Origin of the sequence: Desulfovirgula thermocuniculi DSM 16036, assembly GCF_000429345.1 — a bacterium.
Lineage (GTDB): Bacteria > Bacillota > Desulfotomaculia > Desulfotomaculales > Desulfovirgulaceae > Desulfovirgula > Desulfovirgula thermocuniculi.
This window is the reverse complement of the sequence record NZ_AUBR01000007.1, coordinates 1-54,329: the sequence shown is the minus strand read 5'-3', so window position 1 is coordinate 54,329 and position 54,329 is coordinate 1. Positions and strand designations below refer to the sequence as shown.

The following is a 54,329-nucleotide window of genomic DNA, read 5'->3' as shown; positions in this document are numbered from 1 at the left end:
GGCCGACCGAAGGCGGCCGCAGGCTTGGCCCGCAGGGCGTCGGCCACTGGCGCTTCGCGACCGCGGCGGAAACGGTGGGTTGGCGCCCCACCTGCTCCTGCCCGGGCAACGACGGCTCGGGCCGGTGCGTCGTACTTGACCCCTTCGGCGGGGCGGGCACTGTCACGCTGGCGGCTATGGGCCTGGGGCGCGATAGCGTGTACATCGACCTGAAGCGCGAGTACGCCGAACTGGCCCTTGAGCGGTGCGGGTTCAAGGGTAGTGGCAGGCTCTTCGACAGCCATGATTGGTCGCTGGAGGAGATTCCCCCGGCGGGGGCCGTTCAATCCCCCTTCTCAGAGGGGGCGGTGGCAACTCTGTGACGCAGTTGAAGTTTGGGAGGGGTCAAAAATGCCTAGTACCCACACAGGCACCACAGCCATGACGGAAACCGCGGGCAACCCCCTTCCCGCCGCCCGCGCGGGCCTGCGCGCGGCGGTGCGGGAGCTTCTGGCGGTTGCGCGGGAGGTGGATCGGGAGCTGACCACGCCCGTGTTCACCTACCGCGAAGCCGCCCGCCTGGTGGCCCGGCTGGAAGAGGCCGCGGGCCGGGTGCGGCTGGCGGCGAATTCGCTGTATTACGCGGAGGAGAACCCATCCCGGCGCCGTTAACCAGGCCGCCGCCATAATCGCACAGGTGGGCCAGAAACTTCTCACCCCCGGCCCGGCAAACGGGGCGCCCAAGAACAGCGCCCTTTCGTTTTTTCGCCAGGCTGCACAGGACCGTGGCTGGCCCGGCGCGGTTTTTTCGCTCTGGCGGGCTTCGGCCCCGACCTGGCTTGCGGATTCTAGCCCGGGCGGGCTGTCCCCTGCTCCCCGCTCCCAAGGCCCGCAGGTCAACCACCCCTGACTGAAGTCAGAGGCTTGCTTCTGGCCTGAGTTGGGGGCCCGGTTTGGCGGGGCCGGGGGCAACTGGCTGACCAGGCGGCCCGGTTCGCCGGGCAGGGGTCCGCGGGGCTACCAAGGACTTCCGGGTGTTTCGCCAGCCCGGACTATCTCCGGCAGAACCGCTCAATGCCGCGGCCGGCCAAGACCGGCCTAAGCCCTGCGGACAGCGCCGAGGCGACAATCACTCCGAAAGGAGGCCGTGTATCGGCAAATGTCTACCAGCATCACCAGAGTGCCCGTTGTGGGCGTGGACGGCAGACCGCTCATGCCCACCACGCCGCGAAAGGCCAGGCTGCTCATCAGGGACGGCCTGGCGGTGCCCCGGCGCAACAAGCTGGGGCTTTTCTACATCCAGATGCTGCGGCCCGTGGGGACTAGGACGCAGCCCGTGGCCCTGGCCGTGGACCCTGGGGCGAAGTACGACGGCGTGGCCGTGGCCTCCCACCGCAGAGTGGAACTGCGGGCCATGGTGTTTCTGCCCGACGACGTGCCGCGTAAGATGGAGACCCGGCGGAACCTGCGCCGGGCCAGGAGGTACCGCAAGACGCCCCGCAGGCCCGCACGCTTCGACAACCGCAGGAGGAAGGGCTACTGGCTGGCCCCCACCCAGCGGTTCAAGGTGGAGGCGCGCCTGAAAGTGGTGCGGGAACTGTGCCGGATCTACCCCGTGCAGCTCATCGTCACCGAGGACGTGCGGTTCAACCACGCCAGGGACAGGAACGGCAAATACTTCTCCACGGTGGAAATCGGCAAGACGCTCACCTACCGTGAGTACCGCAAGCTGGCGGAACTGAGGCTGGTCGAGGTTTCCGAAACGGACGCCTGGCGTGAGAGGTTCGGCCTGGAGAAGCGTACGGAGAGGAAATGCGAGCAGGTGCCCGAGACGCACGCCAACGACGCGGCGGCCATGCTGATGGGCGTCACCGGGTGTGCGCACAACCCCGCGGCACCCTTCTTCGTGTGGCGCAGGCTGAGGTACGCCCGCCGGAGCCTCTTCCGACAGAACCCGCAGAAGGACGGCGTGCGGCCCCGCTTCGGAGGCACCGCCAACGGCGGCTTCTTCCGCAAGGGCGACTGGGTGGAGGCGGAGAAGGCCGGAAAGGTGTACCGCGGCTGGGTGTGCGGCCTGCCCACCGAGACCACGAAGCTGGTGGGCGTGGCGGACGCCGACGGGAAGCGCATAGGCCAGTTCAGCCCGAAAAAGGTGAGGCTGCTGGCCAGGTCGACGGGATTCTCGTGGAAGGAGGTGGCGGCGCATTCCTCCCCTGAATGAATTCAGGGGAATCCTGCGCCGGAAGATCTTGAATACGTGCCGCGGAGCGGGGCCTTCAGGGTCGGGCGGTGGGACGAGCCGGCCACCACCGTCACCGGCTCGGCCAGCGTGCGGGGGAGCAATGCCATGGCCGCAGTTGCCGACCCCCGCCTGCCACATAGAGACAACCGCCACCCGGCCGTTTACCGGGTGGTCAGGTGGAACGAGCCAGGACCGTGCGTCACCGGAGCCAGGTTTGGGAGCGGGGCGCCGGCGGTGGGCGACCCAAGGCTCGGCTGCCGCCCCCGTACCGGCGCCTACAAGGTCCAGGCGTGGGACAAGCCTGCGGCAACCGTAATCGGTGCCGGGGACGTGCACGCAGGGGCGGCCGCAGTGGCGGACCCGCGCATCCCGGCTGACCACGAAAGGCCGGACCCGCCGCCAGTGATCATTGCCCTTGACGGAACGTGGCACCGACCCCTTACCACTCTGGAGCTGGCGGCCCTGCAGGGTTTCCCGACCACGCTGCCCGACGGCAAGCCTTTGGTGCTGGCCGGGAAGTCGGACGCCAGGTGGCGGGAGCGGATAGGCAACGCCGTACCTCCACCGGCGGCCAGGGCCATCGGAGAACAGATACTTTCCGCACTCCTGGTCAGCGCAAAGGGAGAGTGGGCCCTGGGCAGTACCGGGGTATGGGTGGCCCCGGTGCCTTTCCGGGATCAACAAATCATCCCTGCCGGAAGGGAGGCTTGAAAGAGTGCAAGGTGGACCCCGCAAATTCCCCCGCGCCTTCTGGCCCCGCCACCCGGCCACCAGGGTCGTGCCCGACAAGCGCAAGGAGCTGTCCCGGCGCGCCTGCCGGAAATTCAGGCAAAGAAAAGAGGTGCATAGCCGTGCGTGACCTTCTTTCCCGCATCCCTTCCCGCCTTCGTCCTTTTCTTCCCCTTCTAGCCCTGGCCCTGGGCGCCGCCCTGGTCCTCCTGGCCGCGCTCTACCCCGGCCTGGTGGCCCTGATCCTGGCCGCGCTGTTTGCCGCCCTCCTCGCCCGCCGGGTGCAGGACCCCGGCAGGCGCGCGGGCCTGGCCCTGCTGCCCCCGGCCCTTGCCCTGGGCCTGGCCTGGGGTGCGGCAGGCGTAACGCAGGGGTTCGCAGTGGGGGCAGCCAACTTGGCCAAAAAGCCCGCGCCACCGCCGCCCTCCTGGCAGGTGTGGGTTTCGAGCAAACCCGCTCCCGGCCCGGCGGATAAGGCGGGCAGGGCGTGCCTGTACGCCGGGGCGGTCCTGGGCCTGCTCCTGGTTGCGGCCCTGCGCTCCAAAGAAGCGCACGACGAGAGGCACGTCCACGGCCTCCCCGTGGCCGACAGCGCAGCAAAGGGCACGTCCAGGTGGGCCGGGGACAGGGACATCGCCCACGTCGCCGAGTTCGGCCCGCCGAAGGAAGGACCTCACGGCGGCGGCACGGTGGTGGGCAAGCTCAAAGGGCGCATCGTGCGGCTTGTCCCCGACAAGTGCGTGCCGCCCCTGCCCCAGCACGCCCTGGTGGTAGCGGGCACGGGCGGGGGCAAATCCTTCAGCTTCGTAATTCCCAACGCCGTGGCAGCGGCCTGCGAGGGGGAAAGCCTGGTGCTGACCGACCCCAAAGGGGAGCTTGCCTGCACCCTGGGGCCGTGGCTGAAAGCGAAAGGGTACCAGGTGTACCTGTTTAACCTGGCCTACCCGGAGTGGTCGAGTTGCTGGAACCCGGTTCTGGAGTGCAGGGATGACGAGGAGATCACGGCCTTCGCCACGGCCATCGTACAGAACGCGGCTAAGGACAAGGCGGGCTACTTCGTCATGAAGGAGATCCAGCTCCTGAAGGCCCTGGTCTACCTCCTCCGGGCCGACTTCCCGCCGGAGCAGGCGCACTTAAGGGCCGCGCTTTCGCTCCTCTCCTGGCCCGTGGAGGCGCTTGACGAGCGCTTCGAGCGGGCCTACCGGGAGGGCAGGCTGCCCCAGGAGGGCTACGAGGAGTGGCGCGGGGCCGTGTCCAGCAACTACGACAACGCCGTGAGCGGGCTTTCGGCCAAACTCAACGTGGTGCGGAGCGAACCCGTGGCCCGGCTGCTCTCCCGCCACGAGATCGACCTCTCGGCCATCGGGAAGGAAAAAGCGGCCCTGTTCTGCGTGCTCCCCATCGGCAGCGCTCACCTGAAACCCGTCCTGGCCACGTTCTATTACTTTTTCTTTCGCCGCCTCTACGGCCTGGCCGCCGAAAACGGGGGCAGGCTGCCCAACCCAGCAAGGTTCCTCCTCGACGAGTTCGCCAACATCGGCCAGGTGCCGGGTTTCACCGAGGTCATCTCCACGGCTCGGAGCCTGGGCATCAAGATCCAGTTCGTGCTCCAGGGCTTGAAGCAGCTCCAGGACGTGTACGGCGCCGCCGAGGCGGAGGCCATAATCTCCAACTGCCCGATTCAGCTCTTCCTGGGCGGGGACGACCTGGCCACGACCAGGTATTTCTCTTCCCGGCTAGGTGAGGCGGCTGTGTACGCCGAATCGGAGCGCAAGGACGTGACCATGCCCTGGCAGAAGGCCACGGAGATACCGAAACGCACGGAAAACGTGGTCAGGCGCCCCCTCATGCAGCCGGAAGAGCTTTCCCGAATGAAACCGCTGGACGCGGTGTGCCTGGTGCGCTGGTGCCTGCCTCTGCACCTGAAGAAACTGGGTTGGGAGGAACTTCCCCAGGCGCGCGAGATCCAATCCCTGGCGGCGAAGATCCTGGCGGAGCTGTGCCCCGCCAGGCCGGAGTTCCGCGTGGAGCTGCCGCCCGTGCCGGAGGTGCAGGGGCCGCCGGAGGGGCTGCCGGAGCGCAGGCGGGGCAGGAAACCCGCGCCGCCGCCTGCGGAGCCGGAGCTGGAAGTGGAACCCGAAGATGACGACGACCTGTCCCCTGAGCGCGTTAAGGCAGCAAAGGACCTGGGACTGCTCTAGCACGCCCGGCAAAAAGCGCCGGGCTTTTTTCCTTCAGGGGGTGATTTTCGTGTTGCAGGGTGAGCTTTTCGTGAGGCTGGAGGAGCTGGTGGTGGGCAGGACTTACGCGGTGGACTGGGGCCGCGAAAAGGGCACCGGTGGGGACACCATGTACCCGCCCGAAGGTGAGTGCGTCTTCGTACACCCGAAGGGGTTCTTCGCCACCTTCCGCACCCGCGAGGGCATTCCTTTCACCGTGCACCGCGGCGCCGTTTTGGCCTGCGGGACGCGCATAAGGGAGGCGTAGAGGCGCATGGGCACGACCAGAAAAATACCCGTCGTCATCAAGGTTTGCGCACGCTGCGGCGAAGAATTCATGGCCGCGCCCCGCCGCGCCAACGCCGTGCGCTACTGCCCGGCCTGCGCGGCGGCGGCAAGCCTGGAGGCGCGGGTGCGGAGGTACGCTAGGCTGAAACTTCAGCGCTGGAAGGGAGGCTGAACCAGTTGCGGTGTCCGGTTTGCGGGAAGGAGCTGACCGCGGGGCCGGAAGAGCAAATCGTGCGGTTCGTTCCCGGCGCGGCACTGGACTTGCGCAGTCTCGACTGGGAAGAGCAGGCATATTTCCATTCCCCCTGTGGCTGGGTAGTAGTCAAACTCAATGGTGTCAAGCCGGGAATGCCGGCGGGGAACACCGGACGGCGGGAGGGGGTTTAAGCCGCGCCGGGACGCAACTACCGCCGGGGCTACCGGGCCGAACTCGCGGCCAGGAGGGAGCTGGAAAAACAGGGCTACCTTGTGGTGCGCGCAGCCGGGAGCAAGGGGCCAATTGACCTGGTGGCTGTAGGGCCGCGGGACGTACGCTTAATCCAGGTCAGAAGAACCAGGAAGGGCAGCAATGGCCTTGCTAGTGCCCTGCGGGAACTGGAGAGGGTGCCCGCGCCGCCCGGAGTGACCAGGGAAGCCTGGCTGTGGCGGGACGGGCAGGGTTTCGTTGCCAGGGAGAGAGTGTAGGAGGTGGGAGCATCGTGTACCTGCAACAGCGCCTCTTCCCGCCGCCCGATCCCGCCTTTCCTGAAGGGGAACCCGCCTGGGCCGTGGCCTTCAGCGGGGGCAAGGACAGCACGGCCCTGGCCTTCCTGGCCCTGGACGCCGCGGCCCGCCTGGATCCGCCGCCGCGTATAGCAATCATCTACGCCGATACGGGCGTAGAAATCCCGCCGTTGCGGGATTCCGCCCTGCGGACTCTCGCCTTCCTGCGGGAGGAGGCCGCGGCCTTGGGGGTTCCGTTTGAGGCGGTAATCGCCTCCCCGCCGCCCGGAAGGGACTTCTGGTACTGGTACCTGCGCGGGTACGCTTTCTCTCCCGAGGCCTGGGCGCGGATGCGGTTTAGGTGGTGCAGGGACAGACTCAAGGCGAGGCCCGTGGTGGCTACCCTGCGGAAGCTCGGCGGCCCGGCCCTGCTACTGGGCGTCCACGCTGGAGAATCGCGGGGGCGGGCAGAGGCCCTGGCCGCGGGAGGGCAAAAGGGAGTCTGGTACCCGGTAGCCGGGTGGGACGCAGCGGCGGTCTGGGAGTACCTTTTCCGCCGGGCGCCCGGCGTCGCCCGTGAGTTGGCCCTGCTGTACGGCCGCCCGGGGGCCCGGACTGGCTGCTGGGTGTGTCCAGCGCGGCCCGCCGGGGAGCAACTGTGCCGCTTGGCCCGCCTGCCCGGTTGGGAGTGGCTGGGAGAGTTAACTCGATTGCGGGAGCGGGTGTTGGCGGCCCGGGATCCGGAAGAGAGGCGGGACGTGTATCAGGAGTGGCAGGGCTTCGTGGCCAGGGAGAGGCTGTAGGCCGGGCGGTAGAGACCGCCCGGCCTTTGTTTTTGTGGGGCCAAGTCCCGCAGCGGAAGGGAGGGTTGGCCGGGAGAAACCGCGCGGCTCCGGAAGAAAATTTGCGAAGGGAGGGGTTTCAAGTGCGCTTTCTGGAACCGGTTAAAGACGACCTGGGTGTAGTCATCGTCAACGGCGTGCCTATGGCTAGCAGCAGGGCCGTGGCCAGGAATTTCGGAAAAACGCACGCCCACGTCTTGCGTGACATTGAAAACATCCTGACCGAATTTAGCAACATGGCCCATGAAAGGAAAATCAATCCATCCAATTTTGGATCGATTACCCGAGAACCCAATCTCCCCAAAGTTGAGGAGATTGACCTGGAAGCGTGGAAGAGGAAAGTCGTCTTGCGTCACTAAACCGACCGCCGGGGGCGCAGGCAACCGGAGTACTTCATGGACCGGGACTTCTTCATGCTCTTAGTCATGGGCTACACGGGACCCAAGGCCATGCGGATCAAGATGCGCTACATCGAGCGCTTTAACCTGATGGAGGAGTACATCTTCTCCCGCAACAAGGCCCGCAAGGAATTCCGGGCGCTGACAGATGCGATCAAGGCTTCTCGCCAGGACGCGCAATTCTACCACTACAAGAACGAAGCCGACTTGATTAATCGTATCGTGCTGGGCATGAGTGCCAAAGAGTACCGCTTGGCGCACGGCATACCGCAGAGTGTGCCCCTGCGGGATTGCCTCACCCCGGAGCAGGTGCGGGCGATAGAGATACTGCAGGGTTACGACACCGGGCTCGTCTACAAAGGCCTCTCCTACCAGGAGAGGAAACAAGCCCTCCAGGAACTCTACAACCGCGTCAAGGCGCTTGGCCTGTCCGGGCCGGGGAACGTGCAGGCCCTGCCGGGCAACTGACCGGGCCGGAAGGGAGGGGTTTCCTTGACCAAGAAGCAAATCGCCGCCGAGCTGGTGCGCACCAAGTTTCAGGTGCGCAGGCTCCTACGGGAACTGTACTGGAACGCCTGGAAGCTTAAAGCCATCGAAGGGGCGCTTCCTGGCTTCCGGGCACCGCAGTACCGCGTTGCCCTTCCCGCTGTGAGGTCCTTCAAAAGGAGCCTGGAAAACCTGATGGGGTTGTGCAAAGAGTACCTGGCCTTCTGCGGGCGGTACGCCCTCGCACTCCTGGACGCCTACGAAGAGGCCGGGGCAACCCTGCACGACCTGGCCCAGATCCTCAACTGCAGCGTGCAGATGCTGGAGGAATGCAGGGAAGAGTTTGAACGTTTGGGTAGGAAGGCGCCGGGCTTCTTTGTGTTTGCAGTTTTCACGTGGAAGGCGGAGCACCGCTCCAGGAAGCAGGAGTACGACGATCCCATATCGGAGGGAGAGGAACAACCCCTGTTTACGGCCATCATGTTTCACTTCGCCCGGAAGCTGGAAGAGGATCGGGAGTTCGCGCGTACTATGTGGGAGAAACTTGAGGCAACTTTTCCCGAAATCCGGGGTCATCTGTACACTATGGTGGAAAAGCCAGGCGGGGAGGTGCGGGCGGAGAAATATTACCCGCCGCTGAAGGTCATCAGAGGCGGAAAGGCCGCCCGTTAGCAGCAAGCCGGGCGGTCTTTGTTTTCAGGGGGCAGAAGAAGAGGGGTTTCCGTTAGGCCTGGTGGCGCTGTGCATGTCAAAAAAGCGACGAAAGGCAGGTGGATTGTCCATGGGACGCAAACTCCTCGCCGCCTCCGCGCCGGCGGCCCCTGAGCGCCTGCCGCGCGCGGGGAGGGCGGAAAACGTGATGGTCTACCGCTTCTTCTGCTGGGAGTGCTTCCGCACCGTAGTCTCCGCGGATGACTTCCCGCCCCTGTGCCGCAGGTGCGGCAAAAGGATGGAACTCGTGGCGGCCTGCTTGATGGGCGCCCGGGAGGCCACAGAGCTGGAGCGGGCAGAGCGGGAGTACGAGGCCGAGCGCCGACGCAGGGCGGAGATGGCCAGAAGGAGCGCTGCCGGGAGGGCGTGTGGCCGTGTTCAACAGGGTGCTTTTCTCTTCGGCCACTTCTGAATGGGAAACGCCGCAGGAACTCTTTGCCCGGCTTCACGCCGAGTTCGGCTTCACCCTGGACGTATGCGCCCGGCCCTGGAACGCGAAGTGCACGCGCTACTTCAGCCCGGAACAAAACGGGCTGATCCAGGAGTGGGCACCGGAGACGTGCTGGATGAATCCCCCATATGGCCGGGAAATAAGCAGGTGGGTACGCAAGGCGTGGGAAGAGGCGCAAAAGGGGGCCACGGTGGTGTGTCTGTTACCTTCGCGCACGGACACGGCCTGGTGGCACGAGTACGTCATGCGTGCCGCGGAGATACGCTTTATCCGCGGCAGGCTGCACTTCGAGGGTGCGAAAAACGGCGCGCCCTTTCCTTCGTGCGTGGTGGTTTTCCGGCCCGGCTGCACCGGGCCGCCCGTGATAAGGAGTATGGCCGCCCGGTAGAAAAGAAAGCCGGGCGGCTTTTGTTTGCAAGGAGGGGGTCGCCGCATGTTCTTAGTGCCCGACTGGGACGGCCAGTTCCGCTTTTCCGACACGCCGCCCGGGCCGCCACCCTCGGCCAAGCACTTGGAAATGCGGCCCGTTCCATACCGGATCGCGCAGGCGTTCGTGGAGCGGCACCACTACCTCGGCTACGCCCCGCCGGGAGCGCGGGCTTGCCTGGGTGTCTGGTACGGGGACCGCCTGGTGGGGGTGCTGGTGTTCGGCAGGCCGTCGGCCAGGCTGGAGGATCAGCGGCACACCCTGGAACTCACCCGGATGGTTCTGCTGGACGAGTGCCCGCGCAACTCGGAGAGCCGCGCCCTGGCCCTGGCGGTGAAGTGGGTGCGCAGGAACATGCCCGGAATCCGGCGGCTGATAGCCTACGCCGATCCGGGTAGGGGGCACCAGGGTACGGTGTACCGCGCAGCGGGGTGGCGGCTTGTAGGCCGCACCGCTGGCGGGCGGTGGACCCGCACCGGGCGGTCGCGGAGGGATGCCGCCGCGGGGCCGAAGTTAAAGTTCGAGTTGATTTTTTAGCGCGCCGCAAAGCCGGGCGGCTTTTTGTTTTCAGGAGCCGATTCTGCTGCGGGAAAGGAGGGCCGGGAGAACGATGGTTTTCATGATCGGCGACACGCGCGACCGCCGCGTAGTCGAAGTGGCGGCCTCACTCGGCTGGGGGCGGATGTTCCTGCTCAAAGCACCGAATCCTTATCCCGGCGAGCCGTGGGGCTTCGATAACGGCGCCTTCCGTTGCTACCTGCGCGGCGAGCCGTTCGACCGCGACGGCTTCCTGCGGCGGCTGGAGAGGGCCTACGCGGCGGGCAGGCCGTACCTGGCGGTGGCGCCGGACATCGTGGCGGGAGGCTTGGAAAGCCTGGAGTTTTCCCTGCGGTGGCTGGAAGAATTACCCCGCGACTGGCCCTGGTTCTTGGCCGTACAGGACGGGATGGGGTTGGCCGACGTGGAGCCGGTTCTGCACCGCTTCGCCGGCATCTTTCTCGGCGGCAGCAGCGCCTTCAAGGCCACGGCCCCGCACTGGGCCACGCTGGCCCACCGCCACGGCAAGAAGTTCCACTACGGGCGGGCGGGTACGCCCAGGAAACTCCTCCACGCCCTGCACAGCGGTGCGGACTCGGCGGACTCCTCGTTCCCACTGTGGAGCAAGGAACGGCTGGCCCGGTTCGTGGCGTGGTGGAGTTTTTTCTCGCGGGGCGGCGGTCAACCCGCGCTGTGGCCCCCGGAGGTTTGGGCGCCCGCGCCCTGAATCCGGCGGTTTTTCTTTTCGGGAGCTAGAAACAGCACTTTCGCAAGAGAGGGGGATGAACGTGCAAAAGAGGGTATGCCCGTCCTGCGGCGGCCCGCTGGAGCCGGAAGCGTGTGTAGTTGTCCTGCCCGGGCGGGGGTGGGAGGTAGTACCCGGCTGGCGGTGCGTCGCGTGCAGAAAGAAATGGCCGGAGGAGGGTGACCGCGCATGACAGGCAAAACCCACGCCGCCGCCGGGGCCTTCCTCGGGGCCCTGGCGGGCAAGCTGGTCGGGGAGCCTTACCTTGGCCTAGCCCTGGGTGCCTTGGGCGGGCTGCTGCCGGACGTCGACCACCCGGGAAGCTGGGCGGGCAGGCGCCTGCGCCCCCTGGCCGTGGTGCTGGAGGCGCTTTTCGGCCACCGCACCATCACCCACACCCTCTGGTTCGCCCTGGCCCTGGGTGCGGCGGGCCTCTTCCTGGGCGCTCCCCTGGGCGCCGTGCTCTCCGCTCCCGCCTGGCTCTGCGCCCTGGCGCTCTTCCTGGGGGCGCTCTCGCACCTGGCGCTAGACGCCTGCACGCGGAGCGGGGTAGAACCCCTGGCCCCATTTTTACCGTGGCACCCCAGGGGGCCGGTGGCCACGGGCGGCCTGCTGGATTATCTCCTGGCGGCGGCGTTCGTGCTGGTGGCGGCAGGCATAACGTTTAAATTCTGAGGGAAAGGAGAGTAGTTTATATGCTCAAACCCGAAGGCTACACCCCGAAAGCTGACACCTTCGAGTACCTTTACCACGCCAAGGAGCGCGGTTTGGCAATCGAAGCCGAGGTAGCTGGCGTGGCCTACCCCAACGGCTCCCCCGCGTGGCTGCTCACTTTTCCCGGCCTGGACGGCGCGAGGGGCCTGGTGCCCGCATCCGAAACGGGGTTGGGCAGTCCGCAACTCATGCCGCGCTTCGTGGGCCAGAAGATCCGGGTAAAGGTGAAGGGCCTGGACCGCGAAAGCGGCCTTGCCGCCTGCTCCCGAAGAGAAGTTGTGGCGGAAGCGGAGGAGCGCCTGAAGGCAGAACTCCGGCCCGGCCAGGTCATTGAGGCGCTGGTGCGCGCCGTGCTGCCCAGGGACCGGGAAAACGGCAAGCCCGCCAGGCTGCTCCTGGACGTGGGCGGGGGCGTGCTGGTGGAGATACCCTACAGGAAGGCAGCAGTAAGCCAGGCCCGGTCCCTGGCCCAGCAGTTCCCGCCGGGCAGTACGCTGGAGGTGGAGGTAGTCTCGGTTGAACCGCTGGTTGTAAGCCCGGTAAAGAAAACCGACCCCTGGCAGGCTGCGCCGGACTTCCACCGGGGGCAGTTCCTGGCCTGCACCGTGGTGGCCGTGCGGGGTAGCACTGTTTTCCTGGAGCCGGACCTGGCGCCGGGCGTGGTGGGCATCGCGCCCGTGCCCCTGCGGGGCGCCGTGGCCCGCGGCGACCGCGTTACCTGCGCCGTGGCGAAGTTCGACCGGGAGAAGAAAAAGCTCCACCTGCGGCTGAGGGGGCGGATCTAACGTGCGCTACCCGTCCCTGACGTTTAGGCAATGGCAGGCGCTGGTGCGGCACTTCGCGAAGGAGGCGCGCGGCCTGGGCGGCCCCGTAGTCGTGGGAGTAAACCGCCTGGGCCGCCCCTTCACGGCCCACTTTCACCCGGCGAGGCGGCTCAAACCCGGCCAGGTGGCCCGGCTGGTGAAAAGGTTAGGATTGACCCCGGAAGAATTCCGGGAGTGGTACGCCGGAAGAAAGCGGTGATGCGGTATGCTCTACATCGAGCCGTGCCGCGCGCCGGGGTTCATCACGTCTCCCCGCGTGGAGGAGTTCGTGCGGTTCCTGGAGGCCACCGGGGGCGCACCTCCCGACGCCTGCCACCTGCTCTTCCGGCGCGCTGCCGGGGATCTTTTCAAGAAGGCCAGGGGAGCGGGTTGTGCCGTGCAGGCCCGCCTGGGGCCTTCAGTCCTGTGGCTTCCGGCGGGCCACCGCATAATTGACGAGCGCGCTTTTCGTGAACAGGAAGCCCTGGGGTGGTTCTACGCCCGGCTGGTGCAGGCGGGCGGAAAGCTGGAAAACGGCACGGTAGTCTTCCCGAAGGGGCAGCGGGGCAGGGCTTTCACCAGGGGAAGCGGTATGCAGGTGGTGGTACGGATGGAGGGCGGGGAAGTGTACGCCTGCGATGTGGTGGACCTGCGGGTGAGGGAGTTGGGGAGGTGCATCCGGCGGGAACGCTAGCAAGCCCGGCTTGACCGGGCTTTTTCTTTTTTTTGGGCAAAAACCTTTGACTTTCCCTGCTGGGGCATGCTATAATCAGGCTGAGCCTTTGAGGAGTCTTGCTCCACTTCCCCTGCTTCAGCAGGGCAATCCGGCCCGGTGTTTGCATCGGGTGCTGGCTACCATCCCCGCCTGAAGGCGGGCAATCCGGCCCGAACCAGCCGCCACTGCGGCCGGTCCGGGTGCTGGCTACCTCCCCCCGGAAAGGGGGCAAGTGCGCCCGTTTTCGGGCGCGAATAAAAGTTTTGCGAGTTGAGCGGCCAAGCGCTGCGAGTTTTTTGAACTAAGCGGTGTTGGCCGCTTTTTGCTTTTTCGCGAAAGCCGGCCGTAGCAGACGCGCCAGGGACCGAACTGCCCGGCGACACCGCGCCGACGGGGCACCGCCGGGCCACGGAGGAGTATCCCCGCCCGACCGGGCGACACCGCACAGACGGGGCACCGCCTGGCGGCGGGGGCCAGGCCGGCACGGAAAGCTACGAGAGAAGCCCGGCGCGCGGGCTGTGCGAAAAAGCCTGCTGGCCGGGCTTTTCTTGCGTGAGACAAGGCAAGCGCGGGGGCGTTGACCCCGGGAAAGGGGGTGAGCGCCTTGAAGGAGCTGCTGTTGCTGGCGTCGCTGGTTTTCCTTTCGGCGGCAGTGTTCGTGGAAAAACTCCACGGGCTGGTCGCAGAAAGAGAAAAGGCGGCGCGCAAGCACCGCCACTCCTAAAAGGCGAATCCCCAGCGGGGGGAATGCCCCCGCCCCTTGCCTTGAGCATACCACAAGGGAAGGGGCGGAGTCAATGGAATACCTCCGCACGGCAGTGCAGGCTGTTGCCGCCTTGGGCGGCGTGGTAAGCGTGGTCCTGTACCTTCTTGAGCGTAAAGACCCGGTGAAACGGGTCGAGCACCTGGTGGCGGCTGCGCTTGCCGCGGCCATCCTGGCGGCGGTGAAGTGAGAGAATTTCCGGGAGGAGGAACGAAGATGCGTGAGATCCTGGTGCAAATTGCCTATCGATTGGGAGAAGCCCCCAACAAAGCTGCGGAGTTGACCCTTCGCCGGGGAGAGATCAATGACCAACTCCACAAAGCCTTGGACGCCCTGAAGGAAACCGAAGCCCGCGTGGCCGGGGAAGTGGCCGCCGAGCGCAACGGGGACGGCAGGCCACTTTACCCGAACGAGCAGGCCCGGCAGGCAGAGATAGCCCGCCGCCTGGCCGCAGATCAGGACTACCAGGCCCTGCGGCAGGAAGCCGACCGCCTGCGCCAGGTCCTCCGGGAGATCGACGCCCGGATAGAGGAGACTGGCCGCAGGCACCGCAGCGACTGCCAGATGGCCAGCCTGGTGGCGGCGATGCTGAACGCGGGCCTGCGGGAGGAGGCCCTGGCCGTGCTGGGGGCATACGCCGAAGGGTTGAAGGCCGGACAGGGCGAAAAGCCCGGCGAGGGCCAGGGTACCCAGGGCCAGGACGACACCCAGAACGCCCAGGGCCAAGACGGAGCCCAGGGCCTGGCCGAAGGCACCTTCAAGGTGCTGGAGGCCAGGGCCAACGATAAAGGCGTGGTGAGGGCCTGGTGCGAGGGCCCGCAGGGTAAGGTGGCGCTGTTCGCAAAGAACGGTGCCGCCAAGATCCTGCAAGCCGCGGTCGGCAAGCGGGTCAAAGCCCACTACCGCGCCCTGGACAAGGGCCTGTTTGCCGTGGCGGTGGAGGTAGTGGCATGAGAGAAGGCGGCCCGGGAAAACCGGGCCGCCTCCAGAAGAGAAAAACCGGCGAAAGGGAGTGGTATTTTTGCTGGCGAGCGGCTATAATGGCCTTGGGGTGAGTAATATGGCCGTGCCACGCGAATTCGTTAAAGCCATGATCGACCGGCTGACCGACGAGCAGGTGCAAGCCCTATGGGTAATTCTGGAGTCTATGGCCTGGCCCGTCGAGAGAATTACGCCGGAAGAGGCCGCGGAGATCGAGGAAGCTCTGGCCGAGATCGACGCGGGCAAGGGCGTGAAGGCCGAAGATGTTTGGAAGGAACTTGGAATTTGAAATCGTATTCTCCCCCAAGGCCGTCAGGCAGTTAAAGCGGCTGGACAGGAGCACCCAGGAGAGGATTCGGAAGGCAATCGAAGCCAGCCTGCGACCGTTCCCGCCCCGCGGCGATATAGTCAAGCTGGAAGGATTCAGCGGGAGATACAGGTTGCGGGTAGGCGACTGGCGGGTAACCTTCCGGTATAACTTCGCGCAGAAGGAAGTCCACATTGCCGAGGTTGTTCACCGGAGGGAAGCCTACCGGAACTGAGACCTGAGAGTTTAAAGCGGCCCATTTTTACCGGGCCGCTTCCCTTTTTCGGGCCGACCCCCGGCCCGCAATATCCACTCTCACGAAAGGAGGGAGTGGGGCGGGCCGGGCAGGTCCGCCCCAGGAATATGACTAAACCTGTTAACCGGCTAATTAGCGAGACTGCCCGGTACGCACGCCGGGCCGGTAAGGATATTACCGAAGCGGATGTGCGGGATCGATGTGAAAATTACGTCCGCAGGTACGGGGAAGAGAAAGCCCTGATTGCCCTGCGGAACACCCTGGAATCGTTTAAAGAGCGGGCCAGGCTGGAAGAAACCAGGCTGTTCTGGCTGATAAGGGCCGAGTGCCTGCAGAAATTCGGGGTTGCGCTGGCCAACCGGCGCACCTTCAAGGCCGAACTCCGGGAAAACCCCGGCCTGTATGAGAGTGTGCCATCGGTGCAGGAGTACCAGCGACGGTTTTGCAATTGACTAGGGCCACCCGGCCCGCTCCAAAATCCCTAGCTGGAAGGAGGGAAAAGGGGCGGGCCGCAGGGGGAGGCCCGTCCCGTGGAGATGAAGCTGGAGAGGTTGGCGAAATCGAAAGACCGGAAGGTTCGCGAGCTTTATGACCGTTTGGTGGAGGGCGTTAGGGCGGTGCTAAACCGGGCCGATTGGCGGGCGTACCTGGATATGCTTGCCCGGTTCCGCCAGTATTCTCCCGCCAACGTGGCCCTGATTCTGGCCCAGAAGCCGGACGCCACCTGGGTTGCGGGTATCCGCACCTGGAATAGTTTGGGCCGAAGGGTCAAACCCGGCGAAAAGGGCATCATGATCTTCGCCCCTACCCTGCGGAAAGTTACCGTGCGTGAGGAAACCACCGACCTGGAAACCGGGGAGATCCGGGTGGTAGAACGGGAAGAGGAAATCCTGGTAGGCTTCCACGTCACCCACGTATGGGACGTGTCCCAGACGGAGGGCAAACCCCTGCCAGAGCCGCCCAGGTTTACGGGCAGGGTTTCCGGCGACCAGGCGGCCAGGTGGCTGTGGGACCGCTTGCTAGCGGTCAGCCCCTTCCCGGTGGCCTGCGGGGAATTGGTAAAGTTGGCAAATCCCTACGCCCTGGGGGAGTTCCACCCCGGCACGGGGGAGATCCGCCTGCACCCCGGCCTGGAGGGGGACCAGGGCCTGCGGACCAAGGTCCTCCTGCACGAAATCGCTCACGGGTTGGCCTACAGGCTGGGCCTGGACGGGCAGGAGTACCGCAAAACCCTGGGGCGGGAAGTGGCCTACCAGCGGGGGGAGGCCATAGCGGAAGGGGCTGCCTACATCGCCGCCTCCCACTTCGGGCTTGACACGTCCGGCTACAGCTTCGAATACGTTGCAGGCTGGGTGCGGGACGCGGAAAAGCTCCTGGAGTGGGGCGAAGCGGTGCAACGGGTAGCTAGAACATTGATAAAGCTAGTAGAGAGCGCGGGGGAGAAGGCCGCATAGGCTTTTCTCTCCCGCCGCATTTGGGTAAAATGGGAGGTGAGAGGGGTGAACGGGATGGCGATCATCCTCCACGTCCCCGAGGCCCTGCGTGCCAAACTAGGCGAGGACGGCACCAGGGAGCTGGTGGCCCTTCTCGACCAGGCCGTGAGGGGATTGCGGGAAAACATCAGCGAGACGGCTGCCGAGAGGCTTGAGCGGCGGCTTACAGAAACCAAGGCCGAACTCAAGACCGACATGGCCAACCTGAAGGCGGACTTGATTAAGTGGATGTTCGTTTTCTGGTTGGGCCAAATAGCGGGAGTTTTCGGGTTGCTTAAGCTGGTGGTGCGTTGAACAAAAAGCTGAGCGAGTTCGGGAGCGTCCGGTAAAAGCCGGGCGCTTTCCTTTTCGGGCCATTCTCCCCAGGCCCGCTTTCCCAAAGAATTCCCACGAAAGGAGGGAGGCGGGCCGGGGGGAGAGGCCCGCCGCGAAAAGCATGGGTAGGGAGTGGAAGGAAAAACTGGAAGAAGGGGTCCGGCTGATCGCGGAGGCGATCAACCACACCCCTAGTCTGCACCGCGACCTGCAGGACGCATTCAGCGCACTGCACCCGGCACTGCTTAACCGGATTACCCTGGCGGCCTTAAATGCCGTAGCTGAGCGGAGCGAATACGACGGCCGGTTTTCCCCGATAATCAGGGAGGCGGCCCGGCTGCTGAGAAAAGCGTAGGGGCCGGAACCCGGCCCGCCAGATCCATTCCGCGGAAAGGAGGGATTGGGCGGGCCGGAGGAGGCCCGCCCGCAAGAGAATGAGGACCATCTCTAAGAGAGTCCTGGAACGCGCCCTAAACCTACCGCCCCGCCGCAGGCGCGGGGAAAATCTGGTGCGCCTGCTGGAGGCCCTGCCGGATAACAGGCGGACACAGGCTGTCGAAGCCCTTGACCGCGCCTGGCGGGAGTTCTGGCGGGGCGTGGCGGAAGGGGGTGCGCGGCGTGAGAATTGAGGCCGTCTGCATCCGGGACCAGGACGCCCGCAGGTTCTTCCGCTGGGGGGCCTGCGGGTACTGCAGGAAGCCCGCCCGCCAGTGGGCGAGGAGCCGGGAGCGCATCAAAGCCCATGCCGCCTACGACCGGGAGGGAAACATGCTGGGCTTCCTCTGCCCGGACTGTGCGGCGGGGCTGAGAGAGGCAATGAAGAAGCTAGGCGTGGCGGGAGGAGGTGGGTATAGTGGCAAAGCTCAAGGCGTATGAGACCGCCACCCACCGCTACGTCCTCGCCGGAAAGGACGTGTGGGGCCAGCAGGTCTACGCGGCCTACCTGAAGTTGCCCGGCGGCGAGGTCTTTGCGGGCTACCGCTACAGGCGGACCCGCAAGGACTTTGCCCGCCTGCGGAAAGTCTACGGCCCGCTGACCCCGCTGGCCCGGTGGGAGGAGTGCCCGGAGTGGTGTATTGACAGGAGCAATACTGGAGTTTAAAATGGGAGCGGGTGCGGCAGATGAAGATAACCCGGTTTGAGTGGGACAAGTGGAATGCCGGGCACATTGAGGAAAGACACGGACTTTCTCCTGATGAGGTGGAAGAGGTTTTCTGCAACCGCCCGGTTTTCCGCAGGGTTCGCGGCGGAAGGTTTGCAGCCTACGGCCAAACGGACGAGGGGCGGTACCTCACGGTCATTTTCGTTCTCAAGCCCGGCAGCACCGCGCGCGTGATCACGGCGAGAGACATGAACAGGTGGGAGCGCCGGTATTACCGACAAAGGAGGCGAAACTGAGATGGCCGGAGAACTCCCGAAGTTTAAAAGCGAACGTGAGGAAGCCGAGTTTTGGGACACCCACAACACGCTGGATTACCTTGAGGGCGACGAGGCGGTAGACATCGAACTCGATCCCGCGCTGGAGGCGAAAATCAGGGAGCGGGCGAAGACCAAGCGCGTGACCCTGCGCCTGCGGGTGTCCCAGATAGAGGCGGCCAAGGAGATTGCCAAGAGGAAGGACATCCCCTACCAGACCCTGCTGAGGTCGTGGATAGCCGAAGGGATACGCAGGGAGCTGGAAGCCAGGGGGTAGGAGACAAAAGACGCCGGGAGCTGCCGAAGGCCCAGGCTTTAGAGCCGGGCCTTCGGTTTTTTAAAGCACCGCTGCCGGGAGGAGGTGATTCGGATGGTGGTTCGCCTGCCCGACCTGGAGAGTCTCATTCAGCAGGCCCGTGAAGCCGGTGCGACCCGCGTGTACACGACCCTCACGATTGAGTGTACCGCCAACCGCGGGCTGGTCACTTACCACGCCCGCTTTAAGGCCACCGCGGTCGGCGTGCTGGCCTGCCACGCGGGAGGCCCGGAGAAGGCGCTGCTGCGGTTCGAGGAAGATTTCGGCCCGGTGCTGGAGGACATCGCGGAAAGAAAGCCGCCCGAAAGCTACCGCCAGCGAGTGGATGGCTTTGTAGAAAAGGCCAGGCAGGAGCTGGCCGCCGCGGGCTTCGACGTGCGCCCCGGCGAAGTGGAAAGCCTGTAGGGAGAGAGGCCCGGACGTGGAAGCTTCACGAGGTCCCGTCCGGGCCTTTTTACTTTTCAGGGAGACTTTTGCGAAAGGGGGAGTGTTTTTGTGGCCAAGGCAAAAGCAAAAACCAAGAAGCGCAAGCCCAGGATGGGGAAAGCCGCAGGCCCCAGGGCGCCCGTGACCTTGTACTGCCCGCACTGCAGGCAGGAGCGCATCTTCGGGCACGACCCATACTATGACACCTTCCGCTGCATGGGCTGCGGGATCTCCACCAGGGACTTCCACGTGCGGAGCGTCAACCGCCTATGGGACCCCGACCGGGAGAGGGCCGTCGAGAGGGCCATCCTGGACAGCGGCGTGACCTGCTCCTCCAGGCCCAAGGTCCAGATGCAGCCCCCGCCACTACCAAGAGTGTCCTGGCAACCGCCGGAGGAAAAGACGCCCTTCCACCAGGTCAGGTGCCTTTGCTGGGCCACGTGGCAGACCCTTCCGGGCCTGACCACCTGCCCGAGGTGCCTCCGGGTTTACCGCGTGGGCGCTGATGGCGCGGTGGCCATCGAAAGAGAGGACCAGGGTTTGCGCTGCCCCACCTGCGGCGCCGTGGTGGCCGATAGGCCGGAGAAGGGTGCCGCGTACCTGTGCCTTGCCTGCGACACCTGGGTCGGTGCGGATGCGGAAGGCAGGAAGGTGGCCGAGCAGGAAGCCAGGCGGGAGAAGGAGCAGCGGGAAGCCTTCTGTCCTACACCGGAGAACCTGCGGGATGAGGGCGTGAGGGCTGTAATCCTGGAGTGCTACGCCTTTTCCACCGAAAACGACTGGTGCTGGGAGCGGGACGGCAAGTGCCTGCTGTACCTGGGTAGGCGGTGCGGGTGGTTCGAGAACGCCGTTTGGCCTATCAGGTTCAAGGTGTGGGAAGAACTGAAGGTCCGGAGGGAGAAGCCCGCAGCAGAAGCGCCCGCCGCGGCCCAAGCGCCGGAAGAGGCCAGAGAAGAAGCCCCGGCGGTAGTGGTGAAAGCCAAGCCGCACACCGAGGCGTGGGAATACGACGGCGATACCTGGGCGCTGTACACGGAGGACCCTGTCAAGGCGGAGGAGGCGAGGCAGGCGGGCCTGCGGGAGATGTGCGCCTACACCCGCAAAGGAGCTACTTTCGCGTGGCAGTTCCTCGGGCCAAAGGAGCTTGTGCGGGAGCTGGCCGGGAAAAAGAAACCGGGTGTCAGCCCGAAAAAGGCGGCCCCCGCAGAGAGGAGGGTCGAAGAGGAAAGGCCCTCGCCACGACCGCTGACCCTCTTCTCGACGTGCGCTGAGTGCGGGGAACCCTTTGCCCCAAAGAGCAACCGCCAGGCGTACTGCGAAGCCTGCGGGGAAAAGGTGAAGCGCCAGCGGGCCGCCGAGAGGAAGGCCAGGGAGAGGGAGAGGCGGAGGGTAGAGAGTAGGGTTAACCCCTAAAATGTCACGCTTTAGACCCATTTACTTCCAGCCTGCAAAGCCAGGACTCATGCGGTTTTGCGGTTTTGTTATTTTATGGCAAAAATTAGGAGAGGTGCATTCAGACTTCACTATGGGTATGTGGCGCAGGTGGTGTTACCGGAAGACGATTGAGAATACGTCCCCGGAAATACCCCCTGCTTCCAGGCTACGTTTTTGGCAGGAAGGAGGTGGAGAAAGTGGCCGGGAAACGTGATGAGATGAGGCTTTCCCTCTCCGAGCAGGAAACCATCATCCGGTGGGATGAGCTGGAAGGGAGGGCAGTGGTGTACACCGCTTCACCGAAGGTCAAGGCCCGCATGGAGAAGATGGGCTTAAAACCCGTGCTGGAGGAAGGCCCCGGCGCCTGGTACGATGTCCCGCGCGGGGCGGTCAGGCTGAAGCTGGGAAACCGCATGGTGAAGATCGCCGGGGAAGGTCCCAAGAAGGGAGCGGAAGAAAAGTCTACCAGGTAGAAACCCGGCCCGAAACCGCCGGGCCTCATGAAAAACCAAACGGCCTGCCCTGGGTACGTTTTCAGGAGACTGTTTAAGAAAGGGTTCAAGGGTCGTATTTGTTTACGCTTCTGGTAAGAATCAAACCCTCGCCACTACACGCTTTTTCTTCACAAGCGAAACCGAAACACGACCATTTCCCTTACCCCGAAAACGCACCCTTCCTACAACTTTGCTTCAGCCAGAACCACCCTGTTTACCGCTTCCACGAAGGCTTCCGGCTCCGCCGGGGACAGGAGATAAAGGTTCCCCCCAGTGGTCTGAACCCGCACCATCCGGTCCCAGCGAGTGGCATAGACTTTCGCCGTGCTGCCGTCGGCCAGGGCAAAGAGACCGGCGTAACCGCAAAGCCCAGCCGCCCACGTCAACCCGGCCCCGGGCTTCACGTCTTTGACTATCTCAACACGCTTAATCTTGCTTTTGGGTATGGCGTATGACGTCACCAGGGCGCGGATGGTTATCCCTTCCGACGAGACCAGATAGCTGCGCGGCGCAAACAAAAACGACAGTACCGCCCACCACACGCCGGTAAACAGATACAAGGTCGTGGTCAACTTTCCCGTCCTGTCGAAAGGCGCGACCTTGAATCTGCTGCGCGTCATAGTGAATCTCTCCGTTCCCCGCTGAAAAGTCGGCACAGCAGATCCCTCGCTTTTGCCACCTTTTCGTCCGGCAGCACTGCGCCACTGGGACGCCGCTCCTTTGCGCACACCCTTTTTCCACTATCTAGCATCCCGGAAGCCGCATGAAATCTGGCCTCCGGGATGCCTTTTTCTGCCAAACATCGGGAGGCGTTTTAAAGCCCCTCCAAGGGGTTTCGGCGCAGGAGTGCTTTCTTGGGTGCTTTCCTGTCCGGCCAGAAAGCCCCACGGGGGCCTCTCAAAAGGCCCCCGCAAGGCTTCCGGCAACCAATGGAGAGCGTTTGGAAAAACTGACCGCCCGACGCCATTTTACCGCGCCCCACGCCCGGAAGCAAGGGGCGGATTTTGTCGAAAAAAGCCGGGCCAGCCGCCCGGCCTTTTTTCTTTTCGGGGAGGTGATCCGCCGTGCTGACCGAGCGCGACCTTGCATCTTTACCCGCCTTCCTGACCGTGGAAGAGGCCGCCAGGGTGCTGCGCCTGAAGCGCACCACCGCCTACGAGTACGTGCGCCAGGGCATCATCCCAAGCGTGCGGTTGGGCAGCTTCATCAGAATACCCAAAGCCAAGATCCTGGAGATGGCGGGCCTGGGCCGGGAGGAGAACGGGGCCGGGGAGTAGAAGTGCTTACCCGGCCCCTCCTTCCTGCAGGCTGGCAGGAAAAAGCAACGGGAGGAGGGAACGGTCCTTGAGAGGGCACATACGCAAGCGCGGGAAGAACTCCTGGACTGTGGTGTTACCGCTGCCCAGGGACCCGGAGACGGGCAAGCCCAGGCAGAAATGGGTGACGGTGCGGGGCAGCAGGAAGGACGCCGAAGCGGTGCTGGCAAAACTCCTGGCCGAGGCCCACGCGGGCGGTCTGGGGACGGCCCCGGCGAAGCTCACCTTGGGAGAGTACCTGGAAAAGTGGTTAGAAGCGGTGAGATTGAGCGTCAGGAAAGAAGGGACCGTCCGTAACTACAGAACATGCGTTAGAATATGGGAGCGCACCGGAATAACCAGCGTACCGCTGGAAAAGCTCAATCCCCTGCTTATTCAAACGGCGCTGGGAGAAATGGTGGCGAGGGGGCTGAAGCCGGGAACGTGCCGCACGGCCTTCAGCGTCCTGCGGGCGGCCCTGCGCCGGGCCGTGGAGTGGGGACTGATAACCGCGAACCCGGCTGAAAAGGTAAAACCCCCTGCGGGCGAAGAAGGCGGGGCCGTAAACGTGTGGGCGGAAGAGGAGGCGGCCGGGTTTCTGGAGGCGGCAAAGAGGTCCAGGTACTATCCCCTCTTTGTGCTGGCCCTGTCTACGGGCCTGCGCCTGGGTGAACTGCTGGGGTTGAAGTGGGAGGACGTGGACCTGGAAGCGGGATGCCTGCAGGTCAAGCGCATCCTGGCAGGGAGGGAGAGCGATGGAACCCCGGTGTTCACCCCTCCGAAAACCGCTTCCAGCAGGCGCAGGGTGCCCCTGGACTCATTCACCGTGGAGGTCCTGCGGAGGCACAAGAAGAGGCAGGCCGAAGCCCGCCTGAAAAAAGGACCCGCCTGGCAGGATCACGGTCTGGTGTTCTGCACCAGCCGCGGCCTGCCCCTGGCGCGACCGAACGTCTGGCTGATCTTTAACCTGCTTGCCCGTCGGGCAGGAGTGCCCGAAATCCGCTTCCACGATCTTCGACACACCCACGCCACCTTCCTGCTCCGCCAGGGGGTCCACCCGAAGGTTGTGGCGGAGCGCCTTGGACACTCAAGCGTGAAGGTCACCCTGGACACCTACTCCCATGTTTTACCGGATACCCAGAGGGAGGCCGTGCGCGCCGTGGAGGAGTTTTTCTCAGCGAAATCGCTTTTTCAAAAGCCCGGACGCTGATATTAGCAACTTATTAGCAAGTAGGGGATCGTGAGTTCGGAAAGCCTTGATTTGCAAGGATTCCCGACCGTTGTAAAGTTTCGCTAAGAAATGTTATAATATGTAATTGATTGCCCGGGAGAGTGTCTATGGCCGGCAAAATTCATTTTTTCTGCCAGGAGTGCGGGCACCGCGCCCCGCGCTGGATGGGCCGTTGCCCGGAGTGCGGTGCCTGGAATACCCTGGTGGAAGAAGTAACCCCGTCCAGGAGAGTTTCCCCTTCAGCCGCTTTTCCTTCCGCGCTGCCCATCACGCAGGTCAGCCTGGATTACGAAGAGCGACTTTCCACCGGCATGGCCGAGCTGGACCGTGTCCTGGGAGGAGGCATCGTCCCTGCTTCGCTGGTGCTCATAGGCGGGGATCCCGGCATAGGGAAGTCTACGTTGCTTTTGCAGGTGGCCAGGAACGTGGCCGAGGGCGGCCGGCCGGTGCTTTACGTGACCGGCGAGGAGTCGGCCCGGCAGGTGAGGATGCGGGCCGCCCGCTTGAAGGCCAGCTCCCCCATGCTCTACCTCCTGCCGGAGACGGACCTGGAGGCGGTGGAGAGGGCCATCCGCTCTTTGAACCCTTCGCTGGTGGTGGTTGACTCCATCCAGACCATGGTCAAGGGAGATCTGAGCTCGGCGCCCGGCAGCGTGGGCCAGGTGAGGGAGTGCGCCGCCTGCCTCATGCGCCTGGCCAAAGCGACGGGAGTGGCCGTTTTCCTCGTGGGGCACGTCACCAAGGAGGGCGTTCTGGCCGGACCGCGGGTTTTGGAGCACATGGTGGACGTGGTTCTTTATTTTGAGGGGGAGAGGCACCAGGCTTACCGCCTCCTGCGGGGCGTGAAAAACCGCTTCGGCTCCACCAACGAGATAGGCGTGTTTGAGATGCGGGAAGAGGGCCTGCATGAAGTGGCCAACCCCTCCTCCCTTTTCATGGTGCGGAGGCCCGGGGGCGCGGTGGCCGGCGCGGTGGTAGTCCCGACGCTGGAAGGGACCAGGCCGCTTCTGGTGGAGATCCAGGCCCTGGTGGCCCCCAGCACTTACGGCCAGCCGCGGCGCATGGCCGCGGGCGTGGACTACAACCGCCTCGTTCTCATCCTGGCCGTGCTGGAGAAAAGGCTGGGGCTGCACTTGGGGAACTACGATGCTTACGTCAGCGCCGTGGGGGGCGTGCGCCTGCAGGAGCCGGCGGTGGACCTGGGCATCGCGGTGGCGCTGGCCTCCAGCTTCCGGGACTGGCCGGTGGACTGCCGCCTGGCGGTGGCCGGGGAGGTGGGGCTGACCGGCGAGCTACGACCGGTGAGCGGCGTGGCAAGGCGCATCCGGGAGGCGGCTCAGCTGGGCTTTACCAGGTGCCTGGTGCCCAGGGCTAACTGCGAGGAGCTGGACGCCGCCCGGCTAGGCTCCATCACCGTTCTGGGCGCGGATACCCTGGCCGAAGCCATAGACCTGGCCTTGGAGTAGTGTGGAGGGGTGAAGCCTTTTGAAGGAAGAGCGTGGGGATGAGTTGCTGCAGGTGCTGCGCACGGTGGCTCCAGGCACCCCGCTGCGGGAGGGCCTGGAAAACATCCTGCGGGCCAAGACCGGGGCGTTAATAGTCATTGGGGATTCTCCCGAGGTTATGGAAATAGCCGAAGGTGGATTTGCCATCAATGCCGAGTTTACCCCCGCCAACCTTTACGAGCTGGCCAAAATGGACGGGGCTATTATTTTAAGCTCCGACGCCAAACGCATATTGGCCGCCAACACCCAGCTGGTGCCTAACCTGAGCATTCCCTCCAACGAGACGGGCATAAGGCACCGCACCGCCGAGCGCGTGGCCAAGCAGACCGGTGCGCTGGTCATTTCCATTTCCCAGCGACGCAACGTAATTACCCTTTACAAGGGAAACTTGAAGTATGTGCTACGTGACGTGGGAGTCGTCCTGGCCAAGGCCAACCAGGCCATTCAGACCCTGGAAAAGTACCGTTCGGTGCTGGACCGGGTGGTTAACGAGCTGAGCGTACTGGAATTTGAAGAAGCGGTAACCCTCTTTGATGTTACCCGCTGCATCCAGAGGGTGGAGATGGTCCTGCGGGTGGTCAGGGAAATAGAGAAGTACATATGCGAGCTGGGCGTGGAGGGCCGGCTGGTCACCATGCAGCTGGAGGAGCTGGTGGCCGGGGTGGAGCATGAGGGGTTGCTGGTCATCCGCGATTATGCCGTGGCGCAGGATAAGCTGCCGTCCAGCATCCTGGCCATGATCGGCAGCTGGCCTGCCGAGGACCTGCTGGACCTCACCTTAATTGCCCGGGCGCTGGGTTATCCGGGCAATGCCAGCGTGCTGGAGCAGGGTGTCTCCCCGCGGGGCTACCGTATCCTGGACAAGATCCCCCGCCTGCCGCTTCCCGTGATCGAGAACATGGTCAAGCAGTTCGGCTCGCTGAAGCGAATCCTGGAGGCCAGCATTGAAGAGCTTGATGCGGTGGAGGGCATCGGAGAGGTGCGGGCCCGCTCCATTAAGGAAGGCCTGGCCAGGTACCGCGAGCAGCTTGTCCAGGAGGGTTATCTCAATAAGAGGGCCTAGAAGCGCCCTTAAGCCAGGTTGTATATGCCCAGGATGCGCATGTATTTTTGCTCTTTTTCCATGATGTCTTTCAGGCTCAGGTTCAACAGGTTACAGAGGGCAGCCAGGTAAAAAAGGGAACGCCCGATGGCGCTTTCCACAACCTCCCGGCAGTCCTCGCAGATTTCGCCTTCCAGATGAGAGCCCAGCAACTGGCGCAGGTCGGCCAGGGTAGCCCCGGGCGGGATTTCCTTCTTGCCGGCGCTGATCTTCAGGCAGCCGCAGCCGGTCACGCTTTTAATCACGGCCCTGTTCAGGCGCGCGGTGGCTTCATGGGTTTTGGCCAGGACTTCCAGCACGCTGCGGTTGAAAAGGAGGGTTTCGGAAACGGTTCGCTGGAAACCATCGTAAACCGCTTCTTTAAACAAGCCGGTACCACTCCTTTTTTGTAAGAGGTGGGTCTTTTTAGCTAATTATACCTACCGGCAACTTGTCCTGTCAAACCGGGCTGGTAATCTGACGGCAAATTTATCGTTGACAGAGGAAAACGGAACGTGCTAAAATACACTTTTGTTGACAGAAGGTGGCCCTTTGTGTTATAATTTAAGCGACCCTTTGTGAACGAGGTTTATTTTATTTTTAAGGGGGTCCGGCGTTGTTTAAAGTTGGCGATAAGGTCGTCTATCCCATGCACGGGGCGGGCATCATCGAGGCCATTGAAGAAAAAGAAGTGCTGGGGGAAAAGAAGCAGTATTATGTTTTGCGCTTTCCCGTGGGGGATATGAAGGTAATGATCCCCATTAACAACTGCCGTGAGATAGGGCTGCGGGAGGTAATCGATCGCGCCAGCGTGCCCAAGGTGCTCAGCGTTTTAAAAGGTAAGAGCACGGCCATGTCTTCCAACTGGAACCGGCGCTACCGCGCCAACCTGGAGAAGATGCGCAGCGGCGACATATACAAGGTGGCCGAGGTGGTGCGCAACCTGACGAAGCGGGAAAAGGAGCGGGGCCTTTCCTCGGGCGAGAAGAGGATGCTGGAAAACGCCCGGCAGATACTCATCAGCGAGCTGGCCCTGGCCACGGAAATGGGCGAGGAAAAAGTTCAGTCACTGGTAGACAGCGCCTTCGCTTGATTTTACACGTCGGTGTGCCTGGCGTGTATTTTTTGTTTTCTGCCGGAAAATGTCCTCCAGTTTTTAGTTGAAGTGGCTACTTGGTGGTACTATAATTATAGTTACCCGGAGTTTACACTTTCCCTGGGGGAAAGGTGGTGAAGAATGATAAGGCGCGTTATTTTTTTTCTGCTGCTGGCCCTTTTTGCCGCCATGGGATTTTATGCCGTTTTCGTGCTCCTGGAAAAAAACCTCCTCGTCCTGCCCGCCGGACTGCCCCAGCTGAAAGTAGGCGTCCTGGCCCTGGGGACCCTCGTGGGGCTGATCCTGGGCCTGCTCCTGGCAACCCCTATTATCCGGGGGGCGCTGTGGGTAACCTCTTTTCTCGAGCAGCGCCTTTTCAAGACGCCCGTCCAGGACCTGCTGGCGGGTTCGGCCGGGTTAATTATGGGACTCATCATTGCTAATTTGCTCGGTTCCGTCTTTTCCGTGCTGGGTTTTCTGGGTAAGATCATCTGGGTGCTCGTCTCGCTGCTGCTGGGCTACCTGGGCATGAGCGTGGCCCTCAAAAAGCGCGAAGAGGTTGTGGGGCTGTTCGGCAGCCTCCCCCGCTTTGGGAAGGACAAGTCCTGGCGGGGAGAAAACCGCCAGTCCAACCTGAAGATCCTGGACACCAGCGTGATCATTGACGGGCGCATTGCCGACCTTGTGGAGAGCGGCTTCATTGAGGGAACCCTGGTGGTGCCGGGTTTTGTGCTGGAGGAGCTGCGCCACATAGCCGACTCGCCGGACGTCTTAAAGCGCAACCGCGGGCGCCGCGGCCTGGACATTTTAAACCAGATGCGCAAGAGCCATCCCTCAAAGGTGCAAATAGTGGACAACGTGAAGGGCTTGGAGAACGCCGGCGAGGTGGACACCAAGCTGGTGAAGATGGCCCAGCGGCTGGGGGCAAAGATCATGACCAACGACTATAACCTGAACAAGGTGGCCGAGCTCCACGGGGTGAAGGTGCTGAACATCAACGAGCTGGCCAACGCCATCAAGCCCGTAGTGCTGCCGGGGGAGGAGATGACCGTGCAGGTGCTGCGGGACGGCAAGGAGGCGGGCCAGGGCGTGGGCTACCTGGACGACGGGACCATGATCGTGGTAGAGGGGGGCAAAAAATACATAGGCCAGACCATCAACGTGCTGGTGACCAGCGTGCTGCAGACCGCCGCCGGGCGCATGATTTTTGCCCGGCCCCGTCAGGAGCAGCGCCATGAAGAGGGGCAGGGAGAGCGTCCTTGGGCAAAGTCGCTGCCGTGATTGTGGCCGCAGGCAGGGCGGCGCGCATGGGCGGGGTAAACAAGCAATTCCTGCCTCTGGGGGGCCTGCCTGTGCTGGCCCGCAGCCTCCTGGCCTTTGAAGCGGCTCCCTCCGTGGAGGAATGCGTGGTGGTGGCCCCGCCCGGGGAAACCGGGCGCGTGGCGGTCCTGGCCCGCGGGGAGTGGGGCTGCCGGAAAGTGGTGGCCGTGGTTCCCGGGGGGGAGAGCAGGCAGGAGTCCGTGCTGGCCGGCCTCCTGGCCCTCTCCCCCCGGACGGGGATGGTGATCGTGCATGACGGGGCCAGGCCGCTCCTGGAGCCGGAGCTCGTGGAGGCGGTGCTGGCAGAGGCAAATCACTGGGGGGCGGCCACCCTTGCCGTGCCGGTGAGGGACACGGTGAAGGAGGCGGACGGCGACGGCTTTGTGGCCCGTACCCTCCCCCGGGAGCGGCTCTGGCTGGCCCAGACCCCCCAGGCCTTCCGCTTTGCGCTGCTCCTGGAGGCGCACCGCCGGGCAAGGGAGCTGGGCCTGGCGGCCACGGACGACGCCGCCCTGGTGGAGGCCCTGGGGCACCCGGTCAGGCTGGTCCGCGGGTCCTACCGCAACCTCAAGATCACCTTCCCGGAAGACTACGAGGCCGCCCTGGCGCTGGTGGGGGGGGTGATGCCCGTGCGCTTTGGCTTTGGCTATGACGTGCACCGGCTGGTGGCAGGCCGGCCCCTGGTCCTGGGCGGCGTGACCGTGCCCTTTCCCCTGGGCCTGGAGGGCCACTCGGATGCCGACGTGCTCCTGCACGCCGTCATGGACGCCCTTCTGGGGGCGGCAGGCCTGGGGGACATTGGCCGCCACTTTCCGGACACCGATCCCCACTATGCCGGTGCGAGCAGCCTTTGGCTGCTGGAGCAGGTGGGGCAGATGCTGTCCCAAAAGGGCTTCCGGGTGCAGAACATCGACGCCACGCTGGTTGCCCAGGCCCCCCGCCTGGCGGGCTACATCCCCGCCATGGAGCACAACATCGCGCGGGCCCTGGGGGTGGATGCCGCGCGGGTCAACGTCAAGGCCACCACCACCGAGGGCCTCGGCTTTGCCGGGAGGGGCGAAGGCATGGCGGCCTACGCCGTGGCGGCGCTGGGCTACCGAGAGGAGGCCAGCTTTAACAGCTCCGCGTAAACCTCTTCTACCTGCCGCCGGGTTTCCTCCATGCTGCCCTCGTTGTATATCACGTAATCGGCCAGCCGCACTTTCTGGTCCAGGGGAGCCTGGGCCCTCATTCTTTTGAGGGCCTCCTCGCTCGTTAGGCCCCGCGAAAGGAGCCTTTTGAGCTGTTCCTCCGGGGAGGCGTAGACCACCACCACCTTGTCCACCCCGCGGGCCGCGCCCGCCTCCAGGAGGAGGGGGATCTCCTTGACGATGATGGCGCGGGGGTCCTTCTGCCTTATTTCCTCCGTAACCTGCCGGTCCATCGCGAATACCCGGGGGTGGACGATCTGGTTTAATTTCTGCAGCTTCTCCGGGTCGTCGAAAACCAGGCGCCCCAGCTTTTGGCGGTTGATGGTCCGGTCGGGGTTTAAAATCCCCGCGCCGAAGCAGTCGACAATCTCCTGCCAGGCCGGCTTGCCGGGTTCTACCGCCTGGCGGGCCAGGGCATCAAAGTCGATGACGTGTGCTCCCAGCTCGCCGAACATGCGCGCCACCGTGCTTTTGCCGGTGGCAATGCCGCCGGTTAGCCCTACAATCACTGTCGCGACACTCCCTTTCACCTCATATTATACCTTACCGGAGACAAAAAATGCCATAAGGGTGCGGCGGAAAGATTGGCCGCCGGTCGGGGGTGAAAAAGCCCCTGGAAAGTTGTCTCTTTGAGCCGGCGGGTGTATAATATGGGACAAGCTTAAGAGCGGCAAAATTCTGGTTTGCGGAGGAGGGCCTTTTTTGTCCGGCGTAAGAGTGCGTTTTGCTCCCAGCCCCACCGGTCCCCTGCACATTGGTGGAGCGCGTTCGGCGCTTTTTAACTGGCTTTTTGCCCGCAAAAACGGCGGGACCTTCATCCTGCGCATTGAGGATACGGACCTTGAGCGCTCCAGCCGGGAGTCCGAAGAAAATATCCTGCGCGCCCTGCGCTGGTTGGGCCTCGACTGGGATGAGGGGGTGGACGTGGGCGGCCCCCACGGGCCCTACCGGCAGACGGAGCGCCTGGAGATATACCGCCGCTACGCCGCGCAGTTGGAACAGGCCGGGCTGGCCTACCCCTGCTACTGTACCGAGGAGGAGCTGGCCAGGGAGAGGGAGGAATTTCTCTCCCGCGGGGAGATGCCCCGCTACGGCGGGCGTTGCCGGCGCCTCTCCCCGGAGGAGAGGCGGCGCCTGGAGGAGGAGGGGCGCCGCCCGGCGCTGCGCTTTGCCGTCACCCCCGGGGAAACCATCCTGGTGCGCGACCTGGTGCGCGGGCCGGTGCCCTTTGATTCCACCGGCATCGGCGATTTCATCATCATGAAGTCGGACGGCATCCCCACGTACAACTTTGCCGTGGTGGTGGACGATTACCTGATGGGGGTTACCCACGTCATCCGGGCGGAGGAGCACCTCTCCAACACCCCCCGCCAGGTGCTCCTGTACAGGGCCCTTGGCTGGCCGGTGCCCGAGTTTGCCCACATCTCGCTGATCCTGGGCGAGGACCGCGCCAAGATGAGCAAGCGGCACGGGGCCACCTCCATCGACCAGTACCGGGAGATGGGCTACCTGCCCGAGGCGGTGGTCAACTTCCTGGCCCTCCTGGGATGGTCGCCCGGCGGGGAGCAGGAGATCTTCACCGTGGAGGAGCTGGTGAGGGAGTTTTCCCTGGAGAGGGTGTCCAAGAGCCCGGCCGTTTTTGACCTAAACAAGCTGAACTGGCTGAATGCCCACTACATCCGCCACAGCCCGCTGGAGCGGGTAACGGAGCTGGCCCTTCCCTTCCTGCAAAGGGCCGGCCTGGTGGCGGGCGAGGTAACCCCCGAGCAGTTCCGCTGGCTTGTGCGGCTGATGGGGGTGGTGCGGGAGTACCTGACCACCCTGGCGGAAGCTGTTGAGCACGCCAGGGTATTCTTTGCGGCGGAAGTGGAGCCGGAAGACGAGGAGGCGCGGGAGGTTCTGGCCTGGGAGGAGGCGGGCAGGGTGCTCGCCGTGCTGGCGGAAAAGGTGAAAGGGGCAGAAAGCCTGGACGATGAGGCCGCCGTGGCCGCCGTGCTTAAAAAGCTGCCCAAGGAGGCGGGTCTGGCTCCCCGCAGGGCCTACCTGCCCGTGCGCGTGGCCCTTACCGGGCGCACCCAGGGCCCGGAACTGCACCTGGTAATTTCCCTTTTGGGCAAGGAAAAGGTTATTTCCCGCCTGCAGAGGGCGCTGGCATGGAGGGAAGGCCATGCTAAAGCAAATTAAACGCGATATCCAGGTCATTTTTGAGCGGGACCCGGCAGCCAAGAGCCTCCTGGAGGTGTTGCTCTGCTACCCCGGCCTGCACGCCATCATCATGCACCGGGTTGCCCACTGGTTTTACCGCCGGCGCCTTTACACGGTGGCTAGGCTGATTTCGCACATCAGCCGCTTTTTGACGCAGATTGAAATCCACCCCGGCGCCAAGATCGGGCAGGGCTTCTTCATCGACCACGGGGCCGGCGTGGTCATCGGGGAAACCACCGAAATTGGCGACAACGTGACCATTTACCAGGGGGTGACCCTGGGGGGCACGGGGAAGGAAAAGGGCAAGCGCCACCCCACCATCGGCAACAACGTGGTCATCAGCGCGGGGGCAAAGGTGCTGGGCGCCATCACCGTCGGGGACAACTCCAAGATCGGCGCCGGCTCGGTGGTGCTCAAGGACGTGCCCCCCAACAGCACGGTGGTGGGCGTGCCGGGGAAGGTGGTCGTGCGGGACGGCAGGCGCGTGGCCCCCGCCAGCGCGCCGGAAATCGACCTGCGGCACGACCTGCTCCCCGACCCGGTGGCGGAAGCCATAAACTCCCTGGTGCAGAAAATAGAAGGACTGGAAAAGCGCCTGGCGGAGCTGGAGGAAAGGGTGGCCGCCGTTGCCCCGGCCCAAAGCGCGCCCGCCGCTCCGGCGGGAGGCGGGAAGTCTCCGGTCCGGGCGGCGGCAGGCCGGGGCGATACCCGGGAGGAAGGTGCGACATGGAAATATACAACACCTTGAGCAAGCGCAAGGAAAAATTCGTGCCCCGCGAGCCGGGGCGCGTCTATATGTACGTTTGCGGGCCCACCACCTACAACTTCATCCACCTCGGCAACGCCCGCCCCATCGTTTTTTTCGATACCGTGCGCCGCTACCTGGAGTACAGGGGCTTCCGCGTAAAATACGTGCAGAACTTTACCGACGTGGACGATAAAATCATCAACCGCGCCCGGGAGGAGGGCTGCGACCCCCTGGCCCTGGCCGAAAAGTACGTAGAGGAATACTTCCGCGACGCCGATGCCTTGCACGTGCGGCGGGCCGACGTTCACCCGCGGGTCACCGCGCACATCCCGGACATCATCGAGCTCATCCGCAGGATCCTGGACAGGGGGGCCGCTTATGTGGTGGAAGGGGACGTTTACTTTGACATCGGCGCCTACCCCGCGTACGGCAAGCTTTCCGGGCGCAGCCTGGAGGAGATGCAGGCCGGCGCGCGGGTGGAGGTAGACCCCCGCAAAAAGCACCCCATGGACTTTGCGTTGTGGAAGGCGGCCAAGCCGGGGGAGCCTTCCTGGGACAGCCCCTGGGGCAGGGGGCGGCCCGGCTGGCACATCGAGTGCTCCGCCATGTCCTTAAAGTACCTGGGGAGCGGCTTTGACATCCACGGCGGGGGCAGCGATTTAATCTTCCCCCACCACGAAAACGAGATTGCCCAGGCCGAGGCGGCCACCGGCGAAACCTTCGTGCGCTACTGGATGCATAACGGCTTCATCACCGTCAACCAGGAAAAAATGTCTAAGTCCCTGGGCAATTTCTTTCTGGTCAGAGAGATCCTGGCCAAGTACCCGCCGGAGGCGGTGCGCTTTTTCCTCCTCTCCACCCACTACCGCAGCCCGCTGGACTTCGACGACGAAAAGATGGACGCCGCCAGGAGGTCTGTAGAGCGCATCAAGAACAGCCTGCGCCTCTTACAGGAGGCGCTGTCCCGCCCCCGGCGGGAAGGTAAGGGCGTTGCCGACGAGGAGTTCCTGGCGGCGCTGGAGAGGTGCCGGCGCGGCTTTGTGGCCGCCATGGACGACGACTTCAATACCGCCCTGGCCATCAGCATGTGGTTCGAGCTGGCCCGCGAGGCAAACACCTACCTGCACGCCGCCGGGGAGCGCTCGGTTTGCCGGGAGGCCCTGGAAAAGGCCCTGGACCTGGCCGCGGAGTTTAACGGCGTGCTGGGCATCTTTGCCGTGGACGAGGCAACCGGGCGGATGCGGCTGGAGGAGCGGCGCGAGGAGGGCGGGGGGCTGGCCGAGGCGCTGCTCGAGCTTTTGCTGGAAGTGCGCCAGGAAGCCCGCGCAAAAAAGGACTGGGCCACCGCCGACCGCATCCGGGACCGCTTGAAGGAGCTGGGCATCATCCTGGAGGACACGCCTGCCGGCCCCCGCTGGCGGCGGGCGTAGCCGGCCGGTCCTGGCGGGAGGAAGTGCGGGGTGGAGGATAAGGAGTATGTTGCCGGGCGCCATGCGGTAAAAGAAGCCCTCTTGAGCAATCGCCCCCTAAACAAACTCCTGGTGGCCGGGGGGATAAAGGGGGCCGGCGTGGCCGAGATCCTGCGGCTGGCCAGGGAAAAGGGCGTGCCGGTGCAGCAGGTGGAGAGGGCGTGGCTGGACGACCTGGTGGGGGGCATCCCCCACCAGGGGGTGGTGGCGCTGGCCGCTCCCAAGGGCTACGCTTCGGTGGAGGAGATCCTCGCGGCTGCCGGCGGCGAGGAGCCCTTCCTCATCCTGCTCCATGAGGTGACCGACCCCCGCAACCTGGGGGCCGTTTTGCGCACGGCAGATGCGGCGGGGGTTCACGGGGTAATCATCCCCCGCCGCCGCTCCTGCGCCCTCACCCCGGCGGTGGCCAAGGCGGCGGCGGGGGCCCTGGAGCATGTGCGGGTGGCCCGCGTGGGCAACATGGCCCGCACCATCGATTACTTGAAGGAGCGGGGTATCTGGGTGGTGGGGGCCGAAAGCACGGCTCCCTGTGTTTACTGGGACGCGCGCCTGACCGGGCCCATTGCCCTGGTCATCGGGGGGGAGGACAGGGGCCTGGGGAAGGTGGTGCGCGAGAGGTGTGACCAGCTGGTCAGCCTGCCCATGCGGGGGCAGGTAACTTCCCTCAACGCCTCGGTGGCGGCGGCCCTGCTGGCCTACGAGGTGCTGCGGCAGAGGAGACAGGCCCATGGAGGAATACCTCATCGTTGACGGCTACAACATCATTCATGCCTGGCCGGAGCTGGAAAGGATCTACCGCACCAGCATGGAGCACGCCCGGGCCCGGCTGGTGGACATACTGGTGAATTATGCCGCCCTGAGCGGCGAGCATGTGGTGGTGGTTTTCGACGCCCACCGCCTGAAGGGCAGGGGCCATGCCGAGGACGCGGGCGGGGTGGAGGTCATCTACACGCCCGGCGGCGTTACCGCCGATGAGGTAATCGAGCAGCTGGCCGGAGAGCTGGCCCGGCGGGGGGTGGTCTACGTGGCCACCGGTGACGGGATGGAGCAGCGGGTCATCCTGGGCCGGGGTGCTTACCGCCTGACGGCCAGGGAGCTGCGGGAAAAGGTGCAGCGGGCCGCCCTGGAGGGGCGCCGCTTTTACACCACCGGCCGCCCGGCCGACGGCTACCTGGAAAACCGCCTGGAAGAGACAATTAAGAATATTTTTGAACGCTGGCGCAAAGATGGTCATTGACGGTTTGTCTGGTGCGGATCTATAATATGAGAGGCTGCATTTAAAAGAGGGGTATTGGTGAGGAGATGCCCTTGCTCCGTTCGCGGAAAAGAAAGGCCGGGAAGCGAGCATAACCGGGCTCTGCAGGCGGGGTAAGGCTCTTCTTTTTTTCTTCTTATGCCATGCGGGGGGGAAAAGTGTGAGCCTGAGCGCCCAGAAGGACTGTGTGCCCTGCTACCACCTGATGGAAGACGAAGAGGTGGTGGAGTACGCTCGGGAGGGTGATGAGGCGGCCCTGGAGTATTTAATCAACAAGTACAAGAATTTCGTGCGGGCCAAGGCACGCTCATACTTCCTCATCGGCGCAGACCGGGAAGACATCATCCAGGAAGGGATGATCGGGCTCTACAAGGCCATACGCGATTTCAGGCTGGACAAGCTCTCCTCCTTCAGGGCCTTTGCCGAGCTGTGCATCACCCGCCAGATCATCACGGCGGTGAAAACGGCCACCCGCCAGAAGCACATACCCCTCAACTCTTACGTTTCCCTCAACAAGCCCATTTACGACGAGGACTCCGACCGCACCCTGATGGACGTCATTTCCGGCGCCAGGATAACCGACCCGGAAGAGCTCATCATCAGCCGGGAGGAGTTTTACGATATAGAGGAAAAGATGGGCGAGATCTTAAGCTCCCTGGAATGGAAGGTGCTCATGTCCTACCTGGAAGGAAAGTCCTACCAGGAAATTGCCGAGGACCTGAAACGCCATGTAAAGTCCATTGACAACGCCCTGCAGAGGGTTAAGCGCAAGCTGGAAAAGTACCTGGAAAGGCGCAATCTGGACAGTTAACCGGCTGACGAGAGAACTCCCCCCATGGGGGAGTAATTTTTGCTTCTTGACTATACCACCCGGGGTATGTTATGGTAGGTTAAAAATTTGCGGGCGGGAGAGGTTGCGTTTTCTATGGTGCTGCTCACGGAAGAGGAAAAGAGGGCGGCCCGCGAGGCGGCCGGGAGCGCCGTGCGGGGGTTTCCCCGGTCGAGGGGCAGCCTCGTGCCCATCCTGCAGAAAATTCAGGAAAAACTGGGCTACGTGCCGCTGGAGGCCATGGAAGAGGTGGCCGGGCAGCTGGGCATACCCCCCGTGGACGTCTACGGGGTGGTTACCTTTTACAACCAGTTCCGCCTCACTCCCCCCGGCAGGCGGCAAATTAAAGTGTGCCTGGGTACGGCCTGCCACATGAAAGGGGGCACCGTCATCCTGGACTGCTGGAAGCGCCGCCTGGGCATTGAGGTGGGGGGAGTTACACCGGACCGGGAGTTCAGCCTGGAAAGAGTGGCCTGCGTGGGGTGCTGCAGCATGGCCCCCGTGACGGTAATTAACGACGAAGTGCACGGCAGGGTTACCCCCACGCGCGTGGACGGCCTGCTCTTTTCTTTCGGCGTGAAGGTTAAAAAAGGGCGGCAGGAGGAAGGCGAGGTCAATTGAGGGACAGTAACTCTCCGCTACAGCAGAAGTTTGCCGCGCTAAAGCGCCGGGCCCGTGAAGCCTGGGAAGCCCTGCGGAAAGGGCCCTTGGTGCTGGTGGGCGCGGCCACCTGCGGGCGGGCGGCAGGAGCGCTGGAAGTGTTAAAGGTGCTGGAAGAGGAAATAAGAAAGCAGGGGCTGGATGCCAGGGTGGTGGAAGTGGGCTGCATGGGCCACTGCTATGCCGAGCCCCTGGTGGTGATTGCCAAGCCCGGCTTCCCGTCAATTTGCTACGGCTACGTGACGGAAGGGATAGCCAGGCGCCTGGTGCAGGATTTCCTGGGCGGGGACGACCCCTGCCTGGAGTTTGCCCTGGCCGCCCTGGAGCCCAACGAACTGGTGCCCGCTTTTAGCGATTTCCCCCGGGGCCAGGTAGAGCGGGCCGTCCTTTTGGAAAAGTGCGGGCTCATCGACCCGCAGGACATCAACCATTACCTGGCCCTGGGCGGCTACGGGGCCCTGGTCAAGGCCCTTTCCCTTTCCCCGGAGGAAGTGGTGGCGGAGATAAAGGCCTCCGGCTTAAGGGGGCGCGGGGGAGCCGGCTTTCCCACCGGCAAAAAGTGGGAAGCGTGCCGGCTGGCGCCCGGTGAAGAGAAGTACGTCATCTGCAACGCCGACGAGGGCGACCCGGGCGCCTTCATGGACCGCACCATCCTGGAGTCGAACCCCCACCAGGTTTTAGAGGGGCTGGCCATTGCCGCCTATGCCGTGGGCGCGCGGCGCGGCTTCTTTTACGTGCGGGCCGAATACCCCCTGGCCGTGGAGAGGGTGAAGGCCGCCGTGCGGGACGCCCGCGCCGCCGGCCTCCTGGGCCCCGACATCCTGGGCAGCGGCTTTGACTTTGAGGTGGAGGTGTTCCAGGGGTCCGGTGCCTTTGTGTGCGGCGAGGAGACGGCCCTCATTGCCTCCATGGAGGGGCGGCCCGGCCTGCCGCGCCACCGCCCGCCTTACCCGGCGGAAAAAGGACTGTGGGGCAGGCCCACGGTCATCAACAACGTAAAAACGCTGGCCTACGTGCCCCTCATCGTGGAGCGGGGCGCCGCCTGGTTCAGGGGCATCGGCACCCCGCAGAGCCCGGGCACGGCCGTTTTTGCCCTGGCGGGCAAGGTAGTCAACACCGGCCTGGTGGAGGTGCCCATGGGCACCACGCTGCGGCAGCTCATCTTTGGGGTGGGCAGCGGCGTTCCCAAGGGCAAGGCCTTTAAGGCCGTGCAAATTGGCGGGCCCTCGGGGGGTTGCCTGCCCGTTTCCTGCCTGGACCTGCCCGTGGACTTTGATTCCCTGGCGCAGGCCGGGGCCATGATGGGCTCCGGGGGCATGGTGGTACTGGACGAGGACGACTGCATGGTGGAAGTGGCCCGCTTCTTCCTGGACTTTACCCAGAAGGAATCCTGCGGCAAGTGCACCATGTGCCGCCTGGGCACCAGGCAGATGCTGGAGATACTAGAGTCAATTACCAGAGGGGAAGGCCGCCCGGAGGACCTGGAGCTGCTTTTGGAGCTGGCCGAGGATGTGCAGGCCGGCTCCCTCTGCGGCTTGGGCAGGACCGCGCCCAACCCCGTGCTCTCCACCTTGCGCTACTTCCGGGAGGAATACGAGGCCCACATTAAAGAGCGGCGCTGCCCGGCCAAGATGTGCCAGGCCCTCATTGCCTACTACATCCTGCCGGAGAAGTGCGAGCGGTCCTGCGACGCCTGCGTGGGCAGCTGCCCGGTAGAGGCTATTTTTACCAATGAGGACCGCCTCAAGGTCATCGACCAGCAGAAGTGCGTGAAGTGCAACAGTTGCATGGAAGCCTGCCCGCCCCAGTACAAGGCGGTAATCAAGCTTTCGCCGCCGGAGCTGGTGCGGGAGCTGGAAAGAAAGGGCGGGGCAAAATAGCGTGCAAAAGATCACCCTTTTCATTGACGATCGCGAGGTTAAGGCGCCGGCGGGCCGCCCCATCCTCTGGCTGGCCCTGGAGAACGGCATTTACATCCCCAACCTCTGCGCCGTGCCCGGGGCAGAAGATCCCCCGGCCGCCTGCCGGCTCTGCTGGGTGGAGGTGGAGGGCTACCCCCGACCGGTGACTGCCTGCACCGAGCCGGCCAGGGACGGCCTGGTGGTCCGCACCAGGAGCCCCCGCGTGGACCGCCTCGTGCGCGCCGCCTTTGAGTTGCTCCTCTCCGCCCACCGCCTGGAGTGCTCCCGGTGCCCAAAGAACCGCGCCTGCACGCTGCAGGAAATAGCCCGCGCGCGGCGCCTTCCCCTGCGCCTGGTGCGCTATAGAAAGCTCGCGCGGGACCTGCCGGTGGACAACAGCAGCCCGGCGGTGCGCTACGACCCCGGGAAGTGCGTGCTCTGCGGGCGCTGCGTGCGCGCCTGCCGCCGGGAGGGGACGGGCATCCTGGGCTTTGCCCGGCGCGGTTACGAGCGGCGCGTGACCACCTTCGGGGAAGTGCCGCTGGCCCGGGCGGGGTGCAGCGGCTGCGGGGCGTGCGCCCTGGCCTGTCCCGTAGGCGCCTTAACTTTAAAAACAAAAAGTGTCTAACTTTGAGACGCCAAGCGGCGGCCAGCCCGTTTTGTCGCATTTTGAGAGGCCAGGTGTGTCTCATTATGATATAATTAACGGAGGGGCTGTGCCGCCTTTGCTTTTCCGAGGCCTTGCGGGATGGCAGGGCGTGGCTATGCCGGTATTTTTAATGACATCTGGTATTACTTTTGCAAGAGGCGTACCCGTAGACACAGGGTAAAGCTACCAGAGCATCTGCGAGGTGAGCATTTATGGCAGGCGCTGCCGCACCAAAAGTGGTCAGGTTAGAGGTGCAGCGGAACTGGTGCAAGGGCTGCGGCATCTGCGTGGCCCTCTGTCCCAAGGAAGTGCTGAAGCTCGACGAGTTCGGGAAGGTGACCGTGGCGGAACCCGCCGCCTGCATAGGCTGCGGTCGCTGCGAGGACCACTGCCCGGATTTTGTCATCTCCGTTGAGGTGGAAGAAAAATGAGCGGTCCGGCAGGCGTTGCCCGCCTGATGCAGGGCAACGAGGCGGTGGTGGAAGGGGCTCTGGCGGCAGGGGTGCGCTTTTTTGCCGGGTACCCCATCACCCCCTCTACGGAAATTGCCGAGCTGATGGCCGAACGTCTTCCCCTGGTGGGGGGTAAGTTCATCCAGATGGAAGACGAGATTGCCAGCATGGCCGCGGTGATCGGCGCCTCCCTGGCGGGGCTGAAGGCCCTCACGGCCACCAGCGGCCCGGGCTTTTCTTTAAAGCAGGAAAACATCGGCTACGCGGCCATGGCCGAAATACCCTGCGTCATTGTCAACGTGCAGCGCTGGGGCCCCAGCACGGGCATCCCCACCGCCCCGGCCCAGGGGGACGTCATGCAGGCCCGCTGGGGCACGCACGGGGATCACCCGGTAATCGCCCTGTGCCCTTCCTCGGTGCGGGAGGCCTTTGATCTCACCGTGCGGGCGGTGAACCTGGCGGAAAAATACCGCGTCCCGGTCATCCTGCTTATGGACGAGGTGGTGGGCCACATGCGCGAGCGGGTGGTCCTCCCGCCCCCGGAGGAAGTGGAGGTTGTCGAGCGCAAGAAGCCCCGCGTGCCTCCGGGAGATTACTACCCCTACCGGCCCGATGAGGACGGCGTGCCGCCCATGGCCAACTTCGGGGACGGCTACCGCTACCACGTGACGGGCCTGGTGCACGACGAAAAGGGGAACCCCACCACCGACCCCAGGGTGGCGGAGGAGCTTCTCTTGCGCCTCCACCGCAAGATATACGATCACCTGGACGACATCCTGAGCGTGGAGCGCTACATGCTGGAGGACGCAGAGGTGGCCGTGGTGGCCTACGGGGCGGTGGCCAGGGCGGCCAGGCGTGCGGTAAAGGAGGCCCGCGCGGCGGGTATTAACGCCGGGCTCCTGCGCCCGGTGACCATCTGGCCCTTCCCGGAAAGGGAGGTGGCGGAGCTGGCGCAGAGGGTTCGCCTCGTGGTGGTGGCGGAGATGAACCTGGGTCAGCTACGGCTGGAGGTGGAGCGGGCGGTCGGGGGCCGCGCCGCCGTAAAAGGAATCCACCGCGTCAGCGGGGAGCTGATCACCGTGGAGGAAATACTGGCCGCCCTGCGGGAGGTGCCGGAACATGCTTAACCAGGTAGTTTCCAGCCTGCGCCAGGAAAGGCTCCCGCACATCTGGTGCCCGGGCTGCGGCAACGGCATTGTGCTCTCGGCCCTGGTGAAGGCCATTCACGAGCTGGGCTGTGACCCGGATAAAACGGTGGTGGTTTCAGGCATCGGCTGCTCCTCGCGGGCGGCAGGTTACCTGGACTTCAACACCCTGCACACCACCCACGGGAGGGCCCTGGCCTTTGCCACGGGCATCAAGCTGGCGCGCCCCGAGCTGACCGTTTTTGTGCTCATGGGCGACGGCGACGCCACGGCCATAGGCGGCAACCACTTCATCCACGCCGCCAGGCGCAACATCGATCTCACGGCGGTCATCTTCAACAACAGCATTTACGGCATGACCGGGGGCCAGTATTCGCCCCTCACCCCGGTGCAAAAGCGAACCACCACGGCGCCTTACGGCCATTTGGAGAGGGCCTTTGACATAGCCGAGCTGGCCAGGGGCGCCGGGGCCACCTACGTGGCGCGGGCCACCACCTACCACGCCGGGCTCTTGAAAAACCTCATTGTGGCCGGGGCGAGGAACAAAGGCTTTAGCGTCATCGAGGCCATTACCGCCTGCCCCACGGCCTACGGGCGCAGGAACAAGCTGGGCAACGGCCTGCAGATGCTCCTCTGGCAGCGGGACCACGCGGTGACCGTAAAGCAGGCCGCCAAAATGAGCCCGGAGGAACTCAGGGACAAGATCGTCATCGGGGAGCTTTACCGGGCCGAGGCGCCGGAATTTACCGCCACGTACGAGGAACTGGTAGCCAGGCTGGCCCAAAAGGAAAAGTAAAGGCGGGGGGTTGCTTGGCGAGATGGCGGCGCAAAAGGCGGTGGACTTAAACGCCGATATAGGGGAAAGCTTTGGCGCGTACACCATTGGCCTGGACGAGGAGCTCATCAAATACATCACCTCGGCCAACATTGCCTGCGGGCTGCATGCCGGCGACCCGCTGGTCATGGAGCGCACGGTGGCCCTGGCGGCGGCGCACGGGGTGGCCGTGGGCGCCCACCCCGGCTATCCCGACCTGCAGGGCTTTGGCCGGCGGGACATGAGCCTTTCTCCCGCGGAAGTAAAGGCGTACGTCATGTACCAGGTGGGCGCGCTAATGGCCTTTGCCAGGGCTGCGGGGGTCAAGCTGACGCACGTTAAACCCCACGGGGCGCTGTACAATACCGCCGCCAGGGACCCGCGCATTGCCGCTGCCGTGGTGGAGGCCGTAAAGGCGGTGGACGAAGGGCTGGTGCTTTTAGCCCTGGCCGGGTCGGAAATGGTCAAGGCGGCGCGGGCGGCGGGCCTGGCGGTGGCCCAGGAGGTTTTTGCCGACCGGGCTTATCATGCCGACGGGACCCTGGTGCCGCGGGGCGTGCCGGGGGCGGTCATTCACGACCCCGAGGTGGCCATACCGCGGGCGGTGCGCATGGTTACAGAGGGAAAGGTGAGGGCCATCACCGGCGAGGAGATTGCCATCGAAGCCGACAGCATTTGCGTGCACGGCGACAATCCCCGGGCCGTGGAATTTGCGCGCCGATTAAAGGAAGCGCTGGTGGCCGCCGGCGTGCTGGTGAGGCCTTTGCGCTGACGGCAGGTGTGCGGGATGAATGATTTGCCCAGGTTCCTCCCCGCCGGGGACCGAGCGCTCCTCGTGGAGTTCGGCAGCGAGATAAACCCGGAGATAAACTACCGCGTGCGCAGCCTGCACTATGCCCTGCGGCAAAACCGCCTGCCGGGGCTGGGGGAATCCGTCCCCACCTACCGCTCCCTTCTTGTTTATTACGACCCCCTGGAGCTTTCCTACGAGCGGCTGGTCGAGCACATCGCGCGCCTCGCGGCAAACCTCGGGCAAATGGAGCTCCCCCGCCCCCTGATATACCTCATCCCCGTAGCCTACGGCGGCGAGTACGGGCCGGACCTGGCGGATGTGGCCGCCCACTGCCGGCTGGCGCCGGAAGAAGTGATCAGGGTCCACTCCTCCGTGGATTACCTCATCTACATGTTGGGCTTTACCCCCGGCTTTGCCTACCTGGGCGGCATGCCCCGGGCCATTGCCGCCCCCCGCCTGGAAAAGCCCCGCAGCCTGGTTCCCGCCGGATCGGTGGGCATTGCCGGCGAGCAGACGGGCATTTACCCCGTGGATAGCCCCGGCGGGTGGAGGATAATCGGCCGCACGCCCTTAAAACTTTACGACCCCCACCGCCAGCCGCCGGTCTTGCTGGCCGCGGGCAACTACGTGCGCTTCGTTCCCGTGGGCCCGCAGGAGTACGCGGAAATAAAGGCGGCGGTGGAAAGAGGGGCTTACGAGGTTAAAACGCTTCCTGCCGCAGGAGAGGAGCGCTAGTATGGCCGCCTTTTTGGTGGAAAAACCCGGAATTCTGACCACCGTGCAGGATGCGGGGCGCCACGGGTACCAGGAGTTCGGGGTGCCCGTGGCCGGGGCGGCAGACGAATTTGCCTTCCAGCTGGCCAACCTGCTGGTCGGCAACCCGCCGGATGAGGCGGCCCTGGAGCTGACCATGGCGGGCCCCGTGCTAAAGATACTGGAGGGCGGGGTGATTGCCGTCACCGGGGCCGACATGGACCCGCGGCTAAACGGCAGGCCGCTGCCCATGTGGGAAGCCGTGCGGGTGGCGCCGGGAGACGTGCTGGCCTTTGGCTGGGCCAGGTGCGGCTGCCGGGCCTACCTGGCCGTGGCCGGGGGCATCGACGTGCCGCCGGTGATGGGCAGCAAGTCCACCTACCTGCGCGGCGCCGTGGGCGGGCTGGAAGGAAGGGCGCTTGGCGAAGGGGATGTGCTGCGTGGCGGAACGCCCCGGGTCCCCCTGGGCGGGCTGGCCGGGCGCAGGATCCCCCCGGAGCACGTGCCGGAGGAATACAGGGTCCCGCGGCCCGGGGCGACGTGGGTGGTGAGGGTGGTCCTGGGCCCCCAGGACGACCACTTCACCGCCAGGGGTATTAAGACCTTCCTGGAAAGCGCTTACCGGGTGACCGCCGAGTGCGACCGCATGGGTTACCGCCTGGAGGGGCCGTCAATTGAGCACTTAAAAGGGCCCGACATTATTTCCGACGGCATTCCCCCGGGAGCCGTGCAGGTTCCCGGGCACGGGCAACCCATCATCATGCTGCAGGACCGCCAGACCACCGGCGGCTACGCCAAGATTGCCACCGTCATTACCTGCGACCTCTGGAAGGTGGCGCAGGCCAGGCCGGGGGAATTTATGCGCTTTGCCGCCGTTTCCCTGGCCGAAGCGCACCGGGCTTATGCCCGCTACCGGGAAAAAATACGTCTTTTATCCCACATGCTTTGCCCGCGGGGGAGCCGCGGGGCCCACTACCGGGTTGCGGTTGGCGGGTGCAGCTTTTGCGCATACGTGGTGCCGGAATAAACGGTAAACTGCGGGTGGGGTCAGATGAACAAATTAGGCCGCATAAAAGAGGACTGCCAGCGGGTGGCCGAGGCCATCGCCGCCGCCCTGGGCGTTGAGGTGGAGGTAATAGACCCCGAGCTAATCAGGGTGGCCGGCACGGGGAAGGTGCGCACCGATGTGGGTACCCGGCTCCTGCGCGGGTTTGTCAACAAGCACGTGCTGACGACCAGCCAGCCCGTCTTCATCCAGGAGGCCGGCTTCCACCCCATCTGCATGTCCTGCCCCTTAACGGGCAAGTGCTTTTACAAGGCCTCCATTGTTTACCCCATTGTGGCCGAGGGAGCAGTTCTCGGGACCATCAGCCTCATTGCCTTTAGCGAGGAGCAAAAGGAAACCCTGTGCAGCCGCACCAGCTCCCTGATGGAGTTTATCGGGCGCATGGCCGACCTCATTGCCGCCAAAGCTCTGGAGGCGGAGGCGGTGGCCGAAAAGATCGTCATGGCCGGGCAGGTCAGCGCCGTTATGGATGCGGTGGACGAAGGGGTTATTGCCGTGGACGCTCAGGGCCTGGTCACCCACTTCAACCTTTCCGCCGAGCGCATGTTTAACATACCCCGGGAAGAAATTCTCCACCGGCCCCTGGAAGAGCACCTGAGCGGCCTGCCCCTTTTAAAGGCCCTGGATAACCCCGGTGGCTTTACCTCGCGGGAATGCTTTGTCCAGGCCAGGGGGCGCCGGCTTCACCTCCTGGTCACCGCCAGGCCCATCCTGGGCAGCGAGGGTAAGCCCGTAGGGGTGGTGGCCTCCTTCCGGGACTTCAAGGAGACCGAGAAGCTGGCCTACCAGTTCATGAGCGCCCAGAAAATTATTACTTTTGATGATATTATCGGGGAAAGCCGCGCCATTAAAGAGCTTAAGGCCCGCGCGGCCAAGATTGCCGCCAGCCACTCCACCGTGCTCATTACCGGGGAGAGCGGTACGGGCAAGGAGATCTTTGCGCGGGCCATCCACGCCGCCAGCCCCAGGAAAAATAAGCCCTTCGTGGCCATCAACTGCGGGGCCATTCCCGAAACCCTGCTGGAGAGCGAGCTTTTCGGTTACGAGGAGGGGGCCTTTACCGGGGCCAGGAAGGGCGGCAAGCCGGGGAAGTTCGAGCTGGCCCACCAGGGCACTATCTTTTTAGACGAGATCGGCAATATGTCCCTGTATCTGCAGGCCAAGCTCCTGCGCGTGCTCCAGGAGCGTCAGGTGGAACGGGTGGGCGGCAACCGGCTGATCCCCGTGGACATCCGCATCATTGCCGCCACCAATAGCAACCTGGAGGAGATGATGCAAAAGGGCCACTTCCGGGACGACCTTTACTACCGGTTAAGCGTGATCCCCCTTTACATCCCTCCCTTGCGGGAGCGCCCGGAGGACATCAGGCTGCTCCTGGAGCACTACCGCCGGCACTACAACCAGCTGCTGGGCAAGAACATCAAGGGATACACGCCGCGGGCCGTGGAAGCCTGCCTGAGCTACAGCTGGCCGGGCAACGTGCGGGAACTGGTTAACGCCGTGGAATACGCCGTGAACCTGGAGGAAGGGGAATACATTGACGTGGATAGCCTGCCCCGCACCGTGGTGGAGGGGGGCCACCGCCCGGCCCTGCCGGATTTTGCCGGCGGTCAGAGGTGGGTTACCCTGGAGCAGCTGGAGAAGGAGGCCATCTTGCGGGCCCTGGATCACTTCGGTTGGACGGAGCAGGGCAAGACCAAGGCCGCCCAGGCCCTGGGCATCAGCCGGGCCACCATTTACCGCAAGATTGCCCGCTACGGGCTCGCGCCGCGGCTGGAATTACCCGGCAGGCAGAAGAGCCTGTCATAAAAAAAGATTCTGTGAAAAAGGATATTGGCCGTTTTGTGGGGAATATAGAAAACCTGTAACAAGGAGGATGGGCACTTGCAGCTAATCCAGTACGGTTTAGGTCCGGTGGGGTGCGCCATTGCGCGAGTGGTCCTGCGGCGCGGCTACAAGTTCCTGGCGGCGGTGGACAGTGACCCCCATAAGGCGGGCCGCGATCTGGGGGAAGTGATAGGCTGGGAGGAAAAGCTCGGCGTCCCCGTGTACGGCAGCTTCCAGGAAGTTCTCCCGGCGGGCGGCGGCGCGGTGGTTACCCACGCCACGGGTTCTTTTCTTCCCGCCGTGGCTCCCCAGTTGCTAGAGTTGCTGGAAGTGGGCTGCACCGTTATTTCCACCTGCGAAGAGCTGAGCTACCCTTACTTGCGCTACCCCCAGGAGGCCGCTGCTCTTGCCGAGGCGGCCAGGCGCGGCGGTGGGAAGGTGCTGGGCACCGGCGTCAACCCCGGCTTCATTATGGATTTCCTGCCTCTGGTCTTAACCCTGTGCGCCCAGGAGGTCAGCGCCCTGGAAGTGCGGAGAAAGGTTGATGTGGCCAGCCGTCGCGGTCCCCTACAGGTTAAAGTGGGCGTGGGGCTCACCCCCGAGCAGTTCGAACAAGGGCGTAGAGAAGGCAAGATCGGCCACGTCGGGCTACCAGAATCCGTGGCCATGCTGGCTGCCGGCCTGGGCTGGTCCCTGGCAAAAATCGAGGAAAGCGTTACCCCTGTAATAGCCGATCGGCCTATCGTAGGGGGCGTGGTAGAGGTTTTACCGGGCCGGGTAGCCGGCCTGCACCAGGTGGCCACGGGGTACCGGGAAGATGGTGAGGCGGCCATCCGCCTGGATCTTACCATGACCCTGGGAGGGGAATCCCTGGACCGCATTACCATTAACGGCACCCCTCCTCTAACCTTTGAGGTTGCCGGAGGAGTCCACGGGGACCTGGCCACGGCGGCCGTTGTGGTCAACTGCATTCCGGCGCTGGCGGAATTGCCGCCAGGACTGTACACCATGCTGGATCTGAACCGAGCGCACTATCGAGCCGTATAGCCGCTAGGGCTTGGGGGTGGTGAGGGTAAGTTTTTATTGCCTCACACTGCCGGCAGTTACCTGAAAAGGCCAAAAGCTTACCGGGAGGGATTTTTGTGGTCACAAAAAGCAGGGGGCTACTTGTCCTTTTACTTGTGGCGCTTTTGGTTTTAGCCGGCTGTGGTGGGAAGGATAAAACTACTTCCCAGGGTCAGCCCGGCGAGCAAAAGCCAGCGGCAAAAAAGTTTATTAACATTGCCACCGGCGGCACGGCAGGTACCTATTACCCCCTGGGCGGGGCGATAGCCGAAATCCTGAACAAGAACGTTAGCGGTGTCAGCGCCAGCGCCCAGAGCACCGGCGCTTCGGTGGCCAACGTCAACATGCTCAAGGACGGCAGCGTGGACCTGGCCTTCGTGCAGAACGATATTGCTTACTACGCTGCCAACGGTACGGAGATGTTCCAGGGCAAAAAGGTGGAGGGCCTAAAGGCGCTGGCTACCCTTTACCCTGAAACGGTGCAGATCGTGACCCTGGAACGAAGCGGCATTAAAAATGTGGGCGACTTGAAGGGCAAGCGGGTGGCGGTAGGTGCTTCCGGCAGCGGCACGGAGGCCAACGCCAGGCAAATACTTGAGGCCCACGGTATAACTTATAACGACATCAAGCCCCTCTATCTTTCCTTTGCGGAAGCTGCCAACGGCCTAAAGGACGGCAGCGTTGACGCCGCCTTTGTGACCGCCGGTTTCCCCACGGCGGCCATCCAGGACATTGCCGCCCAGCACAGGGTGGTTCTCCTGACGCTGAGCGATGAGGTGGTGGAGAAGTTAACAAAGAAATACCCGTTCTACACCAGGATAAACATCCCTGCTGGCACCTACCCCAACCAGGCAAAGGACGTTACAGCAGTGGCCGTGAGGGCCATGCTGGTGGCGACGGACAAAATGGATAGCGATCTAGCCTACAACATCACCAAGGCCATCTTTACCAACCTGGAGCGCCTGCAAAGCGCCCACGCGGTAGGCAAGCAGATCTCCAAAGCTTCCGCCACAGAAGGCTTGTCCATACCGCTGCATCCCGGCGCAGAAAAGTTCTTTAAAGAAAAATAAAAAATAAAAGCGGGCGGTGAGTACACCCAGGCTACCGGGTACCGGCTGTTGTTGCGGTACCCGGTAGCTTTGTGCCCGGCGGTGATTTTTGTGTGCCGCAGAGCGAAGTTCTGCCTGCTGCCGGCCTTGCCCGGCCTCTTAGCCCTTGCTTTTATGATCTCGGCGCCGGTTGTACGCCCGTACCTGGTGGTAAGCTCGGAGAGGGCGGTGGCCCTCTGGCCTTTAAGAGAGGGCGTTGCTTTTTCCCTTTCTTATATTCACTCCGTAAACCGGGCGCCGGTCAGGGAGGATTACCTTTACCGGAATGGAAAAATCTTTCTTGCGGGCCTTACCGTGCAGGATTTCGGGGCAGGTACCCCTTTTCTGTCCGGAGAAGGAAGGTGGGAATATGGTGGGGGCGAAATGAAACTTGTCGGCCTGGAGAGGGAAATGCCTCCCGTTATATACCTGCACGCGTGGCCGGGCAACGGCTACCGCCTCCTGGTGGGAGGGAAGGCCTTTGCCCTCGACTCCCTCGATCGGGAGAGCAGACTTTGGGAGATAAGAACCTACCCGCGGTTGCCTGTAAGATTGCTGGCTGAATATTTAAGGAGGGGGGCAAATGTCCACTACCTTGCGGGAAGGGGATGCAGCCGTTAGCCACGAGGAAATACTCAAGAAGTACGACCGTGAGTCCGATTACCGTGAGCTGGCGGGCATTGCCGGGAAGCTGGTAGCGGCTGTGGCCGTTACCTTTTCCCTTTTTCAGCTGTACACGGCGGCTTTTGGTGTGCTGGATGCCATGCTCCAAAGGTCAATCCACCTGGCCTTTGCCCTTTGCCTCATTTACTTGCTTTACCCGGCTCGTAAATCGTGGTCGCGGCACCGGATCCACCCCCTTGATGCCCTGCTGGCCGTTTTGGGAGCCGCCGTGCCCCTCTACATTGACGTTTTCTATCAGCAACTAATCATGCGGGCAGGAACGGTTACCCCTGTGGATTACGCTGTGGGCCTTTTAGGTATCATTCTGGTTCTGGAAGCTGCGAGGAGAGTGGTGGGATGGCCCATAGTCATTGTGGCCACGCTCTTCATTGCTTACGCGCTGAGCGGGCCTTACGTGCCGGGAACCTTGGCCCACCGGGGAGTCGACTTGCCCCGCCTCGTGCAGCATCAATTTTTTACTACCGAAGGAATATTTGGCATACCCATAGGGGTTTCCTCTACGTTCATCTTTTTATTTATCCTCTTCGGTGCTTTCCTGGAGAGGACGGGACTGGGGCAACTGTTCATTGACCTGGCCAACGCCGTTGCCGGCTGGGCTTCCGGCGGCCCCGCCAAGGTGGCCGTGCTAACTTCGGCGCTAGAAGGGACGGTTTCCGGCAGCTCTGTGGCCAACACTGCCGGTTCCGGAAGCTTCACCATTCCCATGATGAAGCGGCTTGGCTACCGCCCGGAATTTGCCGGGGCGGTGGAGGCCACAGCTTCCACCGGAGGCCAGCTCATGCCTCCCATTATGGGTGCAGCCGCCTTCCTCATGGCCGAATTTATTGGCGTACCGTACCTCAAGATAATCCAGGCGGCAATCATCCCGGCCCTGCTGTACTACTGGGGAGTCTGGTGCCAGGTCCACTTTGAGGCCAAGCGCCAGGGTTTGAGGGGCTTGAGGCGGGACGAGCTGCCCAGGCTTGCCGTGGTTGTAAGGGAAAGGGGCCACCTGTTGATCCCCCTGGTAGCCATAATTTACCTCCTGGTGGAAGGCTTTACGCCCATGAAGGCCGCCCTTTACGCCATTGTGCTGGCCGTAGTAGCCTCTCTTTTGAGAAAAAGCACCCGCATTGGTCTAGTGGAGGTAGTCAGGGCACTGGAGCAGGGTGCCAGGAGCGCCCTGGGAGTAATTGCCGCTACCGCCTGCGCGGGTATCATCGTGGGCGTGGTCACGCAAACGGGCGTAGGCCTAAAGCTCGGCTCCGCGCTGGTGGATCTGGCCGGCGGCAAGCTTTTCCTGACCCTTTTCTTTACCATGATTACCTCCCTTATCCTGGGCATGGGTGTGCCCACCACGGCAAATTACGTCATTACCTCCACTATTTGTGCGCCTGCCTTGCTCATGATGGGAGTGCCGCCGCTGGCCGCGCACATGTTTGCCTTCTATTTTGGTATCATTGCAGACGTGACGCCCCCTGTGGCCCTGGCCGCTTTTGTGGGTGCGGGAATTGCAAGGGCAAACCCTCTGCGGACCGGCGTTGAGGCCTCAAAGCTGGCCATTGCCGCCTACTTGGTGCCGTACGTGTTTGTTTATCATCCCTCTTTGCTCCTTATTAACGCTACCACCCTCGACCTCGTAGAGATCGTGACCACCGCAATTCTGGGGATGACCGGTGTGGCGGCAGCGGTAAACGGTTACTTCATAACCAACCTTACCTTACCCGAGCGGGTATTGTTCTTTGCCGGCGGCATACTTGTGGTTACGCCGGGAGTTGCAACGGACCTTCTGGGCTTTGTGCTACTTTTGGCCGGCCTTCTCATCCAGCGACGGAGGGCGCGGGGAGCGGCCTTTCCCTCTTTCCCGCCCCGCGGGAGCGGCAGATAGCATCGCAGTTTAAGACGGCTTTTTATATCATAATGAGATAAGCGGGCGGGGGGTTTTCTTCCCCGCCCGCATTTTTAGCCGCTTTTTTGCCTCTCGGCGGCCTTTGCGTTCCTGGCATCGTTTTTGCTACACTTAAGGGGCAAAACAACTGGCGGCCCTCCCGGTGTGGGGCAGGTGCCGCGAGGGGAGATGAGGCAGCATGACCGGAACCTGGGAGTTCAGGCTCAGCGGATCGGGCGGCCAAGGGCTTATCCTGGCAGGAGTAATTCTGGCCGACGCAGCCGTGCGGGAGGGGAAGAATGCCGTACAGTCCCAGTCCTACGGCCCGGAGGCGCGGGGCGGAGCCAGCAAGGCCGAGGTGATTATCAGCCTCGATGAAATAGATTACCCCAAGGTCGGCGTGCCGGATGTGGTGCTGGTGATGAGCCAGGAGGCGGCCGACAAGTATGCGCCCGCGGTGAAGAAGAACGGGCTGGTGGTGGTGGACAGCACTTACGTCAAAAGGCTGCCGCCGGTCCCGGGACGGGTTTATTCCTTCCCCATCAGCCGCCTGGCCAAGGAAAGGATGGGGAAGGAGCTGGTGGCCAACGCGCTGGCACTGGGCATTCTGGTGGGCCTGACCGGCGCCGTCTCGCCCCAGGCCGTAAAGGAGGCCCTGCTGGCCAGGGTACCAAAAGGGAGCGAAGCACAAAACCTGCAGGCGCTGGAGCTGGGCCTGGAGTTGGCCGCCGCGCAGGCCATGAAGGCATCCGCCTGATGTTTGGGCCCGCCACCTTTCCACGACAGGGACGGGAGCGTTTTACCCCCGTCCCTGTTTTGCTTCGGCACGTTTCACTTTAGGAGGGCGGATATCCCAAAATGAGAAATCCCGCGCGCCGGCGGGGGTGCGTTTCCCGCCGGGCCCTGCAAATTGCGGGTCCCCTCCCGGGGGCTCCGGCGGCCGGGTTGGTACTAGATTTGCATGGGACAACGGGCAGGGGCGGGTCAACGAAGACCCGCCGGTAAAGGAGGAACCTGCGGTGGGAGAACTGAACAGCTTTAAAATCGCCCAGGAGCAGATAAAGGCAGCCGCGCAGAAGCTGAACATGCCTGCTTCCGTGTACGAGATCCTCAAGCAACCCATGAGGGTACTGACGGTGGCCATCCCGGTGGAAATGGACGACGGGAGCATCAGGGTTTTCACCGGCTACCGCGCCCAGCACAACTACGCCCCGGGGCCCTTGAAGGGCGGGGTGCGCTTCCACCCCGAGGTGACCCTGGAGGAAGTAATGGCCCTTTCCATGTGGATGACCTTTAAGTGCGCCGTGGTGGGGCTTCCCTACGGCGGTGCCAAAGGCGGCATTGCCTGCGATCCCCGGGAGCTTTCCCCCGGCGAGCTGGAGCGCCTGAGCCGCGGTTACATCCAGGCCATTGCGCCGCTGATCGGGCCGGAAAAGGACATTCCCGCCCCCGACGTCTACACCAACGCCCAGATCATGGCCTGGATGATGGATGAGTTCAGCAAGATACGCCAGTACAACGCCTTCGGCGTCATTACCGGTAAGCCCGTAAGCCTGGGCGGTTCCCTGGGCCGCCACGAGGCCACGGCCAGGGGCTGCGCCATAGTGATCAGGGAAATGGCCGGCGTGCTGGGCCTTCCCCTGGAAGGCGCGAGGGTGGCCGTGCAGGGCTTCGGCAACGCCGGCAGCATCGTGGCCCGCCTGCTGCACGAGATGGGCTGCCGCATAGTGGCGGTGGTGGACTCCAAGGGCGGTGCCTTTGACCCGCAGGGGATGGATCCCGCGAAGCTGGCCGCCTTTAAGGCCAGGACGGGCACCGTCAAGGGGTTCCCCGGTTCAAAGAACATCACCTCCCAGGAGCTGCTCACCATGGACTGCGACATCCTGGTGCCGGCGGCCCTGGAAAACCAGATTACCGCCGAGGTGGCCAGGAAGGTCAGGGCGAAAATTGTGGCCGAGGCGGCCAACGGCCCCACCACGCCGGAGGCCGACGGTATCTTACGCCAGAAGAAGGTAATGGTCATTCCCGACATCCTGGCCAGCGCGGGCGGCGTGACCGTCTCTTACTTTGAGTGGGTGCAGAACAACACGGGCTACTACTGGACGGAGGAAGAGGTCAACGGCAACCTGGAGCGCATCATGGTGCGGGCCTTCCGGGAAGTGTACGATATGTACCGGCAGCACAGGGACGTCGACATGCGCGTGGCCGCCTACATGGTGGCCATCAGGCGGGTGGCGGAGGCCATGCAGGTGCGGGGCTGGCTGGGCCAGAAAGCCTGCACCTCGTGGCAGCGGGAGGCCAAGACGGCATAACGGCAATTCCTCCCCGCAGCCGGGGGAGGAGCGCCGCCGGTGCTCCTCCCCCGGCGTTTTTTATCCCCCGGGGATTGCCCTCTCTCGCGCCGCCTTGACTCTTTTGGGCGGTGCGGGATAGAATGGACTAGTGACATCCTCCCCCCAATGAATAGGGGGGCATCCCGTCGTGGGATGGCGGCTGATCAACCGCAGGTTAGCCAGCATTCCCCGGACGACCCGGATCATCACCTTGGCCTTTGGGGGTGCCACGCTCCCCTTTCTCCCAGGGTCATGCCCCGAGAGCATCGAGCGCTTTGGCGGCAATGTTCAATGCCCCAACCCTGTCCGCATCGGACTGGTAGCCGCACCTGATGCACTTGAACCAGGCATGGGTTTTCCGGTTGTAGCGGGAAACATTCCCGCACCGCGGACAGGTCTTGGAAGTCTCCTTGGGGTCGACGTAGATTACAGGCACTCCGGCGAGCGCAGCCTTATACTCGATAAACGAAGCCAGCTCCCGAAAGTTCCAGCCCGACATCATGCGGTTGAACTTCTTGGAGCCTTTGGCCCGTTCCCGGATGCCCAGCAGGTTTTCCAGCGCAATGGCCGCGCTTTTGGCCTTCGCTATTTGGACGATACGCTTGGAAAGGCAGTGGTTGATGTAGCGCATCCACCTGCGCTCGCGGCCGGCTTCCCTCTTCACGCGGGAAAGCCGACCCGCCCGCTGAAGCGCGGACCTTCTTTCAGCCCAGCGCTCTTTCCGCCACCTTATTTGGCGGCCGTCAAAAAACACGTTGTTGGACAAAACGGCCAGCTTGACGATGCCAAAATCGACCCCGATTACGCCGCCCGGCTCGT

70 protein-coding genes and 1 pseudogene (1 of these 71 running past the window's edge) are annotated in these 54,329 nt (G+C 63.8%); 67 read left to right on the top strand and 4 right to left on the bottom strand.

Annotated features, from left to right (window positions below):
- From G454_RS22030 to G454_RS0102880, 38 genes and pseudogenes are all read left to right on the top strand, one after another.
- Positions 1 to 362 carry the 3' end of a DNA-methyltransferase gene (locus G454_RS22030; protein WP_051275802.1) on the top strand. It extends 1,009 nt beyond the left edge of the window, so 362 of the gene's 1,371 nt are visible here — the last part of the coding sequence; its start codon lies beyond the left edge, outside the window; it ends in the stop codon at positions 360 to 362.
- 28 nt (positions 363 to 390) lie between these two features.
- On the top strand, positions 391 to 651 hold the full coding sequence (locus G454_RS0103065) for a hypothetical protein (protein ID WP_156896633.1): 261 nt from the start codon (positions 391 to 393) through the stop codon (positions 649 to 651).
- 487 nt (positions 652 to 1,138) lie between these two features.
- Positions 1,139 to 2,200: an RRXRR domain-containing protein gene (locus G454_RS0103060; RefSeq protein WP_027717418.1), complete on the top strand. Its 1,062-nt coding sequence runs from the start codon at positions 1,139 to 1,141 to the stop codon at positions 2,198 to 2,200.
- A gap of 36 nt (positions 2,201 to 2,236) precedes the next feature.
- Positions 2,237 to 2,932, top strand: a complete 696-nt coding sequence (locus G454_RS17465) for a DNA cytosine methyltransferase (RefSeq protein WP_051275801.1) — start codon at positions 2,237 to 2,239, stop codon at positions 2,930 to 2,932.
- Between the two features lie 4 nt (positions 2,933 to 2,936).
- Entirely contained in the window at positions 2,937 to 3,080 is a 144-nt protein-coding gene (locus G454_RS22025; RefSeq protein WP_211229922.1) for a hypothetical protein, read from the top strand.
- The gene (locus tag G454_RS17460; RefSeq protein ID WP_211229921.1) at positions 3,073 to 5,151 is read left to right on the top strand and encodes a VirD4-like conjugal transfer protein, CD1115 family; all 2,079 of its coding nucleotides are present in this window, start codon (positions 3,073 to 3,075) and stop codon (positions 5,149 to 5,151) included. Before G454_RS22025 ends, G454_RS17460 begins: the two co-directional genes overlap by 8 nt.
- A 49-nt stretch (positions 5,152 to 5,200) precedes the next feature.
- Positions 5,201 to 5,437, top strand: a complete 237-nt coding sequence (locus G454_RS0103040; protein ID WP_027717417.1) for a hypothetical protein — start codon at positions 5,201 to 5,203, stop codon at positions 5,435 to 5,437.
- Positions 5,438 to 5,443: 6 nt separating this feature from the next.
- Positions 5,444 to 5,629: a hypothetical protein gene (locus tag G454_RS0103035; RefSeq protein WP_027717416.1), complete on the top strand. Its 186-nt coding sequence runs from the start codon at positions 5,444 to 5,446 to the stop codon at positions 5,627 to 5,629.
- Positions 5,630 to 5,634: 5 nt separating this feature from the next.
- The gene (locus G454_RS0103030) at positions 5,635 to 5,844 is read left to right on the top strand and encodes a hypothetical protein (protein WP_027717415.1); all 210 of its coding nucleotides are present in this window, start codon (positions 5,635 to 5,637) and stop codon (positions 5,842 to 5,844) included.
- An 84-nt stretch (positions 5,845 to 5,928) separates the two neighbouring features.
- On the top strand, positions 5,929 to 6,141 hold the full coding sequence (locus G454_RS0103025; protein ID WP_156896630.1) for a hypothetical protein: 213 nt from the start codon (positions 5,929 to 5,931) through the stop codon (positions 6,139 to 6,141).
- Positions 6,142 to 6,155: 14 nt separating this feature from the next.
- On the top strand, positions 6,156 to 6,962 hold the full coding sequence (locus G454_RS20215) for a phosphoadenosine phosphosulfate reductase family protein (RefSeq protein WP_027717413.1): 807 nt from the start codon (positions 6,156 to 6,158) through the stop codon (positions 6,960 to 6,962).
- A 182-nt stretch (positions 6,963 to 7,144) separates the two neighbouring features.
- Positions 7,145 to 7,867: pseudogene (locus G454_RS20205) on the top strand (Rha family transcriptional regulator).
- A gap of 24 nt (positions 7,868 to 7,891) precedes the next feature.
- Positions 7,892 to 8,557: a hypothetical protein gene (locus tag G454_RS0103005; protein WP_027717411.1), complete on the top strand. Its 666-nt coding sequence runs from the start codon at positions 7,892 to 7,894 to the stop codon at positions 8,555 to 8,557.
- Between the two features lie 109 nt (positions 8,558 to 8,666).
- The gene (locus G454_RS0103000; RefSeq protein WP_027717410.1) at positions 8,667 to 9,008 is read left to right on the top strand and encodes a hypothetical protein; all 342 of its coding nucleotides are present in this window, start codon (positions 8,667 to 8,669) and stop codon (positions 9,006 to 9,008) included.
- Positions 8,971 to 9,435 carry a DNA N-6-adenine-methyltransferase gene (locus G454_RS0102995; RefSeq protein WP_027717409.1) on the top strand — a complete coding sequence of 155 codons (465 nt, stop codon included), beginning with the start codon at positions 8,971 to 8,973 and terminating at the stop codon, positions 9,433 to 9,435. Before G454_RS0103000 ends, G454_RS0102995 begins: the two co-directional genes overlap by 38 nt.
- A gap of 45 nt (positions 9,436 to 9,480) precedes the next feature.
- Entirely contained in the window at positions 9,481 to 10,011 is a 531-nt protein-coding gene (locus tag G454_RS17445; RefSeq protein ID WP_051275799.1) for an XF1762 family protein, read from the top strand.
- Positions 10,012 to 10,084: 73 nt separating this feature from the next.
- Complete coding sequence (locus G454_RS17440; RefSeq protein ID WP_051275798.1) at positions 10,085 to 10,738, top strand: hypothetical protein; 654 nt, start codon at positions 10,085 to 10,087, stop codon at positions 10,736 to 10,738.
- 55 nt (positions 10,739 to 10,793) lie between these two features.
- Positions 10,794 to 10,949 (top strand): hypothetical protein, encoded by a 156-nt coding sequence (locus G454_RS21270; RefSeq protein ID WP_156896629.1) that lies wholly within the window; start codon positions 10,794 to 10,796, stop codon positions 10,947 to 10,949.
- Positions 10,946 to 11,431, top strand: coding sequence for a metal-dependent hydrolase (locus G454_RS0102980; protein WP_027717408.1), 486 nt, complete (start codon positions 10,946 to 10,948; stop codon positions 11,429 to 11,431). Before G454_RS21270 ends, G454_RS0102980 begins: the two co-directional genes overlap by 4 nt.
- 20 nt (positions 11,432 to 11,451) lie before the next feature.
- Positions 11,452 to 12,255, top strand: coding sequence for a hypothetical protein (locus G454_RS0102975; RefSeq protein ID WP_035106696.1), 804 nt, complete (start codon positions 11,452 to 11,454; stop codon positions 12,253 to 12,255).
- Position 12,256: 1 nt separating this feature from the next.
- On the top strand, positions 12,257 to 12,493 hold the full coding sequence (locus G454_RS0102970; RefSeq protein ID WP_035106694.1) for a hypothetical protein: 237 nt from the start codon (positions 12,257 to 12,259) through the stop codon (positions 12,491 to 12,493).
- 6 nt (positions 12,494 to 12,499) lie between these two features.
- The gene (locus tag G454_RS0102965; RefSeq protein WP_027717405.1) at positions 12,500 to 12,967 is read left to right on the top strand and encodes a hypothetical protein; all 468 of its coding nucleotides are present in this window, start codon (positions 12,500 to 12,502) and stop codon (positions 12,965 to 12,967) included.
- 818 nt (positions 12,968 to 13,785) lie between these two features.
- The gene (locus G454_RS21265; protein WP_156896628.1) at positions 13,786 to 13,941 is read left to right on the top strand and encodes a hypothetical protein; all 156 of its coding nucleotides are present in this window, start codon (positions 13,786 to 13,788) and stop codon (positions 13,939 to 13,941) included.
- Between the two features lie 26 nt (positions 13,942 to 13,967).
- A complete protein-coding gene (locus G454_RS0102950; protein ID WP_027717404.1) occupies positions 13,968 to 14,705 on the top strand; it encodes a hypothetical protein in 738 nt (245 codons plus the stop codon).
- Between the two features lie 67 nt (positions 14,706 to 14,772).
- Complete coding sequence (locus tag G454_RS0102945) at positions 14,773 to 15,021, top strand: hypothetical protein (protein ID WP_027717403.1); 249 nt, start codon at positions 14,773 to 14,775, stop codon at positions 15,019 to 15,021.
- Positions 15,011 to 15,274 (top strand): type II toxin-antitoxin system RelE family toxin, encoded by a 264-nt coding sequence (locus tag G454_RS17435; RefSeq protein ID WP_051275796.1) that lies wholly within the window; start codon positions 15,011 to 15,013, stop codon positions 15,272 to 15,274. The genes G454_RS0102945 and G454_RS17435 overlap by 11 nt, the downstream gene beginning before the upstream one ends.
- Before the next feature lie 128 nt (positions 15,275 to 15,402).
- Entirely contained in the window at positions 15,403 to 15,747 is a 345-nt protein-coding gene (locus tag G454_RS0102935) for a hypothetical protein (protein WP_156896627.1), read from the top strand.
- A gap of 84 nt (positions 15,748 to 15,831) precedes the next feature.
- Complete coding sequence (locus G454_RS17430; RefSeq protein ID WP_245574298.1) at positions 15,832 to 16,749, top strand: ArdC family protein; 918 nt, start codon at positions 15,832 to 15,834, stop codon at positions 16,747 to 16,749.
- Positions 16,750 to 16,803: 54 nt separating this feature from the next.
- Positions 16,804 to 17,082: an LA_3696 family protein gene (locus tag G454_RS0102925; RefSeq protein WP_084413215.1), complete on the top strand. Its 279-nt coding sequence runs from the start codon at positions 16,804 to 16,806 to the stop codon at positions 17,080 to 17,082.
- A 142-nt stretch (positions 17,083 to 17,224) separates the two neighbouring features.
- The gene (locus G454_RS0102920; protein ID WP_027717400.1) at positions 17,225 to 17,458 is read left to right on the top strand and encodes a hypothetical protein; all 234 of its coding nucleotides are present in this window, start codon (positions 17,225 to 17,227) and stop codon (positions 17,456 to 17,458) included.
- Positions 17,459 to 17,537: 79 nt separating this feature from the next.
- A complete protein-coding gene (locus G454_RS0102915; protein ID WP_027717399.1) occupies positions 17,538 to 17,732 on the top strand; it encodes a hypothetical protein in 195 nt (64 codons plus the stop codon).
- Entirely contained in the window at positions 17,722 to 17,979 is a 258-nt protein-coding gene (locus tag G454_RS0102910) for a hypothetical protein (RefSeq protein WP_027717398.1), read from the top strand. The genes G454_RS0102915 and G454_RS0102910 overlap by 11 nt, the downstream gene beginning before the upstream one ends.
- A complete protein-coding gene (locus tag G454_RS0102905) occupies positions 17,957 to 18,205 on the top strand; it encodes a hypothetical protein (protein ID WP_027717397.1) in 249 nt (82 codons plus the stop codon). Before G454_RS0102910 ends, G454_RS0102905 begins: the two co-directional genes overlap by 23 nt.
- 20 nt (positions 18,206 to 18,225) lie before the next feature.
- Entirely contained in the window at positions 18,226 to 18,501 is a 276-nt protein-coding gene (locus G454_RS0102900; protein ID WP_035106691.1) for a BrnT family toxin, read from the top strand.
- A gap of 1 nt (position 18,502) precedes the next feature.
- Entirely contained in the window at positions 18,503 to 18,796 is a 294-nt protein-coding gene (locus tag G454_RS0102895) for a CopG family antitoxin (RefSeq protein WP_035106688.1), read from the top strand.
- A gap of 93 nt (positions 18,797 to 18,889) precedes the next feature.
- Positions 18,890 to 19,240: a hypothetical protein gene (locus G454_RS0102890; RefSeq protein ID WP_027717394.1), complete on the top strand. Its 351-nt coding sequence runs from the start codon at positions 18,890 to 18,892 to the stop codon at positions 19,238 to 19,240.
- Between the two features lie 90 nt (positions 19,241 to 19,330).
- Positions 19,331 to 20,674, top strand: a complete 1,344-nt coding sequence (locus G454_RS0102885) for a hypothetical protein (protein ID WP_027717393.1) — start codon at positions 19,331 to 19,333, stop codon at positions 20,672 to 20,674.
- Between the two features lie 218 nt (positions 20,675 to 20,892).
- A complete protein-coding gene (locus G454_RS0102880) occupies positions 20,893 to 21,168 on the top strand; it encodes a hypothetical protein (protein WP_156896626.1) in 276 nt (91 codons plus the stop codon).
- A 203-nt stretch (positions 21,169 to 21,371) separates the two neighbouring features.
- Here the strand turns inward: G454_RS0102880 and G454_RS0102875 are convergent, their stop codons facing one another.
- The gene (locus G454_RS0102875) at positions 21,372 to 21,761 is read right to left on the bottom strand and encodes a PH domain-containing protein (RefSeq protein ID WP_211229919.1); all 390 of its coding nucleotides are present in this window, start codon (positions 21,759 to 21,761) and stop codon (positions 21,372 to 21,374) included.
- Positions 21,762 to 22,253: 492 nt separating this feature from the next.
- Here G454_RS0102875 and G454_RS0102870 point away from each other — a divergent pair, with 492 nt between their 5' ends.
- From G454_RS0102870 to disA, 4 genes are all read left to right on the top strand, one after another.
- On the top strand, positions 22,254 to 22,466 hold the full coding sequence (locus G454_RS0102870; RefSeq protein WP_027717390.1) for a helix-turn-helix domain-containing protein: 213 nt from the start codon (positions 22,254 to 22,256) through the stop codon (positions 22,464 to 22,466).
- 67 nt (positions 22,467 to 22,533) lie between these two features.
- Entirely contained in the window at positions 22,534 to 23,694 is a 1,161-nt protein-coding gene (locus G454_RS0102865) for a tyrosine-type recombinase/integrase (protein ID WP_027717389.1), read from the top strand.
- 128 nt (positions 23,695 to 23,822) lie between these two features.
- A complete protein-coding gene (gene radA / locus G454_RS0102860; RefSeq protein WP_027717388.1) occupies positions 23,823 to 25,181 on the top strand; it encodes a DNA repair protein RadA in 1,359 nt (452 codons plus the stop codon).
- A gap of 19 nt (positions 25,182 to 25,200) precedes the next feature.
- Positions 25,201 to 26,283, top strand: a complete 1,083-nt coding sequence (disA, locus tag G454_RS0102855) for a DNA integrity scanning diadenylate cyclase DisA (protein ID WP_027717387.1) — start codon at positions 25,201 to 25,203, stop codon at positions 26,281 to 26,283.
- Positions 26,284 to 26,291: 8 nt separating this feature from the next.
- Here the strand turns inward: disA and G454_RS0102850 are convergent, their stop codons facing one another.
- The gene (locus G454_RS0102850) at positions 26,292 to 26,690 is read right to left on the bottom strand and encodes a hypothetical protein (protein ID WP_027717386.1); all 399 of its coding nucleotides are present in this window, start codon (positions 26,688 to 26,690) and stop codon (positions 26,292 to 26,294) included.
- A gap of 227 nt (positions 26,691 to 26,917) precedes the next feature.
- Here G454_RS0102850 and G454_RS0102845 point away from each other — a divergent pair, with 227 nt between their 5' ends.
- The 3 genes from G454_RS0102845 to ispD all read left to right on the top strand — a co-directional run bounded on the left by G454_RS0102845 (position 26,918) and on the right by ispD (position 29,847).
- Complete coding sequence (locus G454_RS0102845; protein ID WP_027717385.1) at positions 26,918 to 27,394, top strand: CarD family transcriptional regulator; 477 nt, start codon at positions 26,918 to 26,920, stop codon at positions 27,392 to 27,394.
- Positions 27,395 to 27,538: 144 nt separating this feature from the next.
- Entirely contained in the window at positions 27,539 to 28,678 is a 1,140-nt protein-coding gene (locus G454_RS0102840; RefSeq protein WP_027717384.1) for a PIN/TRAM domain-containing protein, read from the top strand.
- Positions 28,657 to 29,847: a 2-C-methyl-D-erythritol 4-phosphate cytidylyltransferase gene (gene ispD, locus G454_RS22680; RefSeq protein WP_084413202.1), complete on the top strand. Its 1,191-nt coding sequence runs from the start codon at positions 28,657 to 28,659 to the stop codon at positions 29,845 to 29,847. Before G454_RS0102840 ends, ispD begins: the two co-directional genes overlap by 22 nt.
- Here the strand turns inward: ispD and coaE are convergent.
- Positions 29,811 to 30,416: a dephospho-CoA kinase gene (gene coaE / locus G454_RS0102830; protein ID WP_027717383.1), complete on the bottom strand. Its 606-nt coding sequence runs from the start codon at positions 30,414 to 30,416 to the stop codon at positions 29,811 to 29,813. The two genes, ispD and coaE, sit on opposite strands and share 37 nt — an antisense overlap.
- A 193-nt stretch (positions 30,417 to 30,609) precedes the next feature.
- Between coaE and gltX the strand changes: the two genes are divergently transcribed.
- The 22 genes from gltX (at position 30,610) to G454_RS0102720 (ending at position 53,489) form a co-directional block, all read left to right on the top strand.
- Positions 30,610 to 32,091, top strand: coding sequence for a glutamate--tRNA ligase (gene gltX / locus G454_RS0102825; RefSeq protein ID WP_027717382.1), 1,482 nt, complete (start codon positions 30,610 to 30,612; stop codon positions 32,089 to 32,091).
- The gene (cysE, locus tag G454_RS17420; protein ID WP_084413201.1) at positions 32,075 to 32,860 is read left to right on the top strand and encodes a serine O-acetyltransferase; all 786 of its coding nucleotides are present in this window, start codon (positions 32,075 to 32,077) and stop codon (positions 32,858 to 32,860) included. Before gltX ends, cysE begins: the two co-directional genes overlap by 17 nt.
- Positions 32,839 to 34,290 (top strand): cysteine--tRNA ligase, encoded by a 1,452-nt coding sequence (gene cysS, locus G454_RS0102815; RefSeq protein ID WP_027717381.1) that lies wholly within the window; start codon positions 32,839 to 32,841, stop codon positions 34,288 to 34,290. Before cysE ends, cysS begins: the two co-directional genes overlap by 22 nt.
- A 30-nt stretch (positions 34,291 to 34,320) precedes the next feature.
- On the top strand, positions 34,321 to 35,079 hold the full coding sequence (rlmB, locus tag G454_RS0102810) for a 23S rRNA (guanosine(2251)-2'-O)-methyltransferase RlmB (RefSeq protein ID WP_027717380.1): 759 nt from the start codon (positions 34,321 to 34,323) through the stop codon (positions 35,077 to 35,079).
- Complete coding sequence (locus G454_RS0102805) at positions 35,057 to 35,566, top strand: NYN domain-containing protein (RefSeq protein WP_027717379.1); 510 nt, start codon at positions 35,057 to 35,059, stop codon at positions 35,564 to 35,566. The genes rlmB and G454_RS0102805 overlap by 23 nt, the downstream gene beginning before the upstream one ends.
- Before the next feature lie 178 nt (positions 35,567 to 35,744).
- Positions 35,745 to 36,395, top strand: a complete 651-nt coding sequence (gene sigH, locus G454_RS0102800) for an RNA polymerase sporulation sigma factor SigH (protein WP_027717378.1) — start codon at positions 35,745 to 35,747, stop codon at positions 36,393 to 36,395.
- Between the two features lie 114 nt (positions 36,396 to 36,509).
- Positions 36,510 to 37,034: an NADH-quinone oxidoreductase subunit NuoE gene (nuoE, locus tag G454_RS0102795; RefSeq protein WP_156896625.1), complete on the top strand. Its 525-nt coding sequence runs from the start codon at positions 36,510 to 36,512 to the stop codon at positions 37,032 to 37,034.
- 71 nt (positions 37,035 to 37,105) lie between these two features.
- Positions 37,106 to 38,953 (top strand): NADH-ubiquinone oxidoreductase-F iron-sulfur binding region domain-containing protein, encoded by a 1,848-nt coding sequence (locus G454_RS0102790; protein ID WP_211229923.1) that lies wholly within the window; start codon positions 37,106 to 37,108, stop codon positions 38,951 to 38,953.
- 1 nt (position 38,954) lies between these two features.
- On the top strand, positions 38,955 to 39,602 hold the full coding sequence (locus G454_RS0102785; protein ID WP_027717375.1) for a 2Fe-2S iron-sulfur cluster-binding protein: 648 nt from the start codon (positions 38,955 to 38,957) through the stop codon (positions 39,600 to 39,602).
- A gap of 257 nt (positions 39,603 to 39,859) precedes the next feature.
- Positions 39,860 to 40,054, top strand: coding sequence for a 4Fe-4S binding protein (locus tag G454_RS0102780; RefSeq protein ID WP_245574292.1), 195 nt, complete (start codon positions 39,860 to 39,862; stop codon positions 40,052 to 40,054).
- Positions 40,051 to 41,202: a 2-oxoacid:acceptor oxidoreductase subunit alpha gene (locus G454_RS0102775; RefSeq protein ID WP_027717373.1), complete on the top strand. Its 1,152-nt coding sequence runs from the start codon at positions 40,051 to 40,053 to the stop codon at positions 41,200 to 41,202. The genes G454_RS0102780 and G454_RS0102775 overlap by 4 nt, the downstream gene beginning before the upstream one ends.
- Complete coding sequence (locus G454_RS0102770; RefSeq protein ID WP_027717372.1) at positions 41,195 to 42,016, top strand: 2-oxoacid:ferredoxin oxidoreductase subunit beta; 822 nt, start codon at positions 41,195 to 41,197, stop codon at positions 42,014 to 42,016. The genes G454_RS0102775 and G454_RS0102770 overlap by 8 nt, the downstream gene beginning before the upstream one ends.
- Before the next feature lie 22 nt (positions 42,017 to 42,038).
- The gene (locus tag G454_RS0102765; protein ID WP_027717371.1) at positions 42,039 to 42,806 is read left to right on the top strand and encodes a LamB/YcsF family protein; all 768 of its coding nucleotides are present in this window, start codon (positions 42,039 to 42,041) and stop codon (positions 42,804 to 42,806) included.
- Positions 42,807 to 42,821: 15 nt separating this feature from the next.
- Positions 42,822 to 43,562: a 5-oxoprolinase subunit PxpB gene (gene pxpB / locus G454_RS0102760; protein ID WP_027717370.1), complete on the top strand. Its 741-nt coding sequence runs from the start codon at positions 42,822 to 42,824 to the stop codon at positions 43,560 to 43,562.
- Position 43,563: 1 nt separating this feature from the next.
- Complete coding sequence (locus tag G454_RS0102755) at positions 43,564 to 44,607, top strand: 5-oxoprolinase subunit C family protein (protein WP_027717369.1); 1,044 nt, start codon at positions 43,564 to 43,566, stop codon at positions 44,605 to 44,607.
- Between the two features lie 24 nt (positions 44,608 to 44,631).
- On the top strand, positions 44,632 to 46,455 hold the full coding sequence (locus G454_RS17415) for a sigma-54-dependent Fis family transcriptional regulator (RefSeq protein ID WP_035106682.1): 1,824 nt from the start codon (positions 44,632 to 44,634) through the stop codon (positions 46,453 to 46,455).
- 75 nt (positions 46,456 to 46,530) lie between these two features.
- Positions 46,531 to 47,520: an NAD(P)H-dependent amine dehydrogenase family protein gene (locus G454_RS0102745; RefSeq protein ID WP_027717368.1), complete on the top strand. Its 990-nt coding sequence runs from the start codon at positions 46,531 to 46,533 to the stop codon at positions 47,518 to 47,520.
- A 95-nt stretch (positions 47,521 to 47,615) separates the two neighbouring features.
- Positions 47,616 to 48,608: a TAXI family TRAP transporter solute-binding subunit gene (locus G454_RS0102740; RefSeq protein WP_051275794.1), complete on the top strand. Its 993-nt coding sequence runs from the start codon at positions 47,616 to 47,618 to the stop codon at positions 48,606 to 48,608.
- A gap of 90 nt (positions 48,609 to 48,698) precedes the next feature.
- The gene (locus tag G454_RS0102735) at positions 48,699 to 49,247 is read left to right on the top strand and encodes a DUF1850 domain-containing protein (RefSeq protein ID WP_156896624.1); all 549 of its coding nucleotides are present in this window, start codon (positions 48,699 to 48,701) and stop codon (positions 49,245 to 49,247) included.
- On the top strand, positions 49,210 to 51,177 hold the full coding sequence (locus G454_RS17410) for a TRAP transporter permease (protein WP_051275793.1): 1,968 nt from the start codon (positions 49,210 to 49,212) through the stop codon (positions 51,175 to 51,177). Before G454_RS0102735 ends, G454_RS17410 begins: the two co-directional genes overlap by 38 nt.
- Before the next feature lie 199 nt (positions 51,178 to 51,376).
- A complete protein-coding gene (locus G454_RS0102725) occupies positions 51,377 to 51,934 on the top strand; it encodes a 2-oxoacid:acceptor oxidoreductase family protein (protein WP_027717365.1) in 558 nt (185 codons plus the stop codon).
- A gap of 262 nt (positions 51,935 to 52,196) precedes the next feature.
- Positions 52,197 to 53,489, top strand: a complete 1,293-nt coding sequence (locus tag G454_RS0102720; RefSeq protein WP_027717364.1) for a Glu/Leu/Phe/Val family dehydrogenase — start codon at positions 52,197 to 52,199, stop codon at positions 53,487 to 53,489.
- A gap of 271 nt (positions 53,490 to 53,760) precedes the next feature.
- Here the strand turns inward: G454_RS0102720 and G454_RS17405 are convergent.
- The coding region (locus G454_RS17405; RefSeq protein ID WP_035106678.1) for an RNA-guided endonuclease InsQ/TnpB family protein at positions 53,761 to 54,329 on the bottom strand (569 nt) is incomplete at its 5' end.

Excerpts from the sequence above, each read along its gene's own strand:
- cysE (WP_084413201.1), top strand. The coding sequence starts at position 32,075 with ATGCTAAAGCAAATTAAACGCGATATCCAGGTCATTTTTGAGCGGGAC.
- G454_RS0103035 (WP_027717416.1), top strand. The coding sequence starts at position 5,444 with ATGGGCACGACCAGAAAAATACCCGTCGTCATCAAGGTTTGCGCACGC.
- G454_RS0102890 (WP_027717394.1), top strand. The coding sequence starts at position 18,890 with ATGGTGGTTCGCCTGCCCGACCTGGAGAGTCTCATTCAGCAGGCCCGT.
- radA (WP_027717388.1), top strand. The coding sequence starts at position 23,823 with ATGGCCGGCAAAATTCATTTTTTCTGCCAGGAGTGCGGGCACCGCGCC.
- G454_RS17430 (WP_245574298.1), top strand. The coding sequence starts at position 15,832 with ATGAAGCTGGAGAGGTTGGCGAAATCGAAAGACCGGAAGGTTCGCGAG.
- G454_RS0103065 (WP_156896633.1), top strand. The coding sequence starts at position 391 with ATGCCTAGTACCCACACAGGCACCACAGCCATGACGGAAACCGCGGGC.
- G454_RS0102965 (WP_027717405.1), top strand. The coding sequence starts at position 12,500 with ATGCTCTACATCGAGCCGTGCCGCGCGCCGGGGTTCATCACGTCTCCC.
- G454_RS0102755 (WP_027717369.1), top strand. The coding sequence starts at position 43,564 with ATGGCCGCCTTTTTGGTGGAAAAACCCGGAATTCTGACCACCGTGCAG.
- G454_RS21270 (WP_156896629.1), top strand. The coding sequence starts at position 10,794 with ATGAACGTGCAAAAGAGGGTATGCCCGTCCTGCGGCGGCCCGCTGGAG.
- G454_RS0103000 (WP_027717410.1), top strand. The coding sequence starts at position 8,667 with ATGGGACGCAAACTCCTCGCCGCCTCCGCGCCGGCGGCCCCTGAGCGC.
- G454_RS17410 (WP_051275793.1), top strand. The coding sequence starts at position 49,210 with ATGTCCACTACCTTGCGGGAAGGGGATGCAGCCGTTAGCCACGAGGAA.
- G454_RS0102900 (WP_035106691.1), top strand. The coding sequence starts at position 18,226 with ATGAAGATAACCCGGTTTGAGTGGGACAAGTGGAATGCCGGGCACATT.
- G454_RS0102950 (WP_027717404.1), top strand. The coding sequence starts at position 13,968 with ATGCGTGAGATCCTGGTGCAAATTGCCTATCGATTGGGAGAAGCCCCC.
- G454_RS0102725 (WP_027717365.1), top strand. The coding sequence starts at position 51,377 with ATGACCGGAACCTGGGAGTTCAGGCTCAGCGGATCGGGCGGCCAAGGG.
- G454_RS0102775 (WP_027717373.1), top strand. The coding sequence starts at position 40,051 with ATGAGCGGTCCGGCAGGCGTTGCCCGCCTGATGCAGGGCAACGAGGCG.
- G454_RS17445 (WP_051275799.1), top strand. The coding sequence starts at position 9,481 with ATGTTCTTAGTGCCCGACTGGGACGGCCAGTTCCGCTTTTCCGACACG.
- G454_RS0102915 (WP_027717399.1), top strand. The coding sequence starts at position 17,538 with ATGAGGACCATCTCTAAGAGAGTCCTGGAACGCGCCCTAAACCTACCG.
- G454_RS17440 (WP_051275798.1), top strand. The coding sequence starts at position 10,085 with ATGGTTTTCATGATCGGCGACACGCGCGACCGCCGCGTAGTCGAAGTG.
- pxpB (WP_027717370.1), top strand. The coding sequence starts at position 42,822 with ATGAATGATTTGCCCAGGTTCCTCCCCGCCGGGGACCGAGCGCTCCTC.
- G454_RS0102975 (WP_035106696.1), top strand. The coding sequence starts at position 11,452 with ATGCTCAAACCCGAAGGCTACACCCCGAAAGCTGACACCTTCGAGTAC.
- G454_RS0102895 (WP_035106688.1), top strand. The coding sequence starts at position 18,503 with ATGGCCGGAGAACTCCCGAAGTTTAAAAGCGAACGTGAGGAAGCCGAG.
- G454_RS0102920 (WP_027717400.1), top strand. The coding sequence starts at position 17,225 with ATGGGTAGGGAGTGGAAGGAAAAACTGGAAGAAGGGGTCCGGCTGATC.
- G454_RS0102935 (WP_156896627.1), top strand. The coding sequence starts at position 15,403 with ATGACTAAACCTGTTAACCGGCTAATTAGCGAGACTGCCCGGTACGCA.
- G454_RS21265 (WP_156896628.1), top strand. The coding sequence starts at position 13,786 with ATGGAATACCTCCGCACGGCAGTGCAGGCTGTTGCCGCCTTGGGCGGC.
- nuoE (WP_156896625.1), top strand. The coding sequence starts at position 36,510 with ATGGTGCTGCTCACGGAAGAGGAAAAGAGGGCGGCCCGCGAGGCGGCC.
- G454_RS0103060 (WP_027717418.1), top strand. The coding sequence starts at position 1,139 with ATGTCTACCAGCATCACCAGAGTGCCCGTTGTGGGCGTGGACGGCAGA.
- cysS (WP_027717381.1), top strand. The coding sequence starts at position 32,839 with ATGGAAATATACAACACCTTGAGCAAGCGCAAGGAAAAATTCGTGCCC.
- G454_RS0102925 (WP_084413215.1), top strand. The coding sequence starts at position 16,804 with ATGGCGATCATCCTCCACGTCCCCGAGGCCCTGCGTGCCAAACTAGGC.
- G454_RS0102980 (WP_027717408.1), top strand. The coding sequence starts at position 10,946 with ATGACAGGCAAAACCCACGCCGCCGCCGGGGCCTTCCTCGGGGCCCTG.
- G454_RS0102840 (WP_027717384.1), top strand. The coding sequence starts at position 27,539 with ATGATAAGGCGCGTTATTTTTTTTCTGCTGCTGGCCCTTTTTGCCGCC.
- G454_RS0102765 (WP_027717371.1), top strand. The coding sequence starts at position 42,039 with ATGGCGGCGCAAAAGGCGGTGGACTTAAACGCCGATATAGGGGAAAGC.
- G454_RS0102770 (WP_027717372.1), top strand. The coding sequence starts at position 41,195 with ATGCTTAACCAGGTAGTTTCCAGCCTGCGCCAGGAAAGGCTCCCGCAC.
- G454_RS17415 (WP_035106682.1), top strand. The coding sequence starts at position 44,632 with ATGAACAAATTAGGCCGCATAAAAGAGGACTGCCAGCGGGTGGCCGAG.
- G454_RS0102805 (WP_027717379.1), top strand. The coding sequence starts at position 35,057 with ATGGAGGAATACCTCATCGTTGACGGCTACAACATCATTCATGCCTGG.